Annotated in this window: 47 protein-coding genes and 1 riboswitch; of the genes, 36 read left to right on the top strand and 11 right to left on the bottom strand. The window is 57.7% G+C overall.

Translation table 11 applies throughout. The features are described from left to right. Nucleotides 1-123: 123 nt before the first annotated feature. From Q0J60_RS05495 to Q0J60_RS05455, 9 genes are all read left to right on the top strand, one after another. Complete coding sequence (locus Q0J60_RS05495; protein ID WP_294439306.1) at nucleotides 124-441, top strand: multidrug efflux SMR transporter; 318 nt, start codon at nucleotides 124-126, stop codon at nucleotides 439-441. A 9-nt stretch (nucleotides 442-450) separates the two neighbouring features. Beyond that, nucleotides 451-861, top strand: coding sequence for a multidrug efflux SMR transporter (locus Q0J60_RS05490; protein WP_294439305.1), 411 nt, complete (start codon nucleotides 451-453; stop codon nucleotides 859-861). Nucleotides 862-1,135: 274 nt separating this feature from the next. After that, the gene (locus tag Q0J60_RS05485; protein WP_294439303.1) at nucleotides 1,136-2,539 is read left to right on the top strand and encodes an ATP-binding protein; all 1,404 of its coding nucleotides are present in this window, start codon (nucleotides 1,136-1,138) and stop codon (nucleotides 2,537-2,539) included. A 424-nt stretch (nucleotides 2,540-2,963) separates the two neighbouring features. After that, nucleotides 2,964-4,157, top strand: coding sequence for a lysylphosphatidylglycerol synthase transmembrane domain-containing protein (locus tag Q0J60_RS05480; protein WP_294439301.1), 1,194 nt, complete (start codon nucleotides 2,964-2,966; stop codon nucleotides 4,155-4,157). 95 nt (nucleotides 4,158-4,252) lie between these two features. Further along, nucleotides 4,253-4,711: a crossover junction endodeoxyribonuclease RuvC gene (ruvC, locus tag Q0J60_RS05475; protein WP_367178793.1), complete on the top strand. Its 459-nt coding sequence runs from the start codon at nucleotides 4,253-4,255 to the stop codon at nucleotides 4,709-4,711. An 8-nt stretch (nucleotides 4,712-4,719) separates the two neighbouring features. Continuing rightward, nucleotides 4,720-5,319: a Holliday junction branch migration protein RuvA gene (gene ruvA, locus Q0J60_RS05470; protein WP_294439297.1), complete on the top strand. Its 600-nt coding sequence runs from the start codon at nucleotides 4,720-4,722 to the stop codon at nucleotides 5,317-5,319. Between the two features lie 53 nt (nucleotides 5,320-5,372). Further along, nucleotides 5,373-6,437, top strand: coding sequence for a Holliday junction branch migration DNA helicase RuvB (gene ruvB / locus Q0J60_RS05465; protein WP_294439295.1), 1,065 nt, complete (start codon nucleotides 5,373-5,375; stop codon nucleotides 6,435-6,437). A 9-nt stretch (nucleotides 6,438-6,446) separates the two neighbouring features. Next, complete coding sequence (locus Q0J60_RS05460) at nucleotides 6,447-6,854, top strand: hypothetical protein (RefSeq protein WP_294439293.1); 408 nt, start codon at nucleotides 6,447-6,449, stop codon at nucleotides 6,852-6,854. 266 nt (nucleotides 6,855-7,120) lie between these two features. After that, on the top strand, nucleotides 7,121-7,324 hold the full coding sequence (locus Q0J60_RS05455) for a cold-shock protein (RefSeq protein WP_294439291.1): 204 nt from the start codon (nucleotides 7,121-7,123) through the stop codon (nucleotides 7,322-7,324). A gap of 277 nt (nucleotides 7,325-7,601) precedes the next feature. Here the strand turns inward: Q0J60_RS05455 and Q0J60_RS05450 are convergent, their stop codons facing one another. Then, entirely contained in the window at nucleotides 7,602-8,387 is a 786-nt protein-coding gene (locus tag Q0J60_RS05450) for an HAD family hydrolase (RefSeq protein WP_294439289.1), read from the bottom strand. 324 nt (nucleotides 8,388-8,711) lie between these two features. On the opposite strand from Q0J60_RS05450, the gene Q0J60_RS05445 reads away from it, so the two are divergent. The 8 genes from Q0J60_RS05445 to Q0J60_RS05410 all read left to right on the top strand — a co-directional run bounded on the left by Q0J60_RS05445 (nucleotide 8,712) and on the right by Q0J60_RS05410 (nucleotide 19,133). After that, on the top strand, nucleotides 8,712-9,449 hold the full coding sequence (locus tag Q0J60_RS05445; protein ID WP_294439287.1) for an epoxyqueuosine reductase QueH: 738 nt from the start codon (nucleotides 8,712-8,714) through the stop codon (nucleotides 9,447-9,449). Nucleotides 9,450-9,456: 7 nt separating this feature from the next. Then, on the top strand, nucleotides 9,457-10,542 hold the full coding sequence (queA, locus tag Q0J60_RS05440; protein WP_294439285.1) for a tRNA preQ1(34) S-adenosylmethionine ribosyltransferase-isomerase QueA: 1,086 nt from the start codon (nucleotides 9,457-9,459) through the stop codon (nucleotides 10,540-10,542). Between the two features lie 8 nt (nucleotides 10,543-10,550). Further along, the gene (tgt, locus tag Q0J60_RS05435; RefSeq protein WP_294439282.1) at nucleotides 10,551-11,699 is read left to right on the top strand and encodes a tRNA guanosine(34) transglycosylase Tgt; all 1,149 of its coding nucleotides are present in this window, start codon (nucleotides 10,551-10,553) and stop codon (nucleotides 11,697-11,699) included. 180 nt (nucleotides 11,700-11,879) lie between these two features. Beyond that, the gene (locus Q0J60_RS05430; protein ID WP_294439307.1) at nucleotides 11,880-12,764 is read left to right on the top strand and encodes a methionyl aminopeptidase; all 885 of its coding nucleotides are present in this window, start codon (nucleotides 11,880-11,882) and stop codon (nucleotides 12,762-12,764) included. A 351-nt stretch (nucleotides 12,765-13,115) separates the two neighbouring features. After that, nucleotides 13,116-15,935, top strand: a complete 2,820-nt coding sequence (secD, locus tag Q0J60_RS05425) for a protein translocase subunit SecD (protein WP_294439280.1) — start codon at nucleotides 13,116-13,118, stop codon at nucleotides 15,933-15,935. Nucleotides 15,936-15,945: 10 nt separating this feature from the next. Beyond that, nucleotides 15,946-16,275: a DUF1292 domain-containing protein gene (locus tag Q0J60_RS05420; protein ID WP_294439278.1), complete on the top strand. Its 330-nt coding sequence runs from the start codon at nucleotides 15,946-15,948 to the stop codon at nucleotides 16,273-16,275. A 232-nt stretch (nucleotides 16,276-16,507) separates the two neighbouring features. After that, entirely contained in the window at nucleotides 16,508-17,617 is a 1,110-nt protein-coding gene (locus tag Q0J60_RS05415) for a histidinol-phosphate transaminase (protein ID WP_294439275.1), read from the top strand. Between the two features lie 250 nt (nucleotides 17,618-17,867). Next, nucleotides 17,868-19,133 (top strand): hypothetical protein, encoded by a 1,266-nt coding sequence (locus tag Q0J60_RS05410; RefSeq protein ID WP_294439273.1) that lies wholly within the window; start codon nucleotides 17,868-17,870, stop codon nucleotides 19,131-19,133. A 501-nt stretch (nucleotides 19,134-19,634) separates the two neighbouring features. On the opposite strand, the gene Q0J60_RS05405 is transcribed toward Q0J60_RS05410, so the two are convergent. The 5 genes from Q0J60_RS05405 to Q0J60_RS05385 form a co-directional block, all read right to left on the bottom strand. Further along, complete coding sequence (locus tag Q0J60_RS05405; RefSeq protein ID WP_294439269.1) at nucleotides 19,635-20,057, bottom strand: pyridoxamine 5'-phosphate oxidase family protein; 423 nt, start codon at nucleotides 20,055-20,057, stop codon at nucleotides 19,635-19,637. A gap of 547 nt (nucleotides 20,058-20,604) precedes the next feature. After that, nucleotides 20,605-21,018, bottom strand: coding sequence for a pyridoxamine 5'-phosphate oxidase family protein (locus tag Q0J60_RS05400; protein ID WP_294439266.1), 414 nt, complete (start codon nucleotides 21,016-21,018; stop codon nucleotides 20,605-20,607). A gap of 168 nt (nucleotides 21,019-21,186) precedes the next feature. Beyond that, complete coding sequence (locus Q0J60_RS05395) at nucleotides 21,187-21,987, bottom strand: energy-coupling factor transporter transmembrane protein EcfT (RefSeq protein ID WP_294439263.1); 801 nt, start codon at nucleotides 21,985-21,987, stop codon at nucleotides 21,187-21,189. Next, on the bottom strand, nucleotides 21,984-23,990 hold the full coding sequence (locus Q0J60_RS05390; RefSeq protein ID WP_294439261.1) for an energy-coupling factor transporter ATPase: 2,007 nt from the start codon (nucleotides 23,988-23,990) through the stop codon (nucleotides 21,984-21,986). Before Q0J60_RS05390 ends, Q0J60_RS05395 begins: the two co-directional genes overlap by 4 nt. A gap of 183 nt (nucleotides 23,991-24,173) precedes the next feature. After that, complete coding sequence (locus tag Q0J60_RS05385; RefSeq protein WP_294439259.1) at nucleotides 24,174-24,761, bottom strand: ECF transporter S component; 588 nt, start codon at nucleotides 24,759-24,761, stop codon at nucleotides 24,174-24,176. Between the two features lie 6 nt (nucleotides 24,762-24,767). Then, a riboswitch (FMN riboswitch) is annotated at nucleotides 24,768-24,936 on the bottom strand. A 958-nt stretch (nucleotides 24,937-25,894) separates the two neighbouring features. Between Q0J60_RS05385 and Q0J60_RS05380 the strand changes: the two genes are divergently transcribed. The 17 genes from Q0J60_RS05380 to Q0J60_RS05300 all read left to right on the top strand — a co-directional run bounded on the left by Q0J60_RS05380 (nucleotide 25,895) and on the right by Q0J60_RS05300 (nucleotide 41,773). Next, entirely contained in the window at nucleotides 25,895-26,839 is a 945-nt protein-coding gene (locus Q0J60_RS05380; RefSeq protein ID WP_294439257.1) for a homocysteine S-methyltransferase family protein, read from the top strand. A 91-nt stretch (nucleotides 26,840-26,930) separates the two neighbouring features. Further along, complete coding sequence (locus Q0J60_RS05375; RefSeq protein WP_294439256.1) at nucleotides 26,931-27,182, top strand: hypothetical protein; 252 nt, start codon at nucleotides 26,931-26,933, stop codon at nucleotides 27,180-27,182. Nucleotides 27,183-27,435: 253 nt separating this feature from the next. Further along, nucleotides 27,436-28,029 (top strand): hypothetical protein, encoded by a 594-nt coding sequence (locus Q0J60_RS05370; protein WP_294439255.1) that lies wholly within the window; start codon nucleotides 27,436-27,438, stop codon nucleotides 28,027-28,029. 297 nt (nucleotides 28,030-28,326) lie between these two features. Beyond that, a complete protein-coding gene (locus tag Q0J60_RS05365; RefSeq protein WP_294439253.1) occupies nucleotides 28,327-29,751 on the top strand; it encodes an LCP family protein in 1,425 nt (474 codons plus the stop codon). 24 nt (nucleotides 29,752-29,775) lie between these two features. Then, complete coding sequence (locus Q0J60_RS05360) at nucleotides 29,776-30,435, top strand: YveK family protein (RefSeq protein ID WP_294439251.1); 660 nt, start codon at nucleotides 29,776-29,778, stop codon at nucleotides 30,433-30,435. 2 nt (nucleotides 30,436-30,437) lie between these two features. Beyond that, a complete protein-coding gene (locus Q0J60_RS05355) occupies nucleotides 30,438-31,223 on the top strand; it encodes a CpsD/CapB family tyrosine-protein kinase (RefSeq protein WP_294439250.1) in 786 nt (261 codons plus the stop codon). Between the two features lie 139 nt (nucleotides 31,224-31,362). Then, nucleotides 31,363-32,016, top strand: a complete 654-nt coding sequence (locus Q0J60_RS05350) for a CpsB/CapC family capsule biosynthesis tyrosine phosphatase (protein ID WP_294439247.1) — start codon at nucleotides 31,363-31,365, stop codon at nucleotides 32,014-32,016. 468 nt (nucleotides 32,017-32,484) lie between these two features. Continuing rightward, nucleotides 32,485-33,000, top strand: a complete 516-nt coding sequence (gene loaP, locus Q0J60_RS05345; RefSeq protein ID WP_294439245.1) for an antiterminator LoaP — start codon at nucleotides 32,485-32,487, stop codon at nucleotides 32,998-33,000. Between the two features lie 49 nt (nucleotides 33,001-33,049). Next, nucleotides 33,050-33,943, top strand: a complete 894-nt coding sequence (locus tag Q0J60_RS05340; RefSeq protein WP_294439243.1) for a sugar transferase — start codon at nucleotides 33,050-33,052, stop codon at nucleotides 33,941-33,943. Then, nucleotides 33,940-34,788 (top strand): glycosyltransferase, encoded by an 849-nt coding sequence (locus Q0J60_RS05335; RefSeq protein WP_294439241.1) that lies wholly within the window; start codon nucleotides 33,940-33,942, stop codon nucleotides 34,786-34,788. Before Q0J60_RS05340 ends, Q0J60_RS05335 begins: the two co-directional genes overlap by 4 nt. Continuing rightward, entirely contained in the window at nucleotides 34,778-35,695 is a 918-nt protein-coding gene (locus Q0J60_RS05330; RefSeq protein WP_294439239.1) for a glycosyltransferase family A protein, read from the top strand. Before Q0J60_RS05335 ends, Q0J60_RS05330 begins: the two co-directional genes overlap by 11 nt. A 2-nt stretch (nucleotides 35,696-35,697) precedes the next feature. Next, nucleotides 35,698-36,774 (top strand): EpsG family protein, encoded by a 1,077-nt coding sequence (locus tag Q0J60_RS05325; RefSeq protein WP_294439237.1) that lies wholly within the window; start codon nucleotides 35,698-35,700, stop codon nucleotides 36,772-36,774. Nucleotides 36,775-36,787: 13 nt separating this feature from the next. Further along, a complete protein-coding gene (locus tag Q0J60_RS05320; RefSeq protein WP_294439234.1) occupies nucleotides 36,788-37,690 on the top strand; it encodes an ATP-grasp fold amidoligase family protein in 903 nt (300 codons plus the stop codon). Further along, the gene (locus Q0J60_RS05315; protein WP_294439233.1) at nucleotides 37,680-39,122 is read left to right on the top strand and encodes a lipopolysaccharide biosynthesis protein; all 1,443 of its coding nucleotides are present in this window, start codon (nucleotides 37,680-37,682) and stop codon (nucleotides 39,120-39,122) included. The genes Q0J60_RS05320 and Q0J60_RS05315 overlap by 11 nt, the downstream gene beginning before the upstream one ends. Then, the gene (locus Q0J60_RS05310) at nucleotides 39,113-39,997 is read left to right on the top strand and encodes a glycosyltransferase family 8 protein (protein ID WP_294439230.1); all 885 of its coding nucleotides are present in this window, start codon (nucleotides 39,113-39,115) and stop codon (nucleotides 39,995-39,997) included. The genes Q0J60_RS05315 and Q0J60_RS05310 overlap by 10 nt, the downstream gene beginning before the upstream one ends. Nucleotides 39,998-40,003: 6 nt before the next feature. After that, nucleotides 40,004-40,450 carry a serine O-acetyltransferase gene (locus Q0J60_RS05305; RefSeq protein WP_294439228.1) on the top strand — a complete coding sequence of 149 codons (447 nt, stop codon included), beginning with the start codon at nucleotides 40,004-40,006 and terminating at the stop codon, nucleotides 40,448-40,450. 63 nt (nucleotides 40,451-40,513) lie between these two features. Further along, complete coding sequence (locus tag Q0J60_RS05300; RefSeq protein ID WP_294439227.1) at nucleotides 40,514-41,773, top strand: nucleotide sugar dehydrogenase; 1,260 nt, start codon at nucleotides 40,514-40,516, stop codon at nucleotides 41,771-41,773. A 517-nt stretch (nucleotides 41,774-42,290) separates the two neighbouring features. Here Q0J60_RS05300 and Q0J60_RS05295 read toward each other — a convergent pair. From Q0J60_RS05295 to Q0J60_RS05280, 4 genes are all read right to left on the bottom strand, one after another. Beyond that, complete coding sequence (locus Q0J60_RS05295; RefSeq protein WP_294439225.1) at nucleotides 42,291-43,478, bottom strand: AAA family ATPase; 1,188 nt, start codon at nucleotides 43,476-43,478, stop codon at nucleotides 42,291-42,293. Nucleotides 43,479-43,486: 8 nt separating this feature from the next. Then, the gene (locus Q0J60_RS05290) at nucleotides 43,487-44,329 is read right to left on the bottom strand and encodes a hypothetical protein (protein ID WP_294439223.1); all 843 of its coding nucleotides are present in this window, start codon (nucleotides 44,327-44,329) and stop codon (nucleotides 43,487-43,489) included. A gap of 325 nt (nucleotides 44,330-44,654) precedes the next feature. Next, on the bottom strand, nucleotides 44,655-45,179 hold the full coding sequence (locus Q0J60_RS05285; RefSeq protein WP_294439221.1) for a DUF4411 family protein: 525 nt from the start codon (nucleotides 45,177-45,179) through the stop codon (nucleotides 44,655-44,657). Next, nucleotides 45,176-46,324, bottom strand: a complete 1,149-nt coding sequence (locus Q0J60_RS05280; RefSeq protein WP_294439219.1) for an ImmA/IrrE family metallo-endopeptidase — start codon at nucleotides 46,322-46,324, stop codon at nucleotides 45,176-45,178. Before Q0J60_RS05280 ends, Q0J60_RS05285 begins: the two co-directional genes overlap by 4 nt. A gap of 76 nt (nucleotides 46,325-46,400) precedes the next feature. Here Q0J60_RS05280 and Q0J60_RS05275 point away from each other — a divergent pair, with 76 nt between their 5' ends. Together Q0J60_RS05275 and Q0J60_RS05270 are read left to right on the top strand one after the other, a co-directional pair. Beyond that, nucleotides 46,401-46,883: a hypothetical protein gene (locus Q0J60_RS05275; RefSeq protein ID WP_367178792.1), complete on the top strand. Its 483-nt coding sequence runs from the start codon at nucleotides 46,401-46,403 to the stop codon at nucleotides 46,881-46,883. Nucleotides 46,884-47,398: 515 nt separating this feature from the next. Further along, nucleotides 47,399-48,649, top strand: coding sequence for a hypothetical protein (locus Q0J60_RS05270; RefSeq protein ID WP_294439218.1), 1,251 nt, complete (start codon nucleotides 47,399-47,401; stop codon nucleotides 48,647-48,649). A 377-nt stretch (nucleotides 48,650-49,026) separates the two neighbouring features. Here Q0J60_RS05270 and Q0J60_RS05265 read toward each other — a convergent pair. Then, nucleotides 49,027-49,515: transposase (locus tag Q0J60_RS05265; protein WP_294439216.1), on the bottom strand; the 489-nt coding region annotated here is incomplete at its 5' end.

Below are 49,515 nucleotides of genomic sequence, written 5' to 3'. Positions count from 1 at the left end.
AACGAAAGCAAGAGCGCCCTGCGACGACGTGCCCCATTCGCATGCACGTTGCGCACGGGAGCACGTGAAGACGACGAAGCGGGCGAATCGGACGACGAGGCAAAGAGGAAAGAAAGAGGAGACATGCATCCGTTTTTCATGATGGCAATCGCGGTGGCGGCCGAGGTGTTCGGCGACTCCATGATGAAGCTGTCCAACGGCTTCCAGCGCAAATTGCCGCTGTTGGGAACGGTGGCGGGCTACGGCATCGCGTTCTATTTCATCGCGCAGACGCTCGAGCATCTGCCGATCGGCCCGGTGTATGCCATGTGGACGGGCCTGGGTATCGCGCTAACCGCCGTAGTGGGTGCGATTGTGTGGAAAGAAGGCTTCAATTTGAAGATGGCTGCGGGTCTGGCGTGCATCATCGCCGGCGTGGTCATCCTCGAGATGGGAATGTAGGTGTGTGAGATGAACGATATCAAGAAGCGTTTGAGGAAGATGTTCGGCGGCGACGGAATCGGGTATGCGCTTTTGGCCGTGTCCATTGTGGGCGAGGTGTTTGGCACCACGATGCTCAAGATGTCCGAAGGCTTCACTGTGTTGGTGCCGTCGCTGCTGGTAGTGGTCGCGTACGTGATTTCGTTCGGCCTGTTCGTGTTCGTGCTCAAGCACGTGCCGCTGGGTCTGGCGTATGGCATCTGGGGTGGTTTGGGCACGGTTGCCACCACCGCTATCGGCTGCATCGTGTGGAACGAGCCGTTTTCGCTGTACACGGGCCTGGGCATGGCGCTTGTTGTGGGCGGCATCGTGCTGATGAACGCCGGATCGCAGCAGCACGCCAACGAGAAGGTCGCCAAGGCGAACGAGGCGCTGGGGTAGCGCTTAGGCGCGGCTTTGCTGTGGAGACGGGCGGTGTTTCATCTAGGTGGCGGGGCTTTTGGCGAATAATCCCGTTTGGTGGACATTTTCCAAGTTGCAAATCGGAAAATCTTGCCAGGTCGTGGTGCGCGACGAGCCTTCGGCCATTTCCTTCGCGCCAAGCAAAACGCGCAATGATTGCGCAGTCATATTGTCTGTTTTGGCATAAGATGCTATTTATAAATATACTATGCAAGAAAAGTATATGCATGAATAGTATTAAGGTGGTTTGCGGATGTTTGTGGCGAGAGAGCATGAGTTGCAGGTGCTTGAAGACTGCTATGCGCAGCGGTCTTTCCAGATGGTTGTTGTGTACGGGCGCCGCCGCGTGGGTAAAACGACACTCCTGGAAGAGTTCTGCAAAGACAAACATGCTTTTATGTTCACCGCACAGCAGCAGGGAGAGCGTGACAACTTACGTGACTTCTCGCGGACGCTTTATGAATTTTGTGGGCTGCCGTCATCCCTCCCCGCATTCGGGGGATGGCAGGAGGCATTTGAATTTCTGGCAAATCGGGCCGCTCAAGAAAAGCTGCTTATTGTATTTGATGAGTTCCCCTATGCTGCCAACGCTACGCCCAATCTGCCTTCAGCGCTTCAGATTGCCATCGATCGCGAGTTGTCGCGCACTGATGCCATGCTGATTCTTTGCGGCAGTAATCAGGGATTTATGGAGCAAGAGGTTCTGGGAGAAAAAAGTCCGTTGTTCGGACGGCGTACCGCTCAGATAAGACTCAAGCCCTTTGATTACCTAGACGCTTCGCGCATGTTGCCAGCGGCGTCGGAAGGCGATTTGATTACGTATTATGCGAGTCTGGGAGGCACTCCGTATTATCTGGCGGCAGTTCGTCCCGATGAAACGTATCTGCAGAATATGACGCGGCTGTTTTTCGAGCGAACAGGCATGATGTTTGACGAGCCCGCTATGCTCATGCGTCAGGAGCTTCGAGACCCTACGATGTATCTTTCGGTCTTGCGTGCAATTGCCTCTGGAGCTACGCGTTCCAATGAAGTGGCGGATCGTACAGGCATACCTACTTCAAGCATTACGATGTATCTAAAAACACTGTGCGATTTGGGCATTGTTGAGCGAAGGGTGCCTTTTGGAGAAACGGAGCGAAGCAAGCGTAGCCGCTACTGCATTATGGACCCGGCGTTTTCATTCTGGTTCAGATTTGTGGCTCCGCTTGTCCCTGCGATAGAGAGCGGGCTAGGTGAGCAGGCGGCGCAACGCTTGCTCACCGGACAGCAGCTGAGCGAGTATGTGGGTCATTGTTTCGAGCGAGTTTGCACGGAGTGGCTTATTCGTGAGGCACGCGAAGGACAGCTTCCTATTGCTCCGACAAAGTTTGGGCGGTGGTGGGGGACGGACGTTCGAACGCATCAGCAGGATGATATTGACGTTATAGCGGCGGACGAGCTTGAAAAGCGCATCATCTTGGGTGAATGCAAGTGGCGCTCCAACTTCAACGAATCAGAGGCGCTGGAAAAGTTGCAGAGTCGCACAGCGTTGATTTCTGGTTATAAGGAATATTACCGGTATTTGTTCTCAAAGAATCCGGTTTCGGATGCAACGCGGAGAAGCGCGGCAAGCGATGGACACGTTCAATTCGTGTCTTCGTGTCAGCTGTTCAAATAAAGGCTGGAGCAATACATAATACCCCTTTCTATTACCCGTATGGGTAATGAGCAATAACCCGTATTGATGTTTGATTACCCCTGAAACGTATTGGCCTGCTGTATTTGGGCCAAGGGAAGCTTGGGACGTTGGGTGAGGGCATTAGCGGAGAGTGAAGAGTAAGGTGCGAGGGCGCTATTCCATGCGGCCCGAACAATCGCCGTCTTGGATATCTGCCAAACGGGAAAAATTGCCAGTCGGGACAGCGAACGTTACGTCAACAGCGACGTAACGGAGCGGTGTCAAAAGTCCTTTCGTTTGTGGCGGGTGTTCCATGCACTCGCGCGATGCGTGGCGTAACGGGTATAATCGACGCGTTCTATCGTCAGCGATGCATCGTTTGTGCGCCCTGCGCGCGGCAGCGATGCGGATAGCGAGGACCGGCGTGAAGCCCAGCATCCAAAAAATTCTGATCGGCGTCGTCATCGTCATCGTGCTGGCGTTCATCATCATGCGCGGCGACCAATTGATTGAACTCGCTGAAACCATGCAGCGCGGTGACATGATTCCGCTCATTCTTGCCATTCTCACGCAGCTGGGCAAGTACTACGCGCAAAGCTGGGCCTACCACTTCTCGTTCGCCGCAGTGGGCGAGCGCATGAGCCCGCGCAATACGCTGCCGCTGGTGTTCGGCACCTTCTTCATGAACACCATCGCGCCGTCGCTCAACATGGCGGGCGCCACGCTGGTGGTCGACGACGCGCGCCGTCGCGGCATCCAGGGCGGCAAGGCGACCTCGGCCGCGCTCCTCATGCAGATGACCATCGAATCCGGCTTCATGACCATCATGATCGTGGGCTTCATCATCCTGCAGGTCACGGGCAACCTGAGCCCCATGTGGTTCTTGCTGGGCCTGTTCGTGGTGTTTCTGGTGGCGTTCATGGGCGGCATCATGGTGGTGGGCCGCAAGAGCCCGTCCACGCTGGTGAACCTGCTACATCCCATCGAGCATCTGGTGAACAGGGTGCGCCTGAAATTCAAGAAGGACGAGCTCAAGCCTTGGGCCGAAACGGCGGTGGCGTCGTTCGGCGAGGCGGCGGGTATCATCGCGCACAACCCCAAGCCGGCGTTCAAGGCGTTCGGCTGCTCCATCGTGGCGAGCACGTGCGAGCTTTCGGCGTTTTGTCTGGTGGGCGTGGCGTTTGGCATCACCAATCCCGAGGCGCTCATCTGCGGCTACGTGGTGGCGACGCTGTTCGCCATGATCTCCATCACCCCGCAGGGCGTGGGCGTGGTGGAAGCGGCGGTCATGGTGCTGTTCAGCGCCTACGACGTGAACGCCGCCGCCGGTATGGCGCAGGTGCTGGTGTATCGCGGCCTGGTGTTCTGGATGCCGTTCCTGATCGGCGCGGTGCTCATCCAGCGCACCAAGACGTTCCGCGGCGATAGGGAAGAACCCAGCGAGATGAAGGTACGCAAGCGCCTTCCCGGTCGCGGCAGGCCTGCGGCGGCGCTCGAAGAGGGTGCGAAGGATTCTGAGGGCTTCGCTGCGTTAGAGGCTCCTGGTGCGATAGAGACTCCTGGCGCTCCAGAGACTCCCGATGCGCCGGTTCCTCATATTTCTGAAGATTCAAAATAGCGTCACGCTTTGCCGTGCGTCGTGGTACTATTATCGAACAGACGTTTGATAGAAAGGCGGCACGGCGCGGCATGCAGAGGCAAGCGCGAACCATATTGGGCATCGACCCCGGCTTGGCCAACACGGGCTGGGGCGTTATCGAGCAGCGCGGCTCGCGGCTGTCGTGCGTGGCGTACGGTTGCATCTCTACCAGCAAGGATATGTCTTTGGCGCAGCGCCTTTTGAAGTTGCACGACCAGATGGCGCTCGTGGTCAAACGCTACGGCCCTACATGTCTGGGAATCGAAACGGTCCTGTTCGGTCTGAACGCCCCCAGCGCTTTTGCCACGGGGCAGGCGCGCGGCGCGGTGCTGGTCGCTTGCGCCGAAGGTGGGCTTGACGTGGGGGAGTTCGCTCCTGCGGCCATCAAGCTTGCCGTGGTGGGCGAGGGCAACGCCGAGAAAGCCCAGGTCCAGTACATGGTGAAGCAGATTCTTGGGCTGGATGAGGTGCCGCACCCCGACCACGCGGCCGACGCCTTGGCCGCCGCCATCTGCTACGTGACGCACGGATAGGATTTCGCATGATTGCTTTTTTGAAAGGCGTTATGGCGGGGCGAACCGCCACGCATGCCTTCATCGATGTGAACGGCATCGGCTACCAGGTGGGTATGCCCGCAAGCGATATCGCCAAGCTGCCCGACCGCGGTGCGTCGGTGAGCGTGTTCACCTATCTCGCTGTGCGCGAGGATGCCATCGCACTCTATGGGTTCCTCGATCAGGGCGAAAAAGATCTGTTCGAGCGCCTGATTACGGTATCGGGCATCGGCCCCAAGGTGGCGCTGGCAGCGCTTTCGTCGTTCTCGCCGCAGGAGCTCATCGCAGCCATTCAGTCGCAGGACGTCAAGGCGGTGTCAACCATCCCGGGCGTGGGTAAGAAAACCGCCCAGCGCTTGATTCTGGAACTCAAGGGCAATCTGGAGGCGCAGCCTGAAGACACGCTGTTCGCTCAACAGACCGCAGCCGCCGCCGAGCGCCTGAAGGGTGCACGAGACGCGCTGCTCGCCATGGGCTTCTCTTCTGCCGAGGCCGATTTGGCGCTCAAGGACGCGCCCGATTCGGCAACAACCGAGGGCGCATTGATACAATACGCCCTGAGGCGATTGGATTCGACGGGGCTCTAATCGCGCAGGTTTGATCGCGCGGCGGTTATCGCTGCGCCATTGAGGAGATTCGCATGGTGCAAGACGGAATACAGCTTGAAGGTGTGATGTTCGAGGCAGGGGGCTCCTCGCCTCGCTCCGCCGCGCCCGTGCGCGCGGTCACGCCGGAACTCACCGAGGACGACCTCGCTCTCGACCGTTCCCTGCGACCCAAGCACCTGGACGATTACCTGGGCCAGACGCGCGTGAAAGAAAGCCTCGCCATCCTCATCCAGGCAGCCAGGCAGCGCGGCGAGTGCATGGACCATGTGCTGTTCAGCGGCCCTCCGGGTCTGGGCAAAACCACGCTCGCCACGGTGGTGGCCAATGAGCTGGGCGCCAACATCCGCACCACCAGCGGCCCCGCCATCGCGCGACCGGGCGATCTGGCGGCCATCCTTTCCAATCTCGATGACGGCGACGTGCTGTTCATCGACGAGATCCACCGTCTTAACCGCCAGGTCGAGGAGGTTTTGTATCCCGCGCTGGAAGATTACGTGCTCGACATCATCGTGGGCAAGGGTCCGGCGGCGCGCAGCATCCGCTTGGATCTCCCGCGCTTCACGCTGGTGGGCGCCACCACGCGCACGGGCCTGCTCACCGGTCCTTTGCGCGATCGTTTTGGCATCGTGTTCCGCCTTGATTACTACACGCCTGAGGAGCTGGCCGACATCGTGAAGCGTTCCGCCGGCATTTTGGATGTGGCGGTGGACGAAGAGGGCGCGCTGGAAATCGCGCGTCGCAGCCGTGGTACGCCGCGTTTGGCAAACCGCCTGCTCAAGCGTGTGCGCGACTGGGCCCAGGTGCGCGGTTCGGGCGACATCGACGAAGATACCGCGGCGCAGGCGCTGAGCTTCTTCGAGGTGGATTCGCTGGGACTCGACGCGCTGGACAACAAGATTCTCGAGCTTCTGTGCGTGTCGTTCGGCGGGCGTCCCGTGGGGCTTTCCACCCTTGCGTCCGCGCTTGCCGAGGACCCCGACACGGTGGAAGACGTGTACGAGCCCTACCTCATTCAACAGGGACTCATCATGCGTACGCCCAAGGGCAGGCAGGCGACCGAGCGCGCATTCGAGCACTTGGGCATCAGGCACGAATAGAGGAATCCCATGTTCCAACAGGATTATTTGATGCGTCTGATCATGCAATTCGTACGTGGATTGCGCCGCAGTCTGGAGCGGGAGCATGTCGACCCCGCTGAGGCGGCGGAATCGGTGGAGGACGCGATCTCGCAGGCGCTTGATTTGGACGCCGGCATGGTTTTGGGGCTCAGCCCTGAGAGCTTCGCGTCCGTCCTTTCCGTCACGGGCACGCATCCGCAGGTGGTGGAGTACCTTGTGCACGGCCTGCTGCTTGAGGCGCATTACCTCGACCAGGCAAACACGGGCCAGAAGGCCGAGCTGCGACGCGGGCAGGCGCAGGCGCTGGCGCAGGCCTTCGGTATCGAGTGTCCCGAAGGCGATGGGGTTCTTACCGAAGAAGACCTGGACAGGATGGACCGCGAGCTCGAAGCATAGGCATGTCGGCGCACGCAGCATCCTCTAAACCATTTTGATAATTATTTTCTCGTGACCCTTCGGCGACCTATTACATCCTTTTACCGAAATCATACGTATTTTTTGTGATGCATGGTTGACGATGATATACGTATGGTTCCTCCTCTGGGGCGTCTCGTTTTGCTTGACGGTTGAACGTTGTGACTTTCGGTAGGAAGGAATGTGGTTTACCGGTTTCGACCGGGCGTTACTTCCCCCTAAGCAAGGGAAGGGGAAAGAGGCCGAAAATGGCTGAAGGCACTGTCAAATGGTTCAACCCCGAAAAAGGCTATGGGTTCATCTCCCGTGAGGATGGCGACGACATCTTCGTCCATTTCTCCGAAATCCAGATGGACGGCTACAAGACCCTCGACGAAGGCCAGCGCGTTTCCTTCGATGTAACGGAAGGGACCAACGGCAAGCTCCAGGCGAGCAACGTGGTCAAGCTCTAGCCTGCGCGGTCGGAATCCGACATTCGAATCCGGCGCTGAGCGGCATCTACGCTACCGCACATAATCCAGCAAACGACGGGCCCGCATCGAGCGGGCCCGTTTCGTGTGTATGGGTGCTGGATGCTCGTGACGGACGTCTGGTCGCGGTCGCCGCTGGCCAGGGCTCTGAGCTAGGAGGAGGCTTGGCCAGCGGTTGCTTATGTCGGTTGCCCGATGAGGGAGCGAGAGGGCAGACCTCCTTGTGCCCCTCGCGCGATTTGCCGTACAAGCCCACGATTTACTTCGCGGGAAGCGCCTCGCAAAACGCCGCGAACTCCGCCATCGTGCCATGTTTGTGGGCCGACACGTCAAGGCCGTCTTCGGTCTCGATCAGGTGGTCGGTCACGAAATAGATGTCGCACCCCACCTTGGTGGCGCCGCCGTCCTCGCGGTTGTGGTTGCCCACCATGAGCACCTCTTCGCCGGTCACGCCCGCACGGTTGAGCGCCTCGGCATAGTACGCCTCATAGGGTTTGACCGACGTGGAGTTCTCATACGTGGTCAAAAATTCGAAATCCTGCGGGTCGAGTCCCGCCCAGCGCAGACGCGCCTCCACGGCCACCTGCGGAAACATGGGCATGGTGGTCACAGCCAGGCGGTAGCCGCGCTCTTTGAGGGCGCGCACCGCACGCGCGGCGTCGGGATTCGCCTGGGCGACCGCCCCCACCTCATCGAACCTAGTCAGGTAGTACTCGTTGAACAGGGGCTCCCATTCTTCGGCGGTCTTCCCCATGTGCTCGCAGAACACCTTCCAGAACGCGTCGCGGTTGGTGACGTTGCCCGCGTTCTGTCCCATGGCCATCACGCCGGCGAACAGCGCTTCGCCGCCTGCATGGGCGTCAAGCCCGTGCTCGGCCATGAAGCGGTCGATGCTTGCCATGTACGTCTGCATGAACTCCTTCGTGTCCACGGGTAAAAGCGTGCCGTCCAGATCGAAGAACACGGTGGTATAGGTGCGGCTTCCCGCGTCGGGCGCCGGGTTGGCGGTGATTTCGCTGTGTGCTGTCGCGCAGTTTCCAGTCATCCTCTGTCCTTTTCGGTCGAGCCTCGTGCCAAGAAAACAGCATGGTAGTATAGTCGAGTTTTGCGAAACGGAGGCAGACGCGCGCAAATGGGCGCAACGCGTTGCCGAACCGAAACGTGCAGTGGCAGGTAGTCGGGCGCAAACGGCGCACCGGGCGCAAGGTGTTTGAGGCGTACAGGGGCGAAGTACGAGTTGTCCTCGGCTTTGACGCCGTGAGCGCAAATGGCCCATCTGGCGCACGAGAGCGAGACTATTCTCACAGGAAGATTGGCTCGCCGTACGTTTTCCGCGCATGGCCAGACGTTGAGGAAGGAGGATGTTTTCATGAGGCTGCTTTTGCATGCGTGCTGCGGGCCGTGCTCGCTTGAGCCGCTGCGTCTTCTGCTCGAAGAGGGGCACGACATCACCATCGCCTACATGAATTCGAACATCCACCCGCAGGAGGAATATCTCCATCGCCGCGATACGCTGCTGGAGTTCGCCGCGACGCAGGGCATTCCCGTGGTCGAAGGCGTGTATAACCCCAAAGCCTGGGCAAACACGGCGGGTCAGTATGCCTCCGACCCCAAGATGCGCCCCTGGCGGTGCCGGGCGTGCTATCGTCAGCGGCTGGACGAGGCGTGCGATTACGCGCTGGCCAACGGATTTGACGGGGTGGCCACCACGCTCACCGTGAGCCCGTACCAATATACGGACGTCATTCGCGAGGAGCTTGAGGCGGCGTGCGCCCTGCGCGGGCTTGCGCCGGTGTTCCGCGATTACACGGAGCAGTATCCCGAGGCCACGCGCCGCAGCAAAGCGCTGGGGATGTATCGCCAGAACTACTGCGGATGCGCGGTTTCCAAGAAGGAGGCCGAGCAGGAGCGTGAGGAGCGTCGCGCCGAACGTGCGGCGGCCAAGGCAGCAAAGCTTGCGGCGGAGGCTCCCAAGCGTGCGGCGGCCGAAGCGGCGCGCGCCAAGAAGCGTGCCGAGCGCCAGGCCTACGCCGAGAAGCGTGCCGCCCAGCGAGCCGCGCTGAAAGCATATAAACAAGCGCATCCCACCGATGCGCAGGAGGAATAGAGGCACAATGAGAACCGATGATTTTGATTACGAGCTTCCCGAGCGCTGTATCGCACAGGAGCCGGCGGCGGTGCGCGATGCGTGCAAGATGCTGGTGATGGATCGAGAAACCGGCGCGCTGGAAGACCGCATTTTCCGCGATATTTACGATTACCTTGAGCCGGGCGACGTGCTGGTCGCCAACGATACGCGCGTCATGCCGGCGCGCCTTTTGGGCGCCAAGCGCGGCACCGGCGGCCAGGCCGAGGTGTTCTTGCTGCGCGAGCGCTTCGACCGCGAGCCCAAAACTGGCTCCTCTGCCGTGTGGGATGTGCTCGTGCGTCCCGGCAAGCGCCTCAAGCCCGGCAGCGGCGCCGTGGTGGATTTCACGGATGCGGCCGGCGAGGTCGCGCTTTCGGCCGAGATCATCGATTGGGGCGATGACGAGGGCAAAGGCGAGCGCGTCGCGCGCCTGACCACGCCGCGTCCATCGCTCGACGAGGCGCTGCACGCCGTGGGCCATACGCCGCTTCCGCCCTACATCAAGGGCTACGCCGGCGATGAGGAGATGTACCAGACCGTCTACTCCCATGAGGAGAAAAGCGCCGCGGCCCCCACGGCGGGCCTGCACTTCACGCCCGAGCTCATCGAGCGCCTCAAGGCGAAGGGCGTCGAGTGGCGCACGGTCGAGCTCGAGGTGGGCTTGGACACCTTCCGCGTTGTCGATGAGGACGACCCGCTGCAGCATAAGATGCACACCGAGCTTTACACCGTGAGTCAGGAGGTCGTGGATGCGTGCGACGCCGCCCATGCGCGCGGCAACCGCGTGATCGCCGTGGGCACCACCAGCGTGCGCTCGCTGGAAAGCGCCTTCGACCGCGAACTGGGCCGCCTGCGCGCGCGTCAGCATGAGGCCACGAGCCTCTACATCCTGCCGGGCTACACGTTCGGCGTGGTGGATGCGCTCATCACCAATTTCCACGTGCCGCGCTCCACGCTCATGATGCTGGTCAGCGCGTTTTCCACCCGCGACAACATCATGGCCGCCTACAAGCACGCGATCGAGAGCGACTACCGCATGCTCAGCTTCGGCGACGCCATGTTTATTCATTAGGAGAATCCATGTCCCTTTTTGATGTAACCATCGATGCGCGTGACGGGGCGGCGCGAGCGCTCACGTTTGAGACCGCACACGGCACGGTGCATACACCCATGTTCATGCCGGTGGGCACGCACGCCACGGTCAAGGGCGTGACGGTGGACCAGCTGCACAACATCGGCAGCCAGGTGGTGCTCGCAAACACGTATCACCTGTACATGCGCCCCGGCGTAGAGATCATCGAGGCGGCGGGCGGCGTGCAAAAGTTCATGAACTACGACGGCCCTATGCTCACCGACTCGGGCGGATTCCAGCTGTTCAGCTTGGACCACATGATGAAGACCGATCCCGATGGCGTGACCTTCCACGCGCGCGACTACGATGGCTCCAAGCACCGCTGGACGCCCGAGAGCAATATGGACATCCAGCAGCGCATCGGCGCCGACATCGTGATGCAGTTGGATCAGTGCATCGGCTACCCGGCCGCCAAGGAGGACGTGGCCGCATCCACCAAACTTTCGTGGGAGTGGGCCGAGCGCTGCTGCGCGGCGCACACGCGCGAGGACCAGGCGCTGTTCGGCATCGTGCAGGGCGGCATGCATCTTGACCTGCGTCTTGAGAGCGTGCGTCGCCTGCTGGACATCGACGCGCGTAGCCGCGCGGCGGGGCACAAGGGCTTCCAGGGCTTCGGCATCGGCGGATATTCGGTGGGCGAGCCGCACGACGTGATGTTCGAAACGCTGCCCCAGGTGTGCGAGGCGCTGCCCGACAACCGCCCGCGCTATCTGATGGGCGTGGGCAACCCCACCACGCTCGTGCGTGCGGTTCGCGCCGGCGTGGACATGTTCGACTGCGTGCTGCCCACGCGCACAGGCCGCATGGGCACGGCGTTTTCGCACGAGGGCCGCATGAACCTGCGTAACGCCAAGTACAAGGCCGATTTCACGCCGCTCGACCCGCAGTGCTCATGCCCCGTGTGCACCCAGTACACGCGCGCCTACCTGCGCCACCTGGTGAAACAGAACGAGATGCTGGGCGGCATTCTGCTGTCCATCCACAACCTGCACTTCCTGATCGACCTCATGGCCAAGGCGCGCGAGGCCATGCTTGCCGGCGAGTACGAGGCCTTCTATCAGGATTGGATGAACTCTCCTGCCGCCAACGACTACTGATGGCGTGCGTTTCGGGCGTTTTAGCGGCATAATGGCGCAGGAACCATATGCGAGCCTTGGAAGCCGGGGCGTCGAAGCGTCTATGGGATGAAGCTGCATGCCAAAATGCAGTGCATCCCCAAAGCGTGGGAACGCGTTGGGGAACGGGGCGTATCGAGAGGAATCAAACTCATGACCACCATGTATGACGGAGAAGGCCAGCCGGAGCGCAACGATGCGTGCTGGTGCGGCAGCGGCAAGAAATACAAGAAGTGCCATCTAGCCATCGACGAGCAGCTTCAACACCTGTTCGAGCAGGGCAAAGAGGTGCCCGCTCGCGCGCTGCTGAAGACTGCCGAGGACATCGAGGGCATCAAGCGCAGCGCCGAGGTGAACGTGGGCGTGCTTGACTACGTGGCCGAGCGCATCAAACCCGGCGTGACCACCCAGCAGATCGACGAATGGGTGCACGAATACACCGTGAGCCACGGCGCCATTCCCGCGCCGCTCGATTACGAGGGCTACCCAAAGAGCGTGTGCACCTCCATCAATGAAGTGGTGTGCCACGGCATTCCGTCCGAGGACGAGGTGCTCAAAGAGGGCGACATCGTGAACATCGATGCGTCCACCGTCAAGGACGGCTATTTCTCTGATTCGTCGCGCATGTTCTGCATCGGCGAGGTGAGCCCCGAGCGCGAGCGTCTGGTGCGCGTGACCAAGGAGTGCGTGGAGAAGGGCCTTGAGGCCGTGAAGCCCTGGGGCACGCTGGGCGACGTGGCCCACGCGGTGCAGCAGCACGCCGAGGCCAACGGCTATTCGGTGGTGCGCGAGTTCGGCGGGCACGGCATCGGCCTGGAGTTCCACGAGGATCCGTTCGTCGGATTTGTGGGCGAGCCGGGCGATGGCATGGTGCTGGCGCCGGGCGTGTGCTTCACCATCGAGCCCATGATCAACGCGGGCGAACCCGACATCGACATGACCGACCCCAACGGATGGACCGTGCGCACCGCCGACGGCAGCGACACCGCCCAGTGGGAGGTCCAGATTGTGGTCACTGAGACGGGGTACGAGCTGCTTTCCTGGTAGCCGCTCCGGAGGGGCATGCCATGCTCAAACAGTCCTGCTCGCACGAAAGCCACATTAAGTGGCTTTCGGCTTGTGCGGAACTGCGCGTGGCATACCCCTCCTTCGCTCATCCTTTTTTTACTTGAGCGCTGCATCCTCGCTAGACATTTTGATAGCTGAAGCTCCGTGTGGCGCAAAGATGACTTTTGTAGCGTAGGGCGCATGGAAATCCGTGCGCCCTATTCTTGATTGTGGCACAATAACATAGTTATGACGAAAACGGCCATTCGCCAGGTTTTGCGCGCCGCGGTTCAGCGCGCCGCCTGAAAATGCGGGTGGTCGATCAGAAGAGTTTGCGAAGAAAAGAGAGCAATGAAGTTCGGCAAAGGTTCATCCACGAAGAACTCCGCGCAAGGGCAGAACGCCGACGCGCGCAAGGCGGCTTCTCTGGGCAGGTCGGCCCAGGGCGGCTCGGGCGCGAAGCGCAAGGCGTCCGGTAAAAACCCCAACCGTCGCAACGTATGGCTGCTGGTGCTGGCGGCGCTGCTCGCCATAGGCTCGATCGCGCTGTTCATGCCCCCGCAGGAGAAGATCAACCAGGGCCTGGACATCCAGGGCGGCCTGTCGGTGGTGCTCACCGCCAAGGCCGACGACGGCGGCCAGGTGTCGTCCGAGGACATGGAGGCCTCGCGCGCCATCATCGAGAGCCGCGTGAACGCGCTGGGCGCCTCCGAGGCCACGGTGGCGCTGCAGGGCACCGACCAGATCCTGGTGCAGATCCCCGGCCTCACCGACGCCGAGCAGGCGCTCGACACTATCGGCAAGACCGGCAAGCTGGAGTTCGCGCGCCTCGACTCGTTCACCGACGAGACGGTGCGCAGCCAGATCGACTCCGGCCAGTACATGACCCAGCAGACGGTGACCGACGCCGAGGGCAACCAGTTCCCCACGGGCGACGTCGAGTACACCATGCAGGTCGAGCCGGGCACCTACACGCCTATCGTCACGGGCGACCAGATCGAGAGCGTGCAGGTGGGCCGCGCGAGCGAGGGCTCGACCGACTACGCCGTGAACGTGCGCCTGAACTCCGAGGGCGCGCAGGCGTTCGCCCAGGCCACGAGTGAGCTGGCCGCCGACCACGGCAAGATCGTCATCCTGCTGGACGGCGTGGTGCAGTCGGCCCCCGCCGTGCAGAGCGAGATCCCCAACGGCGACGTGTCCATCACGGGCGGCTACACGCTCGCCGAGGCCCAGCAGTTCCAGACGGTGCTGCAGTCGGGCTCGCTGCCCGTGAGCTTCGAGTACGCGCAGAGCCAGACCGTGGGCCCGACCCTCGGCCAGGACGCGCTCGCCTCCGGCGTGATCGTGGCCGGCATCGGGCTCGCGCTCGTCATGCTCTACCTGCTCGTGTTCTACCACGGCCTGGGGCTCATCACCGCGGCCGCCATGGCCGTGTTCGCCGTGCTTTACCTGGGCCTGCTCGCGCTGCTCTCCGCCTTCGGGCTGTTCAGCCTGTCGCTCGCGGGCATCGCCGGCATCGTGCTCACCATCGGCATGGCGGCCGACTCCTCGATCCTGGTGCTCGAGCGCTTCCGCGAGGAGATCCGCATGGGCCGCTCCGTGCGCGCCGCGTCCGACACCGGCGTGCACCACGGCATCCTCACCTCCATCGACGCCGACCTGGTGACGCTCGTCTCGGCGCTCACGCTGTTCTTCCTGGCCAGCGCCTCGGTCAAGGGCTTCGGCATGACGCTGGCCCTGGGCATCGTGTGCGACATCGTGATGATGCTCGTGTTCAAGGCGCCCATCATCCGCCTGCTCGCGCCGCGCGTCATCAAGCGCCACCCCAGCTTCTGGGGCATCCGCGACTGCGAGGACGCCGCGCCGTACTTCGAGGGCGAGAAGAAGCTCTCCGCCGGCGAGAAGCTGCGCGGCCGCTTCATCAAGCGCGACTTCGACATCGTGGGCAAGAAGAAGATCTTCCTGACCGTCTCCGCCGTGCTGATCGTGGCCGTGGTGGCCGTGGTTGGCATCCGCGGCATCAACTTCGGCATCGAGTTCGTGGGCGGCACGTCGGTGGCGTTCCACGGCACGGGAGATACGACCATCGAGCAGGTGCGCGACGCCTTCGCCGACGCGGGCGACCCCGACGCTGTGATCCAGACCACCAACGCCGACGGCGAGGAGGGCTTCCTCGTGCGCACGGCGTCAACCTCGGCGCAGGATGCCGCCGCGGTGGCCGGCCAGGTGGCCGACTCCTTCGGCTGGGGGGCGGATTCCTACGAGGTGACCACCATCGGCCCCGACTGGGGCGCGAGCGTGATCCAGAGTTCGGCCATCGCCTTCGCGGTGAGCCTGCTTCTGATCATCGCCTACATCAGCGTGCGCTTCCGCGACCCCAAGATGGGCGTCATGGCCATCGTCGCGTTGCTGCACGACCTCATCATCGTGTTCGGCGTGTACGCCCTGGTGGGCCGCGAGGTCACGCCCAACACCATCGCGGCGCTGCTCACCATCCTGGGCTACTCGCTCTACGACACGGTGGTGGTGTTCCACCGCATCAACGAGAACATGAAGGCCGAGGGCGGCCCGGGCTGCACCTTCTCCAGCATGGCCAACCACTCCGTGAACGAGGTGCTCATCCGCTCCATGAACACCTCCATCACCTCGCTGATCCCCGTCGTGGCGATGCTTCTGTTCGGCGGTGAGACGCTGAAGGACTTCGCGCTTGCCATGACCATCGGCCTGGTGTGCGGGTGCTACTCGTCCATCGCCATCGCCACGCCGCTGTACTGCATGTGGAAGGAGCGCGAGCCCAAGAACGCGCGCCTCGTGCGCAAGTACGGCCCGTCCATCCGCCGCTTCTTCCTGAACAGGCTCGAGGCCGCGCCTGTGGCTGCCGAGGCTGGTGTCGCCACCGAGGCATATCGTGAGGGCCGCACGGCCAAGGCGCAGGCAGCTGCCGATAAGGCGGCTCAGGCTGCGGGGTCGAAGGACGAAGGCGTGGGTGCCGTCGATGCAGCGGAAGGCTCCGCGGGCGAAGGCTCTGTCGCCTCCGCGGCGACCGCATCTGAGGCCGCGACCGACAAGGGCCCCAAATCCGCAGCGTCAAGTAAGTCGCAAGGCTCCCGCAAGCCCGCCAAGGGTTCGACGCGTCGCAGCAACCACCACTACGGCAAGAAAAAGAAGTAGGAGGAACACAATGGCAGAGATTCGCGAGGGCAGCGCGCCCAACTTCGCCCCTCCTGTGGAAGAGGGCATCACGTTCACCTTCGAGGACGAGAAGGGCGACACCCAGGAGCTGGAGTTTCTGGGTCTCATCCTGCACGGCGACCGCCGCTACGGGTTCTTCTTCCCGGTGGATGACGACCATCCGGCCAAGTCGTCCGGCGAGGTGCTGATCCTGGAAGTCACCGAGCTTGACGAAGAGGACCAGCCTGCTGAGTTCGAGCTGGTGGAGGACGAAGCCATCGCCCAGGAGGTCTACGACGACTTCCGCGAGGCCACCAAGGACCTCTATCGTTTCGAATAAACGCCGCGAAGTTTCGAGCCGCCTCAAAGCGCCGCGACGCCGTGAGGTAACGCCTTTTTAACAATCAACCGAAATTCGCTGCTTTACTTTAGTGCATTAAAGCGTTATCGTGCCCTCATGGTTTTTCGCCATGGGGGCTTTTGCTTTCTGGGGCAAGCCGCCGGGGTTCTCCGGCAACGGCTTTTGCCGATCGCAAAATCGCCGCGGCACAGTATGAAAGGTTCAATCAGGCATGTACGGTATCAGGGACGTCCTGCTTACGCAGGTGAGAGGCGATTACTCAGAACATCTGAGCGCGGGCGATTTCAAGCTCGATTGCTCCATGGGGTCCAACCCCTACGGCACGCCGCCCCTGACGATTCCGCAGCATGCGCTGAACGACCTCGCTGAATACCCCGAAGGCGACGTGGCGCTCACCGATGCTTTGCGCGAGCGTTTCGCATCCGTCCTCGACCTCACGCCCGACATGATCGTGTTCTCGTGCGGCTCCATCGCCTCATGCATGGAGCTCACGCGCATATGCGTGGTGCCGGGCAAGACCATCATCTGCATGGCGCAGACCTTCACCGCCGTCACCGATGACATGGTGACGTACGAGCCCGTGTTCAAGCGCGTGTACCTGAAGCGCGAGAATGATTACAGGTTCGATGTGCAGGAGATGCTCGACGTCATCGCCGCCAACCCGGGTGCGTACATCTACATCGATAACCCCAACAATCCTACCGGCCAGGTATACCCGCTGACGGACGTGCGCCGTATGGTGGAGGCCGCCCGCGACGCCGGCTCGTTCATCACCATGGACGAGGCCTACGGCGACTACATGGCCGACGACCAATCGGCGCTCAACCTGGTGCCCGAGTTCGACAACCTGGCCGTGGTGCGCACCTTCTCCAAGGGCTACGGCATGGCGGGCGCGCGCCTGGGCTACACCATCGCGCAGCCCCAGGTCGCAGCCGCCATGCACAAGGTGAACGTGCCGTATTCCAAGAATTCCATCGCGCACGAGTTCGCGTGCCAGGCGCTTGCCGCCAACTGGGGCCCGCGTACCCGCGAGCGCGTGCTGCAGGACAAGCCCCGCGTGCTGGAAGCGCTCAAGGCGTGCGAGCATCTGCGCGTGGCGCACACCAGCGAGAGCGTGTGCATCTCCATGGTGTATGTGGACGATGAGCAGGTGAACCTTGAGCACGTGTTCGCGCAGGCGGGCGTGCGCGTGGTCACGTGCGCCGGCTACGACGGCCTGGGGGCTAACGCGGTGCGCCTGAACCTCAACGAGGACATGGACGCGCTGGTGGAGCTTATCGCCGAGATCGATAAGCTGGCCGGTCAGGCGATGGGAAAGTAGGGAAGCGCGCAGGGCAAGAAGCATCTCGCTCGAAGCGATGAAGGCAAACGCGGGGTGCGCCTCGATAGGACAGCGAAAGGCAAACGCAATGTTCAACTGGCAGTTCGCATATCGATTTTACTTTAGCAAGACCCCATGATTGCGGCCGCTGCCACGCCATTGCATTCAAGCATTTCGGTATGAGAAGGCGCCGCAATCCGGCGCCTTTTTGTATAAGCAGGAAGTCATCCGGCAAGAGAAAGGAATCACCATGTCGGAGAAAACAACCAACAACGCCGCGGTGGGATACGCGGCAGGGCAGGGGAGCGTGGGCCTATCTGGCGTCGCCTCTGACGCGAAGGGCGGCAAGGCCAACGTGCTGACGATCATCAAGTTCGCAGGCGCGTTCGTGGCGTTCCTCATCGGTTCGGGATACGCCACCGGCCAAGAGATCATGCAGTTCTTTACCGCGTACGGCATCTGGTCCATGGGAGGGTTGCTCATCGCGCTCGTTCTGTTCGCGTGGCTGGGCAAGGTTCTCATGAACTACGGGTACAGGCATAGCGACCTGGGCCCCGATGCAATGGCCGACCGGGCGTTCCGCTACTATGCGGGCAAATACTTCGGGGCGTTCCTGGCGTGGTTCATCCCGCTGTTTCTCGTGCTCGTGTGCATCGTGATGACCTCCGGCGCGGGCGCCACGCTGGCGCAGTACTTCGGCATTCCCGCGTGGGCGGGCTCGCTGGCCATGTGCCTGGTCGTGTTCATCACCAACATCTTCGGGTTCCATCGCATCGTCGACGTCATCGGCGTGGTTGGTCCCATCATCATCGTGTTCACGCTGATCATTGCGGCTAATGCCATCGCGGCGAATCCCGAGGGTCTTGCGAACATCGGCGGGAAGGGCGACCTGTTCGCGGGCATGGCCAACGCCACCAACGGTGCACCGCTGTGGGCGCTCGGCGGCCTGTTGTACGTGGCCTACAACGTGGCGGGCTCTGTGCCGTTCTTCGCACAGACCGGCGGCACCGCCCGCGTGCCGCGCGAGGCCAAGATTGGCGCCGTGCTGGGCGGCATCGCCTTCATCGGCGCCGCCATGCTCATGAACGTGGCGCTGCTGTGCCATATCGACAACGTTGCCGCGCTCGAGGTGCCCACGCTGTACCTGTCCGACCTGATCAGCCCCGCGCTGAGCGTCGTGTTCGCCGTCATCGTGCTGTGCGGCATCTACTCCACCGCCGCTCCCATGATGTGGACCGCCGTGAACCGCTTCGCGCCCGAGGGCACCAAGCGCAATAAGGCCGTGCTGGTGCTGTTCAGCGCCGTGGTGCTGGCCATCGCCGTGAGCCCGCTCGGATACAGCCAGCTTATGGGCATCATCTACCCCTACACCGGTTACATCGGCATCGCGTTCATCGTGTGCGTGGTGGTGCGCCAGCTCATCGAGATGCGCAACAAGGCGCGCGGGCTCGACGTCGAGACGCCGCTGCTGAAGAAGACCGAAGAGGCCACCTCGACCGAGGCCAACGCTGCGTAAACGCGAAGCCGACGGGGTCTTATTGCTCGGATGGGGTCGTATCGCTTGTTTTATCGCTTGTGCAAGAGAGGACCGTCGTATTTCAGCCTTTCATCTTCGGACATAAGAAAGCCTCCCATTTCTCGCGCCCAAGAAATGGGAGGCAGTTCAGTCTCCGCCGGTCCTCTCTTCGTGGAACAAAATGGTTGAGTGCTGCCCGAGGGGCAGGATGACGCATGAATCGTCGATGCCAACAAAACCGGGATTCGTGGACGTTATTTCGACTTTCCCGGATTCGTTGGGCGGACGAGAGAGCAGAAGGTGCGTATCTCGTCCGTTCCGGTGCTCATCCCTGCCCCGTTTATGCGTTCTGTCGCATTTTGCGAAAGCGAAGTGGGCGATCCTAGTCAAAAGTCCTGCAGCAATCCAAAGGCAACTTCCTACGAAACCTGTGTGCTTCCGGGAAACTCGAAAAAACGTCCACGAATCTTGAGGTTTTTGTCCCGCGGCTCGTGGCGCGGCTTAGAACTCGAAGCGGCGCTCGCTGCCGTCGATGTCGCAGAAGCGCGCCACGCCGTGCTTCACGCTGAAGAAAGCGAGGCGACCGTCGTTGGGCGAGTCATGATGCTCGCCGATGCCCACCATATGCTCGAAGCCCGCCTGACGCACGGCATCGCTCACGTTGGCGTCGTCGGCAAGGTCGGCCTCGCCGGAAAGCACGATCCAAAACTCGCCGGGCTTCCATCCAGAAACTTCGAACTTCGGATGCGCCGAAAGTTCGCGCCACACATCCTTATCGCGCGACGTAGAAAACCACAGCTTGCCATCGTCCACCGCGGCAAAGCTGAACGGCCGCACGCGCGGCTGCTCAGGATCGTTCTCATCAATAGTGGCCAAATACCAAGCCGGAATCCCGGTCAAATACTCAAGAATCTCATCCATCATGCGTTCCTTTCCTTGCTATTTATCTTCTATCAGCAGCGAGCGCTTTCGCGCGGATGTCTCGTGCTCAAAAACGCGAGAATAGTATTGTTTTGGGGTTCGTCTGCTACAAATTGCGAGAATAGTATCGCTTCAGCCGCAAGCAACCGCAGCGGGCGGGAAAGTTTATCAAACAGAGCTTGCATAGTGCCTGGTCACCAACTTGATACATGAAACTCGAAGCAGATATCTCGCTGCCCGAAGATACTATTCGGGCATTTTGTAGCAAAGCAGGGGTCAAATCATACTATTCTCAATATTCGTAGCAATCCGATGCCCGCCATGGACCCATCAAAAGGCGGCCGTCCACCCCAAGCTGAGGTTGCATATTCGGGAGCGAGGGACGCGGGCAGGGCGGAGGGCCCTGTGGAATCACTTGACTTTCTCAAACTTGTATAGTCAAAAACCGAAAAGTCGCGTGAGGCGCATAGCGAGCAAAGCGAGCGGTAGCCGAACGGGTGTTCCACAGGGCCCTCCGCCCTGCCCGCGTCCCTCATCTCTCGCATATCGTTCACAGCTCCACAGGCACCCATTCATCGTGATTGCAAATCCAAGCCTGGGGCTCCTCGACCGAGAAGAACACAAGCGTGGGATCGTTCGGGCCATCGTAGTGCTCGTTCAGGCTGGTCAGATGGTCGTAGCCCGCCTGGCGCATCTCGGCATTCGCGCGGTCCTCAAGCCCCGCACGCCCGCGCAGGATCAGCCAGCCATGGCCGGGCCACCAGGCGGTAGCCTCGATCAGCTGGTTCTGCAGCAGCTCTTCCCACACGTCCTTGGTGGTGGCGGTGCAGAACCAAATCTTGCCGTCCTGCTCGGCCGCGAAGCTGAACGGGCGCACATGCGGCTGGTTGTCCACGCTGGTGGCCAGATACCACGCGGGAATGGAGGTTAAATACTCCAAGACGGTTTTCATTCCAGGGGTCATTGCGGTTCCTTTCTGCCGGTAGTTTCGACTGGTTCGGCTTGTGGGAGGGGGCTGTTGATTTGTGGGAGGGAAGCTGCTGATTGTGGGGCAGGGATAGGTCCCTCGTCTCCGATTGCGTTCGAATCTAAGGTGCGGCGTACATGGGCTGTTCAGTGTGGGGTGCTGCTGCTACACGAGCGCGTTCACGGCGAAGATGCACACGAACAAAAGCGCAATCACGACTGCCGCCACGCCGTCGCGCGGCGCGAAACGCAGCGGATGCATGCGCGTGCGGCCGACTTTTCCGTGGTAGCAGCGTGCGTCCATGGCGGCCGAAAGCGTCTCGGCGTGACGGAAAGCGCTTGCGAACAGGGGCACCAAGAGCGACACCAGCATGCGCACCGACTTGGCGGGGCTGCCGGCGGCTGACGCGCCGCGGCTGATCTGCGCGCGGCGGATGGTGACAAGCTCGGTGGCGAACTGCGGCATGAAGCGCAGTGCGATGCCCATGATCATGCCCAGCTCGTGAGCGGGAAGCCCGATGCGCGAGAACGGCGAAAGCAGCCGCTCGAACGCCTCGGTCAGATCGAGCGTCATGGTGGTCATGGTGATTAGGCTCATGCCCATCATCATCAGCACCAGGCGGGCGCCGATGAACAGGCATTGCCGCACGCCGCCCTCGCTGATGCGGATGAAGCCCAGCTGCACAAGGGTGGCGCCGTCCTGCACCACGAACAGGTTCAGAAGCGACGCGAACAGCGAGATGAACAGCAGCGGGGCAAGCGATTTCGCGGCCTTGCTGGGCGGCACGCGCGAGATGACGTAGAACGCCAGCACGAACACGGCCACCACGCCCAGCGCGGCAAAGCCCTGCGCGCACAGCACAGCAGCGATGAACGCGCAGCCCAGAAGAAGCTTGGCGCGCGGGTCCATCCGATGCAGGGGGCTGTCGCCGGGGCAGTAGCTGCCGAAAGAGAATGCGCCGTTCATCGCGCACCGCCTTCGCCGCCGGCAGGCGCGGAGCCAGCCGCCGCCATGCGTGCCGCCACCTCGTGGGCAAGCGACGCCTCGTCGTAGAGCACGCTCATGTCAAGCGGCATGCCGGCGTCGCGCAGCTTGCGCGCCATGCGCTGCGGGCACGGCTGCCCCAGGCCGATGGCGTTGAGCTCGTCGGCGTGGATGAACACCTCGGCGGGCGTGCCCACGCAGAACATCTCGCCCTCTTTCATGATGAGAACGCGGTCGGTAAGACGCGCGAGGTCGTCCATGCTATGCGACACCATGACCACCGTAAGACCCTGTTTGTGCAGGTCAGAAATCATGCCCAGGAAATCGCGGCGCGCGGCGGGGTCAAGGCCGGCGGCGGGCTCGTCCAGCACCAGCACGCGCGGACGCATCGCCAGCACGCCGGCGAACGCCACGCGGCGCTGCTGGCCGCCCGAAAGCTCGAACGGGCTTTTCTCCTGCACGTCGTCAAAGCTCAGGCCCACCTGCGAAAGCGATTCCTCCACGCGGGCGCGCACCTCGTCTTCGGAAAGGCCCATGTTGCGCGGGCCGAACGCCACGTCGTCGAACACGGTGGCGGCGAACAGCTGATGCTCGGGGTACTGGAACACCACGCCCACCAGCGAGCGCGCCTGCGCGGCCGCCGCCTTGTCGGCGATGTCTTTGCCGTCCACCAGCACGCGCCCCATCGTGGGCCGCACGAGCGCGTTCATGTGCTGGATGAGGGTGGATTTGCCCGATCCGGTGTGCCCGGCGATGCCCAGGAACTCGCCCTCCATGACCGCGAAACTCACGTCGCGCACCGCCCACAGCTCGTCGGGGTCGTTGCCCCATTTGGCGCGTTCGGCCTGCACGTCGGTTACGGCCTTGCCGCGCTTGAGCGCCTTCTGCTGGCGCTTCGCCATAGCGGCGTCGTAGGTGTAGGACACATGGTCGAATTCGATGAGCGGGGTGCCGCTTGCCACGCTTGTGCGTGGGAGCGGCGGCAGCTTCTGGGGCGCGACCGTGCAAACGGCGGGCGTGCCCTCGCGCTCCGCGTGTTCGGCTACGGCGCCATCAGCGGTACGCGCATCGCCGTCAACGCCTGCGGCCTCCACACCATTCGCGGCAAGCACGCCGCCGTCATCCGTGGCGCTATCCGCCACGGTATACCCGTCAGCGCACGGGAACGCCGCAGGAGCCGCCTTGCGCAGCTGCTCGATCAGCGCCGATTCATGCACGCACGGCACTACGTCAACGCCCAGGTCCTGCAGCTGCACCGAGAAGTCGCACGCGAACGGCACCTCCAGGTTCAACCGTGCCAGCACGTCGGTGCGCACCAGCACCTCGCCGGGCGTGCCCTCGAGCGCCACGTGCCCCTCCTCCAGCACGATCACGCGGTCGGCCTCGGCGGCCTCTTCCATGAAATGCGTGATCATGACAATGGTGAGGCCCGTCTCATGAAGCTCGCGGCACACGCGTATGAGGCCCTTGCGGCCGCGCGGGTCCAACATGGACGACGCTTCGTCCAAAATCAGAATCTTGGGCTCCATGGCCAACACGCCGGCAATTGCCACGCGCTGCTTCTGGCCGCCGGACAGGGCGTGCGTCTCGTGCTTCTCAAAGCCCATCAGGCCCACCTCAGCGAGCGAGCGGGTTACGCGCGCGGCAATCTCGGAGGGCTCGATGCCCAGGTTTTCGGGGCCAAAGGCTACGTCGTCTTCCACGAGCGAGGCCACCAGCTGGTCGTCGGGGTTTTGGAACACCATGCCCGCGGTGGAGCGAATCAGGTAAAGCGCCTGCTGGTCGCGGGTGTCGCTGCCGTCCACCGTCATGGAGCCCTCGTCGGGAGCCAGCAGCGCGTTGATGTGCTTGGCGAACGTGCTCTTGCCCGAGCCGTTGCCGCCAAGGATGCAGACGAATTCACCCGCGTTCACGTGCACGTTCACGTCGCGCAGGGCGAACGTCTGCCCGTCGTAGGTGAATCCAAGGTTGGAACTGTCGATCATTGGATGCCTTGTCCTGTTGTTGTCTTGCGTTGATCTGTCTTGCGAAGCCTTCATTGGGGAGGGGCGCTGCGGCGCGCGGGGTAGCGGGGCGACCGTCGAACGATGCCGCGAAACGCCTGCCCGCTTGCACCCAAAACGCAGCAAGCCCGGCAAGTCGCGCCTGCCGGGCTTTGCGTTTGCGTCTTAGCGACCCTTGACCTGATTCTTTTTAGGGGTGATCAGGTTGGAAACCGCCTTGTAGATGACCATGGTGAGCACGGAGTTCAGAATGGCCTTGGCCAGGTTGAACGGCACCACGGCGGGGAGCAGCAGCGGCATGATCACGTCGGTGCTGCCGTACCAGAACCACACGCCCACGGTGAGGTTGGCGATGAGCGCGCCGATCAGTACGGTCACGCACGACACGGCGAAGCCGGCGATGGCGCCCTTGAAGGTGTGGAACTTGCGGTAGATGAGCGCGGCGGGAAGCACGTAGCACACTGCCATGATCACGTTCATCAGCGCGCCCACCCAGTCGCCCATAATCAGGCCGTAGATGACCACGCCGATCGATCCAACGGCCACGCCGGCGCCGGGGCCGAACGCGAAACCGCAGATCATTGCGGGCACGAATGACGGGTCATACGTCAGAAACGTGACGCCCGGGATCAGCGGGATCTGCACGAACGCCAACAGCGCGCCGATGGCGGCCATAAGCGCCATGGTCACCAATTGACGGGTGTCCCACGCATTCGTGTTCTGGAATTGGACGGTCTTCGACTGTTCAGACATGAAAATCACCTGCCTCTTCCATCCGGACTTTGACCGTTGGCCCCGGGTTTTCACCGGATCAGCCTGCCAAGCGAACCAACGCCGGCAGGGTCGCGGGCTCATCGGTGAGCGCGGGCTTGTGCACCGCGTCCGATTTACCGCCAGTGAGGAATTCCACCTCGCCCTGAAACAGTACGCAGGCGATTGTAGCACCGAGCGCCACCATTGTGAACCACTTTATTTGGGTAAAGTAACGCAAAGGCGCGATTGGGGTGTCTATAAGGAAAGGCGTGACGGACGACCTATGGCATGGACGGGCAATCTGCGGTGCGGGCGACAAAAGCTTGGAGTTATAGCCAAAACTCACAGAGAAAGACAAAGAGGGCAGCAAAAACTCGTTCATGCTGCAGTTTTATGGTAGGCGGCGAAGTAGGGGGAAACATGGGTGACATCTGACCTGGTGTTTTGCACGACCTGCATGCTGGTCTACTTTAAAATGTGCCGAAAAACTGCAGCATGAAGGGGTCATCTGCTCGATGCGCCGTAAAAACCGGGGACCCAGAGGTGGATTGCGGGTTAGAAGGAAGGTCGAGAGCCGATGGGCGAAGCGGCCTGCAGAGAGTTCATGCAGGAAGTAAGACGCGAAACGATAAGCGAAGTGATTTACAGGGGTATTGGTGCCTTTTGCCTTAGAAAAAGATTGAGGCCCGGAAGGGAAGGGCCGGGCCTCACACAAGGAGGGGATGATCGGTGCAAGGGGAATGCACCGTTTCTGCTTTAACAAGCAGGCAAGTGAAGGAGGGGAGCCTTGCGCTTGCAGCTGCAATTATAAAGATGCGGTTTCGAGAACCTATGACGAGGCCGTGGAGGTCTTGTGTTCTCGGATGCAAATCGGTGTAAAACGCACCGTGCAAATCGCCGGAGCAACCCTCGCGGGCGGCGTTCGGCTTGCAATCGTCCAAGAGAATGGGGCGGCGTTCGACTTGCAATCGTCCAAGAGAGCGGGGAAGGCGAGGAACGCACGGAACGCAAAGAGCGCAAGGAAGCGCGGGAGCGTGCCTATCTCGTGGGTGTCGCGGCGGGCGCATCGTTCGGTGCGTGCCCTGCGTTACAATAGCGCGCGACGAATACTTCTCGAGTTTGGAGCGAACCCCATGGCTGATATCCAACTGCGATTCCATCATGACATGCTCGTGCTTTCCGCGCCCATCGACTACGCGCTCGCGCGCCAGGGCGTAGACGTGGAGGACGATTTCGAATTCACCAGCCTCATCGAGCCCGAGATGGCGACCGATGCGCTGCGTCTGGAGGCGCTTGCCGGCGCGCAATGCCTGGTCACGGCCACCGAGGGCATCTGCCCGGCGCGTTTGGCGCACGCGCGCATGGAAGACCGCGCGGCCGACGTGGCCGCCTCTGCCCTGGCGAGCGCGAACGCCAACAATCCCCAGCACGTCTTGTGCGAGATCGGTCCGTGCAACCTGCCGCTGGACCCGTCCAGCAAGGCGTCGCTCAAGCAGACCGTGCAGCAGTACGAAGCCTCTGCCTGCGCGTTTATGGGTGAAGGCGTTGGCGCGGATGGGGGAGACCGCGCGGCGTTGGGCGCCCAGGGCGTTCCCTTTGACGCGCTGTTCCTCAACGGCATGCGCACCGAGGCCGACATGCGCTGCGCCATCGAGGGCGTGCGCAAGGTGTACGACGGCCCTCTGTTTGCCAGCATGGATGTCAACGACCAGGGCGAATTCGACCGCATGACCGTGCAACAGGCCGTGGAGGCCATGCAGGGCGCTGACGTGGTGGGCGTCCGCAGCGCCGCCGCGCCTGAGGCGCTGTGCGCCACGGTGCGCCAGATGGCCCAGCTCACCGATGCTCCTATCCTGGCGCAGATTCGCGTGAAGGCTCCCACCGCGCAGGAAAAGAAGCGCGCTGCGCTGGGCGGCCCCATTCCCGGCAACCCGTATCCCATGCCTGACGCGCTTGCCGACGCCGCGCTCCAGCTGCGTGCGACGGGGGCGCAGTTCCTGCGCGCCTGCGGCGAGGCGACGCCGGCCTACACGGGCGCGCTCGCCGTGGCGGCTATGGGTCGTGACTGCATTCGATAAAGGTTTACGACGGCGCTCGGAATGCGCGTGTGGGCGCGCCGGGCGCCATGAATTACGCAGCCTCTACTTTCAATATGTGAAAGGACAGCTTTTGGCACTGCTCGAACGAAGCGAATCTTACGGCGAGCTCCAGCGCGTTGTGGACTACCTATATAAGAGTAGCGAGATGGTCGAGCGCTTGGACGTGATCATCGCGGCAGAAATGTTCGATATCCACTCCGATTTGCGTGAGATCGTTGACCTGTTGCCGCCCGGCGCCTATACGCGTGTGGCGCTGTGCACCCAGCTCAACTCGTCCATCGCCGGCCACGGCTGGGGCTACGTATACGGCACCGTAGAGTAGGGTGCGCGCCGTCGGGATTGATGGCGTGCTTCGGCGCACGGTGTCGTAGGGCAACTGCGTACGCGACACCGTAAGGCAGAGTTTGCGGTGTGCCCATTACCCGCCGCCCACCGTTCGCCCGCAAGAGCATGCCGCGTGTCGAAAGAGGCCCGCTGAGCCAGCCTTACAATTTGTTGCGCAACAAATTGTGCGAAAAGCACGATACAATCAAAGCTTGATATGTGAAACCGAGGCGAGAAGGGAGGCTGGCCGCATGAAGCACGCCCGTGAAGCGGCGACGGATGAAACGCCCGCAAGCGAGGCTCCGTCGCACGAATCGCTGTTGAATGGTCGCGTAGCGCAAGAAACGCCCGTGAACGAGCATGTTCCGCATGACCGAGCGGCGGGCGAGCGCATGGAGCCTTCCGCTGCCGCGCTCCCGCAGATGGGTTCGCAGCCCGTGCAGCCGGATGCGCCCCGGTCGGGCTTCGTGCCTGCCACGGCCCGGCTTCGCATGGCTCCCTCCACCTCGCGCTTAGGCACGGTAAGCGGGCTCATCGATCGCGGGCGCAATCACGCGGATGGCCATCATGAAGGCGAAAGCGCGTTCGACCGCCTGGTGGACGATCTGACCGAAAACGCCGGCGCATCCGACGACTATTCGGTGCGCAGCGTGTTCCGCGCCATTTCGGACGACGCACGAGCCAACAAGCAGGGCGCTGGTTTTCAGGCGGCGCGCGAGGCGGCCGCCGAGGCGCTAGGCAGGCTCAAGGCCACGCTCCCCACGCATCACGAAGCCGGCAAGCCGCATATATCGCCGCCAAGTCGCCAAAAAGCGCGCACGCGGCGGCGGGGAGAGGGGTCGTGAGGCAAAATTTTGCACAGCCTTTACGAATAAACGCATTTTGTTGGCTGTGGCCCCACACGATGCAGCCAACGTCCTTTACAATCCTAAAAGTTTGAGTGCTCGCCGATTTTTCCTCCATAAGACTTAAAACTCTATGGGGGGGGGTGCTATCATCGCCTCCGAACATTTTCAGGTGACGCGAGGGCGCGTCGGTCGGCAACGGGACAAGAGGCTCCGAAGCGCGGCCCCGCGCCATACGATAGAGAAAGGAAGCGCCAGAGATTCAGGCGAGCGGAATCTGGCACAGCGCATAGAGATATGAGCGAGAGAAACCAACATATTCCCGGGCAGCCCCGAGGCGGCCAGTCAGGCCAGCCGGGTCAACCCGGCCAGCCGAGGGGCGGCCAAAGCTTCGGCCAGCCTGCGGGCGGTCGGGGCTATGCCGGCGGGCAGGCGCCTCAAGGCGTGCCGGGCTCTACGACCCCTGCGGGCTTTCGGCCTGCCACGGCCGGTCGCGGCTCTCATGCCCAGGGTGGGTACCGTCCCGCCACATACGGTGCGCATGGTTCGCACGGGGCATACGGCCAGGGTCAGCAAGGCTTCGGCGGCGGTGCTCCGTACGGCGGCGGCTCCCCCTACAACACCGGGCGTGACGACAATCTGATCAAGGTGCGCAAGAAACGCCACAAAGGCGCCAAGATCGCTCTCATCATCGTAGGCATCGTGGTGGCGCTAGTGGTGGCCGCAGGTGCGGCACTCGCCCTGTGGGTCAACTCCCTCAACTCCTCCATGAGTCTGAACGAGGAAGACCGCCAGGCGCTCTCCCAGGTTTTGGAACAGCCCACGCAGGCGGCGGACGGCAAGGAAAGCTCCGCATTCTACATGCTCATCCTGGGCAGCGATGCGCGCGAGGGCGATACCGCCAGCCGTTCCGACGTGACCATGCTCGCCCGCATCGACCCCGACACTGCCACGGTGGACCTCATCTCCATCCCGCGTGACACCATGGTGACCATCGAGGGCCAGGGCACGCAGAAGATCAACGCCGCCTACGCGTTCGGCGGTGCGGCGGGTGCCGTAGAGTGCGTGTCTGAGTTCGCGGGTGTGCCCATCTCGCATTACGCCGAGGTGCACTTCGACGAGCTCGAAGACGTGGTGGATGCCTTGGGCGGCATCTGGGTGGATGTGCCCGAGAGCTTTGACGCTGGCAACGGTGGCATGTCGTTCCAGGCCGGAGAGCAGAAGCTTAACGGTGAACAGGCCCTCGCATATGCCCGTGAGCGATACAACGTGTCCGGTGGTGACTTTGGCCGCGCTCAGGCTCAGCGTCAGATTGTCGAAGGCATCATCAAACAGGTGCTCGCCAGCAGTCCGGCAGACCTTCCCAGTATCATCGGTCAACTGGCCGAGAGCGTGAGTACCGATTACTCGGTTACCGATATGGTGGCGCTTGCCCAGCAATTCATGGGCAAGGATGTCACCATGTATTCGGCGGCGTGCCCCAGCTATTCGCTTTCGCAGGATGGCGTGAGCTATGTGGGCACCATGTTCGACGAATGGCGCGCCATGATGCAGCGCGTGGATGCGGGACTTGATCCCAATGACGAGAGCGCTGAAATCCCCGAAGAGCAGGCCAACAACCCCGACCTGGGCGCTGCGACCAACTCGCCCGCTCCCCAGCAGTATGAGGATTTGGCCGCCAACGCAGGACTGACCACCGACGACGTAGCACCCGCCGAATAGCGGCTTTCGAAAGGCAAACCCACAATGACGTTACTGGAACTTCTCAAACTGATGCGCAAGCATCTCAAGCTGGTGGTAGCGCTGCCCATCGTGTGCGCCATCGCCATGGGGCTCGTGAGCTTCCTGTTCATGCCCAACACCTATACGGCCTCCACCAGCATGTACGTGCTGGTGCAAAGCGACAACACCACGGGCGCCACCATGAGCACCGATCTTTCTGCCAGCCAGATGATCACCAACGACGTGGCGAACCTCATCACCAGCGACCGCGTGACCAAGGATACGGCCGCCGCGCTGCAGATGAACAGCCTGGATGACTACGACATCGCCGTGAACAGCGAGACCACCACACGCGTGCTCACGCTGAGCGTGACGGGTCAGGATGCCCAGAGCACGGCCATCATCGCCAACGAGTTGGCTAAAAACGTTTCGGCCGTGGCCCAGGAGGTCATGAACGTCCAGAGCGTCAACGTGATCGACGAGGCCGCCACCCCCGAATCTCCCAGCGGCCCCAATCGCATGATGTACACCGCGGTCGCGTTTCTGGCGGGCCTGTTCCTGGCCGTCGCCATCGTGGTGCTGATGGACGTCCTCAACACCCGCGTGCGCGGCGCTGAAGATGTGGAAGAGCTGCTGGGTGTGCCGGTTATCGGCCGCATTCCGGCTATGAAGGAAGGGAAGTAGACATGGCGCGAAAGAAGGGCGGAGCCGACAAGCTGGTGGTGCAGAACGCCGCCAAGACGCTTCTGGCCAACATCCGCTTTGCCAGCGTCGACAATCCCATCCGTACGCTGGTCATGACATCTTCGGTGCCCAATGAGGGCAAGACCACCGTTGCCGTGAACCTGGCGCAGGCCATTGCCACCAGCGGCAAGCGTGTGCTGCTGGTTGAGTGCGACATGCGCCGCCGCAGCGTGGCCGACATGATTGGCGCGCATGCCAAAGCGGGCCTCTATGCCGTGCTTTCCGATCAGGTGCGCTGGGAGAATGCCGTGGTTGCTACGGGCCAGCAGAACATGGACTTCTTGGACGCTGAGCCGCATATTCCCAACCCCGCCGACATCATTTCGTCCAAGCGCTTCGCGCGTCTGGTGCAGATTCTGGAAGAAGCGTACGACTACGTGATTTTCGATACGCCTCCGGTGGGCACCTTCGTCGACGCGGCCATCCTGTCCACCATGGTGGACGGCACGGCCCTGGTGGTGCGCGACAACTTCACCAAGCGCGATGAGGTGGTGCATGCATTCGAGCAGCTGAAGAAGGCCGAGGCCAACATCCTGGGTGTGATTCTGAACGGCTGCGAGACCGAGACCAGCGAGTACTACTACGCGTACTACACCAAGGACGGCAAGCGCGTGAAGAAGAGCGAGCACTCCAGCGGTCACGTGTCGAGCGGTGCGCAGGTGCCCGATTCGGATTTTGCGGTGGACATGCCTACGCATCGCGGGCGTGGTCGCCACAACGTGGGGTAATCAGCCAAACGGCGTAAGGTTCACGTAAAACTGCCGCCGAAGCGCAATGTTGCGCAACAAATTGCAGCGAAGCGGTGGCAGTATAGGAAAGTCAGGGTGGGTGCTAACCTGCCTGCGATTGAAGAAAGGGAAACGACGGATGCGCGACTTGCATTGCCATATCCTGCCGGGCGTTGACGACGGCGCGGCAGATTTGGATGAGAGCCTGCGTATGCTCGAAGCCGCTAAGGCTGCGGGCATCACCAGCATCACGTGCACGCCGCACTGCCGCGACCCTTACTTTGATTACGACGCCATGTGGGACGCCTACGAGCTGCTGGTGGAGCACGCCGGCGGCTTCCCGCTGCAGATGGGCTTTGAGGTGTATCACCCCAAGCTTATGGAGCTGGGCATGCAGTGGGCGGAATACCTGCACTTCGACGGCAGCAACGAGTTTCTCCTGGAGCTTTCTACTCGTGCGACCGAGCTTGAGTGGAACGAGTACGAGCGCACTATCTTCGAGCTCCAGGGCATGGGCTACGACGTGATCATCGCGCACCCCGAGCGCTACCGCCTTATCCAGAAGGACATCAGCTTCGCAAAGCGCCTGGTGAAGATGGGGTGCAAGCTGCAGGCGTCTGCCGACTTCGTGAACGGGGGGCGCCTAGGTGCTGAGAAGCGTCCCGCCAAGAAGATGTTCGACGAGATGCTGTACCGCTATATAGCAAGCGACGCGCATAACCCCGAGCACTACAAGGCGTTCGCGGAGGCGCGGAAGAACTACAAGACCCGGGGAGCGCACATGCGCGTGTAGACTCTGCGGGGCGCGTAAAAACGCGCATTTTTTCGGCCTGATTTCAGGTGACGCGAAGTCGTACGACGACGCGGCACCGCGGGTCGGTCTGGCATCCAATCTCCTAAAAGGGCAGGATGCTAACTCCTGACGCATCGTCGTCGGGATTCAATTCGCAAAGGCAACCCGCCCAGCGAATTGAAGCGAACTCTTGGAGCATGACTCCAAGGCGAGCGTGAGCTTTCTGCCGCTGGCGCAAACCACGGTTTGCCTCGGCGGCAGGAAACTGCGCATGGTGCCGCTGGCTTGCACAGTCGCCGGCGGCACCGGGGACATATCTTGATGGCGCGGAATCGTCGCTGGGAGCGCGTTTCGTTAGCGGTTAAGGGGATGAATATCGTCATGCCATGGGGATGGTTGTGGGGGAGGGTGCTAACTCCCGGGCGAAGCCATGCCTGATTGCGGCGGCTTCAGAGGGAGGTGAGCGCCGTGGCGTTGTACGTGATTCAGGTTGCCGGCGGCAAAGAGAGCCGCGTGGTTGACCTCATAAACAAGTTCGTGAGCGAGGGCCTGGTGCAGGAATGCTTCATCCCGCGCTACGAAGTGATGCGCCGGTACCGCGGCGAATGGCACAAGCGCGTGGAAACGCTGGTGCCCGGATACCTTTTCATAGAATGCAAAGACGTGGGACGCGTGAACGAGGAGTTGCGACGCGTGCCCGCATTCACCCGATTGCTTGGCAATGACGATAGATTCATTCCTTTGACCGACGACGAAGTGAGATGGCTCAACGCCTTCACCGACCTGGGCGATAGGGTGGTGAAGATGAGCGAGGGGGTCATCGAAGGCGACAAGGTGATCGTGCTGAACGGCCCGCTCATGAACCATGAGGGTTCTATCAGCAAGATCGACCGCCACCGACGAATCGCGTATCTGGATATGCCCATGATGGGAAGAACAAAAACGATCAAAGTCGGACTAGAAATTGTCAGCAAACGAACGTGAAGAACTGAATAGTGCTGCTGTGGCGGGAAGCGGCGACGGAGGTCAGGGGATGGATGCTGATCAAGCTGTAGCTGTTTCAGGAAGGGAGCCGGTGTCGGGCGTCAATGGCGTAACGCCGCTTCCTACGGTTATCGAAGTGCCTCTCAAAGAAGACGAGCTTGTTGATGCGGCGAAGGAAGCGGGCGAGTCGCTTACCGAGGCTGCAGCGCAGGCATCGACCGATGAAGAGCGCGCGAGGGTCATGGCAGGCTTGTCCGATACCCCGCGCCTCACCGAGAGCGGCATCGCGCCTGAGGTTTTGGCGAAGCTGCTGCCCGATGACGAAATTGTGGTGCTGCCGCGCGTATCGCACGTTGCCGGAGGATTTGGATACCGATTCATCAAGCGTGCGTTCGACGTAGTGTCATGTGGTGCGGCTCTTATCATTCTGGCACTTCCCATGGCTGCAATTGCTTTAAAGATTAAGTCCGAATCGGCCGGTCCGGTTATCTATGCACAGAGGCGCGTGGGCCTGAACGGCAAGGTATTCGAGGTCTATAAGTTCCGCAGCATGTATACGGACGCTGAGGCAAAGGGTGCCCAGTGGGCAACTGAAGGCGATCCTCGCGTGACTCCGTTCGGTCGCGTGATGCGCAAGACGCGTTTGGACGAGATTCCCCAGTTCTGGAACGTGGTAAAGGGTGACATGAGCCTGATTGGCCCGCGTCCCGAGCGCCCTGCGTTCCACGATGAGTTTTGTAAGCGCATCGATGGTTGGGAGCAAAGGCTGCTGGTGAAGCCCGGCATTACGGGGTTGGCACAGGTGACGGGCGGTTACGAACTGCTGCCCAAAGAAAAGGCCCTCTACGACATCGAATACATAGAGAACCGCGGAATCGGAATGGACCTCAGCGTGGTCTGGAAAACCATCCGCACGATATTTACTGGGGATGGTGCACGATGACAGCTCTTCCGGACTATACTGTGCTTATTCCGGTATGGATAAAAGATAATCCTGTTTTCGTAAGGCAGAGCATTGATAGCATTCTTCGCCAAACATACAGGGCGGATGAAATACTAATTCTTTGCGATGGGCCTCTGACGAATGATTTGAATGAAATGCTGTCAAAGTTCGAAACGGAAAATAAAGAGGTAAAAGTAATTCATTTCACAGAAAATAGGGGTTTGGGTCCAACACTTGCAGACGGAGTGCTGGCTTCTTCTAACGCAATAGTTGCGAGAATGGACAGTGATGACATTTCCAAACCGGAGAGACTTGAAAAAGAAATATCGGTTTTAGAATATGGCGGATACGATATCGTTGGGTCTGCGATAGAGGAATTCCAATTACAGCCCGGTGATATGTCTTCCGTTCGAATCTTGCCAACCGAGCACTCGAAGATTGCGCAATTCTCGAAGACTAGAAATCCGTTTAATCATATGTCGGTTGTTTTCAGAAAAGAATCGGTGATTAGAGCGGGAAACTACCGAAGTTTCTACCTACTAGAAGATTATGATTTGTGGGTTCGAATGCTATTAAGCGGTTCAGTCATGCATAATCTTGCTGATGCATTGGTATACGTTCGGACCGGGAATGGAATGATATCTCGCCGTGGCGGCATTTCCTATTTGAAATCGCAGATTAAGTTGCTCAATGCGTTTTACGACTATGGTTTTATATCCCGCCTTGATCAAATAACTGGAGTATTAGCGAGGTGTCTAATAACTTTAGCACCCAGTAAATTGCGGGGATTGATTTATAGCGTCTTTTTGCGTAAACCCAATTCAGGTGATAGTTGTGAGAATTAGCGTAGTTATTCCAACTCATTTTCGTCCAAACACATTATGCAGAGCGATTGACAGTGTTCTATCGCAAACGTATCCAGTTGATGAGGTTATTGTTATTTCGGATGGAGTTGATCCTCTAACGACGGATATTGTGAACAGATATAAACGCAATGATGATAAAGTGATTTATGTTGAGTTTCCCACTCCGCGAGGAGCTAATTGCGCAAGAAATGTTGGCGTTTCTCTCGCAAGTGGAGATTGGATTGCATTTCTAGATGATGATGATGAATGGCAATGCAGTAAAATAGAAAGTCAAGTCAGGGCGATTAATGAGAACCCTGGCATAGGTATTGTCTGGACTGGGGTTCGTCAAATATATAGCGAACTTGGCGTCAGCTATGACAGCTTGCCAAGTATTTCCTCTTCGGGAAAAGTCTCTGACATATTAATTAAAAACTATATTGGAACAACATCTTCGGTATTATTGAAAAAAGATGTCTTTAGGGAAGCAGGCGGATTTGACGAAGAACTGCCTGCTCTTCAAGATTATGACTTATGGATTAGAGTTGTTCAAATTACTCGCGGTATTGCAGTTCCGTCTGCGGAGGTGCTGTATTACTGCAGTTTTTCATCGAATCAGATTTCTGCATCTTCAGAAAGATATGAATTGTCGTTTCGCATCATCGGGCATAAGTATCGAGAGCAGATTGGCTGCTTAAGTGATTCCGAAAAACTGGAAAGATCGGTAAGCATTGTTCGAGTTTTGCTCGAGAAGAAAATGAGATCAAACGATAAGACGGGGCGAGTGGAATTGTTGAAAGAACTCGTCAGTTTAAAACCAATTCTTGGGATTGAATATGCTGTTGCGTCATTGATTCCGTATCGAATCCTTTTGAAGATTAGAGCGCTGAGAACTGTGAGATTGTAACGATGAATTCTAAAATCATAGAGATGGCAATAGCTTGGCTTTTTATTGCCATTGTCGTGATTATCGCTCTTTGTATTGATAGAATCGATAAAAAGCGTCAGAGTCAACTCATTGCAGTTTGCATTATTTCTACTAGTTTGATGATGTCATTTCGAACGCTTGGGTTAGATTTGGCAAATTATCAGGTTCTGTATACGACACAATTTGTTCCATTCTGGTTTGGAAATGGTATAAATGATATATTTAGCCAGCAATACGAAGCGGTTAATTACATCATGGCTCAATTGTTTGGGGCAAGCGGTTTTCGATTGTATTTGTTCGCAATGAACATCATTCCTCAGATTCTTGTGTATATGATTGTGCGGAAGCAAGCGCATCCTTTCCTGTATTATGCACCATTTATTCTGTATTATTTGTTCCTGATGGATCAGGTTCGACAGTTTTTTGCCGGTTCATTTGTTCTGCTTTCTCTTTTTGCAGAAGGAGCGCTTCTATCGTTGATTGTGCTTTGCGGAATAGCGTTCGCTCATTTCGGAAGCATTCCGGCAATGGTAATTGGAATATTCAAAAATAAGATGCCGTCTCAAGTTTTTCTGCTGTTTCTGGCTATTTTTATATTCATTTGCGGTTATGTTATAAGTCAAAATTCTGTCGATTCGGGTATTTTAGGCAGGTTATCTACCTACTTTGATGATGGATTTTCTGTCTCTGTGTCATCCCTCCACGATATCGTACGTCTTCTCTTTGCGCTGTATGGTCCGGTCACTTTGACAATTTTTTTTATTTCAAATACAAGGAGATTTGTCACTCTTCGTGATAGCGAATCTTCAATATTCAAATCAGCATTTGATTATCAAAGAATTGCTGGCGTGATTTTTTTTGCCCTATTTTTTGCAACTCAGAGTGAAGTTATTGCTCCTCGTCTCTTTAACATAATGTCTTTTGGGTCTTTTATTTTAATTGGAAAATATCTTGAGATGTCTAAAAAAAAGAGTCTACTAGTGGTTTTACTCTGGCTTGTATCGATTGACCTGGTAGCGACGCTCTATTATTTCAGTGCTTTCGTTTCGTGGAGTTAAGGATTGATTGCATATGAATTTAGCCCGATATTATTACTGGAAATATCTCAATCGAAAATATTCTAAATATACTGATGAGCAGTTCGAAAAGCTCATCATTCAAGAGTTTGAGAAGCGATTGGGCAGACTGCCGGACATAACAAACCCCCAGTCTTTCAATGAGAAAATCCAATGGCTAAAACTTCATTATTATTCAAAAAAAGAAGGAATACTTGCAGACAAGTATATGAATCGTGAGTACGTAAGCGAAGTAATTGGAGCGGAGCACTTAGTTCCCCTTTTATTTGCCTATGATGATCCGAGGGAGATTTTATGGGAGGAAATACCCGATAATGTTGTGATTAAGGCAACCCACGGAAGCGGGATGAACCGGCTGATTTTTTCCAAGAAAGAAATCAATCGTTTCCGAGTTGTTCAAGAAATGAGAAGATGGCTTAATATAGATTACGGTTTGCTTAATGGTCTCGAACTGCATTATCGGTATTGTACGCCCCGAATTATTATCGAAAAGATGCTCAAAAGCACCTCCGGGGAGATTCCTAATGATTACAAGGTTTTCACATTCAATAATGGCTCTCCGGTAATTCTTGTCTGCAGCGACAGGTTCACTGATGGGGGGATGCAGGAAATATGGTTTGATAGCAATTGGAAAAAAATCGACGTTCAAGAAGGCGGCATGCCGAACGATTCCCAAATAGCGAGACCTTCATGCCTATCTAGGATGCTCGAACTAAGTGAGCGTTTGAGAGGGGAGTATCCTTTTGTAAGAGTGGACTGGTACGAAATAGATGGGAATTTGTATTTCGGGGAGCTGACTTTTACCCCAAAAGCCGGATTTGAAGATTTTTCTCCGTCTTCATTTGACTATGAACTTGGCGCAAGAATCAACTTGAAATTGTTTGATCATGGCAATTAGTCTAAAGAAAGCTGCAGTTTTTCAGTTTGCGGCAAAGTACTATAATTATTTATTACAGATTGTTTTGACCATCGTACTTGCTAGGCTTATTGGTCCAGACGAATTCGGCCTAGTAGCAATCGTCACGGTTTTCTTGAATCTTTTTTTTCTTCTTTCTGATTGTGGCCTAAGTCCGGCAATAGTTCGGTATCAGGAATTGGACAACAAAGACCATAATGCTTTGTTTACTTTTTCGGGTGTTATTGGAATTGCGCTTAGTCTCCTGTTTCTAGGTGTTTCGCCGGTTATATCTTTCTTTTATCAAAGAGATGAATTGACCCCTTTGCTGACTCTAAGTGCGATTTCTATTCTGTTTAATTCTCTCAATATGGTTCCAAACGGAATATTGATTAAAGAGAAACGATTCGATTTGCTGTCGATGCGGCTTGTCATCGTATCCTCCTTGACCGGTTTTATCACCGTTGGATTGGCTTTCTTTGGGTTTGGTGTATATGCATTGGTGCTACAAACACTGTTGAACTCGATGCTTGTTTTTGTCTGGAACTACATGATGACGCCTATTAAGTTTGGGGAATGGCGTTTTGTTAAGCAAGTGAAGAAAGTGTTCAAGTATTCGACCTATCAGTTTTTGTATAATCTTATTTCGTTCTTTTCCGGAAATCTTCCAAACATGGTGCTTGGGAAAGCAATGGATCCCTATCGACTAGGGCTATACGATAGGGCTTTTAGGCTATCGTCATATCCTGCTCAAGCTTTGGGGGGCGTTGCCGGATCCGTCCTCCAGCCTTATCTTCGAGATTTAGACTCTAAAAGACAAGAGCTTTATTTGGCCTACATTCGTCTTCAGAAAATCCTTGTCCTGATAGGAGCACCCATAAGCGTTTTTTTGCTCTTCTCGGCAAGGGAGATAATATTGATTATGTATGGTCCGAATTGGGTTGATGCGGCGATTCCGTTTGCCTTGCTCTCAATTAGTGTTGTGTTTAAAATCTCTAATTGCACAATAGGTCCTCTTTTGCAAAGTACGGGGGATACAGAATATCTATTCCGTGAAGGCGTAATAGCGACAGCAATCACTGCGATTTTTCTTTGTGTGGGAGTTGTAACTAATGAGTTGTCGTTAGTTGCCTTGTGCGTCTCCCTTGCTTATGTTTTGCATACGGTTCCATGCATTTATTACACTATCCATAAAGTATTCAATCAGCCCGTTGCCAAATATGTGAGATTATTTGCCCCCGAGGCATTGGCTTGTTTGTTGTACTGTGTAGCAATCTATGGCTTTATTCAGCTTGGGGCCAGCAGATTGGGTACTGTAATTTGGTTTCTTCTGAAAATAGTCGCTCTCGCTCTAGTGTTCTGTGTGGTCTATTTTATCTGCCATCAATTTACTTACTTTAGTAAAAACGATAAGAAAGGTAAGCAATGTCATTGACAGCGATTTTCGCCACTGACGATGGGTTTGTGTTTCAGACTCTGGTAGCTGCGAGCTCCTTAATTCGTAACGGAGGGATAAACGATTTAGATGTAGTGATTTTGACAAAAGCTAATGATTTATCAAAAAAAAGTAGAATGCAAATTAATGCGGTGGAGTCAAAATATCAAACTAGCATCAAGGTATTTGAGATTGATGAGAGCAAGATAGCAGGTGCCAAGTCTAAAATCCCTCATATTTCTCAGCCGACATTCTACAGGCTGCTTGCACCGTCGCTTCTTCAAAACAAGGATAGGTGCCTCTATCTGGATGGCGATATAGTCGTATCCTCCTCGATCGAGCCTTTTGTTAGCGAAATCGGCCTAGATGATTCTTCTTGGGATGTTAAAGGGGTTTTAGCTCCGTATATGTTTGCATCAACGAAACAGGAGAGGGCTCGATCCCGATTGAAGTCATTTATTTATCGTGTTCCAGTGCTTAGGTTCGAGGAATACATTAATGCAGGTGTTTTGCTGATGAACTTGAAATCAATGAGGAGTCGGGGTGTTGAGGGCCTTCTCAAATCATATATTACTAAAGGCTTCCATGATCAAGATGCAATTAATATGGCGTGTCGTGGAAGAATTGCGTTGGCAGATTGCCGATTCAATACTCCCGTTTGCTATTTTCAACTCGAAAACGGGCTTGTTAAGTGCGCTTCTGACAATAAGGCAACCCAGACATTCGGGACGAAGGCAATCCAGGAGACGATTGCCAATCCTGCCATTCTGCATTTTGCTGGACCCAATAAGCCATGGAATGTTGAGAACCTTCCTTTTGCGGAAGTGTGGACAAGAGAGGCTGATCAGGTAAAAGAAATAATTCAAGGAATATGAGGCAGAATGAACGCTATTGAGCATCTAATTGGTTTTAGAAACAGTATTCCAAAGCCATTCCGAAGGTTCATTACATTTTTAATTCAGCTATACGGGGCAGATATTCCACAGACGACTCAGATTGGTAGAAACGTAAGATTTCCCCATAACGCAACAGGCACCGTTTTACATCCAAATGTAGTTATAAAGGAAAATTGCGTAATATACCAAAATGTGACAATTGGCAGATCGGATGTGGAAAAGCCTTTTACGGGGGATTTTGAATTAGTTATTGAAGAAGGCTGCATTGTTGGCGCTGGTGCAAAAATATTGGCCGCACAGGGCAAGCCGTTACATGTGGGCAAAAAATCAATGATTGGTGCAAATGCGGTGCTGTTGTGCTCAACGGGGGACAACGAAGTGTGGGCGGGAGTGCCTGCGAGAAAAGTAGGAATGCGAAACCAGGGGAATTGATTATCTGATTCAAATTGCACATGGGGCAATCTTGGACATTACAATTGCAAAAGAGGAGTGAAAATGGCTAATGCTGTCGCCATCGCTGGCACTGGATATGTCGGACTATCTGTAGCGCTGCTGCTTTCGCAGCATAACGACGTAAAAGCGCTCGATATTGTTCCGCAGAAAGTCGAGCTTCTCAAAAAAGGCATTAGTCCGATTAGGGACGTCGAAATCGAAAGGTTTCTAGCGAATCAGAAGGAAATGGGACTTTCATTCAATGCCACCATTGATGCTGCGGAGGCTTATGGCGATGCCGAATATGTGGTCATCGCTGCGCCTACCAATTATGATTCGGAAAAGAACTTCTTCGACACCTCTGCCGTAGAAGCGGCGATGGATGCTGTTCGCGAGGTGAATCCCGATGCATGGATTGTCATCAAGTCCACGATTCCTGTGGGATACACCGAGCGCATCAGGGCTGAGCGCAGCGATGCGAAGATTATTTTCTCGCCCGAGTTCCTGCGTGAGGGACATGCTCTCTATGACAATCTTCATCCCAGCCGCATCTTAGTTGGCGCACCCGCTGACGATGCCGAGGCGGTTGAGGCTGCGCATCGTTTCGCCGATTTGCTTGAGGAGGGCGCCGATGCTGCTGAGCGCGAACGTGTGAACGCCGACGGGTCCGCGGGTATCGAGAAGCTGGTGTGCGGGCCTACCGAGGCCGAGGCCATCAAGCTGTTCGCCAACACCTACCTGGCGCTGCGCGTGTCCTACTTCAACGAGCTGGACACCTACGCCGCCTCCCGCGGGCTCGACACCGCGCAGATCATCCGCGGCGTGTGCCTGGACCCGCGCATCGGCTCGCACTACAACAACCCCAGCTTCGGCTATGGCGGCTACTGCCTGCCCAAGGACACCAAGCAGCTGCTGGCGAACTATGGCGACGTGCCGCAGAACCTGATCGAGGCCATCGTCGAGTCCAACCGCACGCGCAAGGACTTCGTGGCCGACGAGGTGCTCAAGCGCGTGAACGAGCTGGTGTACTCCGGCGTGAAGGCGCCCGTGGTGGGCGTGTACCGCCTCACCATGAAGACCGGCTCGGACAACTTCCGCGCGAGCTCGGTGCAGGGCATCATGAAGCGCGTGAAGGCCAAGGGCGTGCCCGTGGTGGTGTACGAGCCCACGCTGGACGCGCCCGACTTCTTCGGCAGCGAGGTGACGCACGACCTGGAGGCGTTCAAAGGCGAGTGCGACGTGATTATCGCCAACCGCTGGAGCGAGGAGCTGTCCGATGTGGCCGGTAAGGTCTACACGAGGGATCTGTTTAAGAGAGATTAAAAGGATGCATAGGAGATAATGTATGGGCTTGTTCAGGAAAACGCGAGACGACTGCACGATTAAGACGTTCGCTAAGAAGAACGGCATCCCCGAGAGCGCTTTCCGCAATAAGGACGGAAAGAAGACCCGCAATGACAAGCTGATCGGGACCATGCGAAAAGAAGGTAGGAAGTAAAACCGTGGGTGCCGGCGAGGAAACGTCGGAGAGATGCCATATGTGGCCGAGCTGTTCGTTCGTGCCGACGGCGGGTCCCCGATAGAGTCCGGACACATTTGCCGATGCCTGGCGATTGCCCTACAGGCCGAAGCGCACGGGATGACCGTGCCTTTCTTGTCTCTGCCGAAGAATCGAAGGGGATGGTCGCCGCCGGAGGGTTCGAGGCGATGATCTTAGGTGGCGACCCGTATTGCTTGGGCGAGTTGGACGCTCGAAAGGTTGCGGGCCCCGGGGCGAGGGAGATGCTGCGTTACTCGTGGACGCCTACGGCGCGGACGAGCTATTCACGTGGCCGTTTCATCATGCCCCTGAGACGAGGGAGGAGAGCCAAAATCTCACGGTATTTTTCAAAACCCGGATGTTATCTGTGTGTTCGATATCTATTTCCCTCAGGGCTTTGCTTGCAACGTCTTCTGGCAAAGGCGGGAAATTATTCCTCTCCAACGTCTTGTATTTCTCGGATACCATCGAGACGTACCTCTGGACAAAGAATGCTCTCTCTTCTAGGTTTAAACGGGAGAATTCAGCTATCAGACTGAAGCGGGAGAGGAGCTCCGCCGGAAAGGTTTTTTCCAGGTCATGACGAGGACAGTTGCTCGTGAATACGATGACATAGCCGTTTAGGTTATGGACTACGCTTTGTGAATCCGTGTACGATCCCGTTTCGAGAAGGTCGAGGAAGAAGTTCCATACTGCCGGCTCAGCCTTCTCGAACTCGTCGACGAGCAGCAGCCCTGCCTCGGAGTCGCTGATTTTTATCCCGAGTTCTCCTTCTTCGCTCCCCACATATCCCCTCGGACTTCCGATTAGGGAGTTGAGGGAGTCCTTGCTGCTGAAGTTGCCCAGGTTGATTTTGGGAAGTCGCTGCCCTGGAGCTATTGCTTCGCAGAGAATCTTCGCAACCTCCGTCTTTCCCACGCCGGACGGCCCTAGGAGAAGCAGGGAAAGTATAGGCTGCTCTCCGAGGGCGTTAAATAGTCTAAAACTGTACGATTTGGATTTGAATGCGGTTTTGAATTCGGCTTGGCCGATGAGCTCGCGGCTGAGCGCGACCTGCACTTCCGCGAATTCATTCTCGTCGAGGGATACGACGGTTCTCTTTTCTTTCCCGCCCTCCGCCTTGCTCTTTTCGTCCGTCAGGTCGATTTCGATTTCCGCTTCAATTCCGCAGTTCTCTATGGGATCGAATATGGTTCTGATCTCGTATGCGGCGGTGCGTGCGAAGACTTCTTCGCCGATGAAGACGGTATCTGGGGGCATCTGATAGATGAGCATCTCGAACTGCGCCAGCATCGAAGTGTTGTTCGGATTCGGAACCAATCTCAAGAACGATGTGACGTCCAGAGCGGTTTTCTCTGCCGTGGATAGGCCTTTGACATGGATACTGTCAAAGAACTCAAAAAGGGACATCACTTCGAAGCCTTCTAGCTCAAGCTGTTCACGTAGTTGGTTGTATTGAGGTCGTTCGTATGTCGTGAGCTTACGCATCGCCTCTCCTAGTCTTTCTTGAAAGTCACGGCTTGGATTATCGCCATGACATCGATATAGAACCCTTTTTTATTGACGGTTGCTTTGTCGCTGTCGATAGGAGCGGTCGGTTCTCCTCCACATTCAACGACTTCGATTGAGGATGCCGGCTTGGTTTTGCCGGATTGCTGGAAGTAGTCTAGGGGGCTTTTTAGCTCGTTGGGCTCGAGGTCTCCCTTGTATATTCCGACTATGCCGACTTTGCCAATTAGCAGGTCGTCGATGGTGTACTTGCTTTCGAACATCTCATCCCCATCGATTGGGATTTTTGCGTACAGCGTGCCGTCTGCCGCGCTTCCCTTGAGCTTAAAGGAAGCGCTGTTCTTTACGAACGACTGCATCATGTGGCCAATGTCAAGGCCTCCGACTTCAGGGAGGGCTATTCCGTCAAGAGTGCCGTTCATGATTGTCAGAATGCCTCGCACCTCTTCTTCGTTGAGGAGCTCAAGTGAGATGTTGCCGATGTAGACTAGGTCGCCTTCGCTGAACTCGTCTTTATGGGTGTAAACCTTGCAGCGTTTCATGATATCGTAGAGCAGTCGGCTTTTGGTGTTGACGTACTCGAGGGTGTCGACGACCTTCTGCTGCTTTTCGCTGCTGATTTCCCCGCTTACCTTCGTTTTGAGTCTGGTTAGGAGTGGGGGGTTAAATTCTGCCTCGATGTCCGCCGCTGCGCTTTTCCCTGAGCTTTTCTGCTCCTCTGACGAAGCGCTTGTCTTTAGCTGGTTATCCAACAGCATTCTCGTCTCGAACACTTTCTGCTGGTTCATATAGTAGACCGTGAACAAGTCGGGAAGTTTGTCGGTTGCCATATTGCCCTCCGTTCGATTTTGCGTGGGGAGTTTTACGCGCTCAGGCGTTCGAGTGCTAGGTTGTCGCGCTGTATTAGAATGGAGGGACCCGTGCACCTCCTATGTAATTGCAGTAGGCACCAATATACCAAAAGCAATGCGAGCAAAGGTGGGCGGGGAGGATTCGCGCTTCACCGCAACGCTTCGATTTGCTTACGGTGTGGGAGTGGAAAAGGCAATGGCAGAAGCGCATTCGAGAAATACTCGCAGAGCAATACGCTCACTTGCTAAGCCATGATAATGTGGAAAGATATGGGCTAATACATCGGTCTTTGCGTTGCTTCCGCTATGCACAATTCATTTTCGACTCAAGAACGAAACACGCCTCCTGATTTCTTAGGAACGAGAAAATATCTGCATATGGCACTCCGAATTCTTCCAGGACGTTCGGAAGAGGGACTCGCCTCTGTGCGTTGGGCTCGAGTACCTCCTGCGTTACAACGGTGCAGCCATCGACGGCAGCAACTGCGGCAAGCCAGGGGTCGGCTTCCTCTACTTTGAGGAATTCGCGTTTCGCGGAGTCCCTGAACTGGCTGCTGCCCTGGACGTAGTTGGCGATTTCCAGGTACTTCGTTTGATAGGCTGGATTTGCCGACTGGTCTATGAACGTCTTCTTCCCAATCGAGTCTTTCGTCCACTGCGACAGCGCATCTTTACCTGCCATTATCTCGTCGTAGACCTTCTGAATGCTGCCGCTGGTACCGAGTTCAAACTGCCGTTCTAAGAAGTCCCAGAAGCCGGGGCAGAAGTCCATGGCATAGAAAGAGTTCTGAGACTGAATGAGGGCGTTCGTATCCAGCAGGTATTTCACAGCGCATAGCCCTTTCTCTGGTAGTAGTTTGCGAATACTTGCGCGTGCATCCCCGTTAGCTTGTATGCGTCTGCGTACAAAAGCCTGCCCGTTTTAACGCCTGCAAACACGGCATCTGTGAAGAGCTGGCCAAGATTGGAACCCTTGGTGGTATAGTAGTCGCCGTTTCCGGATTTTCGCGGTTTAATGGCTGCTTTGTTTTTTACATGTGTGTTGTACAGGACCCAGAAGCGGCTTTCGTCAATGATGTCGAGTTCGCGCAGTCGTCTCAAAGAGGCGAGCGTACTGGTGCGGGTTCGTGCTCGAAGCGTCGCGAGTGCCTTCTCGGAATCGCTTTCTTCCTCGGCTATCCTTATGACAACGTCGGCGGGCATCAAAAACTCAACCGCCACCTTGTCGCAAAAACCCTCGTGTCCATTGGCGTCCAGTACGTCCTCGGGGGAGTTTAGCAGGCCGGTATGACCCAGGGCGAGGTGGGCAAGCTCGTGCGCCAGAGTAAAGAGTTGAGCCGTTTTTGCGTCGCGTCCGTTTACGAAGATGAGCGGGGCATATTCATCGGCAAGAACGAATCCTCGAAACTCGGACACGTCGAATAGCCTTCTGGTGTTGCCGCCCGCGTATCCTGCAATTGCAACGGAGATGCGGGCGGCTTCGATTGCTCTTCGGAGATGGCGTACCGCTTCGTCCGCGCTGTGCGCCTCGATTGCGGCCCAGTTCTTATGGAGGCCAAGGAATCTATTCAAATAAGAGGCCGCTTCTCTTGGGTCGACATCTTCAATGCTATTGAAGTGGCCAACAAGCTCAACCGTTCCGTATCCGAGGTCTTTGAAGCTGTCGCTCATCCAGCCCTGCCTGTAGAGCATCTCGTCGATCGTCTCGAAGAGTTCGGGGCTGGGGTTCTTGGGCGCACTTCCGGACGGTGTTCTGAAATCGGCGATTTGAAGCCTGACGTCAGGTGTGGATTCGGCAAAGAAGTGCGGAACTATGGTATGGGTTTTTACGGCTAGCTTTTCTAGCTGCTTGAATGTTGGCTGCCTCGTACCGTCGAGCCATTCGTCGATTTTGGGGAATGCCGGTTTAAGGTCGTCTGCCGTAAGATTGTTCCAATCCATTGCCCACTTGATAATGCTGGGATTGACCTCCATGTTCCTCACCTCCTTCTCTCATTGCGTATGATTCTACCATCTTGGATTAACCTCGTCCTGTCGGAATAGTCGGAACGTGTCTCTCGCATTTCTGGAGCTTGTGGTGTCGAAAAACTCGTGCGGGCCCACCGAGGCCAAGGCCATCAAGCTGTTCGCCAACATCTACTTGGTGCTGCGCGTGTCCTACTTCAACGAGCTCGACACCTACGCCGCCTCCCGCGGGCTCGACACCGCCGAGATCATCCACGGAGTGTGCCTGGACCCCCGCATCGGCTCGCACTACAACAACCCCAGCTTCGGCTACGGCGGCTACTGCCTGCCCAAGGACACCAAGCAGCTGCTGGCGAACTACGGCGACGTGCCGCAGAACCTCATCGAGGCCATCGTGGACTCCAACCGCACGCGCAAGGACTTCGTGGCCGACGAGGTGCTCAAGCGCGTGAACGAGCTGGTGTACTCCGGCGTGAAGGCGCCCGTGGTCGGGGTGTACCGCCTCACCATGAAGACCGGCTCGGACAACTTCCGCGCGAGCTCGGTGCAGGGCACACGCGCCGCGTGAAGGCCAAGGGCGTGCCCGTGGTGGTATACGAGCCCACGCTGGACGCGACCGACTCCAACGGCCGGCGAGGTCACGCACGACCTCGAGGCGTTCAAGGGCGGGTGCGACGTGGTCATCGCCAACCGCTGGAGCGAGGAACTCGAGGATGTGGCGGAGAAGGTGTACACGAGGGATTTGTTCAAGAGGGATTAAAGGGATACATGGGAGATAGCATGTGGGTTTATTCGGGAGAGCGCGAGACAGCTGCATGATTAAGACGTTTACCAAGAAGAACGGCATCTCCGGAAGCGCTTTTCCGCAACAAGGACGGCAAGAAGACCCGTAATGACAAGCTGATCGGAACCATTTGGAAAGAGCGCAGGAAGTAAAGCGACGGATATGGGTTTCGCCATCTCAGCTGGGCGATGGCGCGGATGTTGGATATGATGATTGCCGAGCGGTCGCAAAGCTTGCATGTGCCGAACAAGGGTCGCTATCAAGTCGTTGCGATAGATGCCAATAGATAAGGAATCAAGATGAACTATAACGTTGGTGTTGTATGCAATGCGTGCGGTTCATGGCATAGGGTGAGGATACAGGCAGGTTATCTCTCGAAATACCCCGTGCAGTTTTATTGTGGCAAATGCGGGTCTCCTATTCGGGGGACAATTCGTCACTTTCCTGAAAAGCATATAGTCAGATTCGAGCTAGAGGTCGGAGCGCCAGCGACTGAGAAAAAGTTCGACCCTTCCGGTGGGACCATCCCGGGTGCTTACTTGGTTGAGTGCTCTGGAGAGTTGCTCACTAATAAGATGGAATTTCAGCCCACCGGTGATTTAGGTACCCTTGTCAGAAGTAATCCGTTCTTTAACGCAATGTTCATTTTTGGACCGGAGAAGCTTAGTGCCTATACACGCGAAATTGTTACTGCGCTGGAGTTCTATTCATGCTCTTGGCCAAGTAGAGAGTCAGCAATCCGACTGCTGTTGGGCAACCGTAAAGTGGAGGCGGAGTCTGTCTTAGGGATCACCTTGAATGAACAGTCTTCAATTGAGGCAGCCCACAATTTAACCAAAGAGTCACTTCCCGTGCTAATTGATGGAGAAACTCTCTGCAGAGCGGATGCGGCGCGTCGGCATGTTCGCGCATTGGATAGGGTGCAGCTTTCTAAAATGGCCTTATTTTACGAAGATCACGATTTGGAGATTCCGTTGATGACGAAATCGTGCATGAGGCTCTTCTCTAACTTTGCACGCCGCTTTTCGTCTTTTATTCCCGGTTTTACTTATCTTGCGTCTGAAAAAGGTTACGATCTGTCTCGTTACGGCAGTTACCTTTGCTGCGTGGAAGACCTCAGGGGAATTTATGGGGATTGCTTCGAACTGCTGGGTGACTTTTCGCGCATTCTTATTGGGATGGATAACATAGCTTGCAGGGGCCAATATGATTTAATGGCAGAGGACGCACCAGCTAAAAGCTTCGAAAAATTACTCACTGGTGCGCCAAAGGGAAAGATACTCAATCAGGCGGAAAGTGGGGCATATACCTCTCTTATCGGAAAATGTTGTTGGAATGCTAATTTGAGGAATGCGTTTGACCATAATTCTTACGATGTTGAATCGAAGAGTCAGGAAATACGCATTATCAATAACGATGGCTCCATCGACCATGAGCAAGATATTTATGTCGTAGAGATGGTTTGCCAATGTATAGGCATGCTAAGGTCTTTGTATGTCATGGAAGCAGTTGCTGTAGAGGTGGGAGGATTGACAGGAGCGACGGAATGAGCGGCATTGGTTGGCATCCATAACGCCCTGCGCCTCTTTTCATCGTGTTCATATGTCAGCCGCACCTCGGGTGTCAAACCATCTAGCAGTTGTCTGGCACTGATGTCAATGCGATTGATTTGTGAGCCATACAGCATATCGGGCAGTTTTGCCATTACGGTTTTCTGGATGCCGATGGCGTTGCCGGTGCGTATGCGCCGCCAGTGCTCGCGTGGGAGCCTCGTGTACATCAGCGTCTCGGTGTAGTCGTCTCGCACGGCCCGACGGCCTCGCGCGACTCCATTGCGTGGATGGCCTTGCGCATGGCGGCGATGCGCGGGTACCGTCAAGATTCTTGCGCACTTTCCGACAGCCCATAGGCCCGCCCTCCGGTGCGGCTACTCGTCCAGCAGCGTCACGTCCAGATAGCGCCTCGAGCCCCACTCGCTCTCGGCCACGTACTTGAGCCTGGCGGTGACGAGCATGAGCGCGGACCTCCCGTCGGGGAAGGTGCCGACCACGCGGGTGCGTCTGCGTACCTCCCTGTTCAGGCGCTCTATTGCGTTGTTGGTGCGTATGCGCCGCCAGTGCTCGCGCGGGAACCTCGTGTAGGTCAGGGTCTCCGCGCAGCCGTCCCTCACGACCTTGGCGGCCTCCCTGAGCTTCATGCCGTCGAGACCGGCGGCCACCTCCAGCGCCTTGGCCTCGGCGGCCTCGCGCGACTCCATGGCGTGGATCGCCTTGAGCATGGCCGCGACCTTCGGCCGCTTCGACTTGGGCACCTTTGAGAGCACGTTGCGGTAGAAGTGCACGGTGCAGCGCTGGTAGGCCGCGCCCGGGAACACCTCCGCGATGGAGCCGACCATGCCGGCGGCCTTGTCGCCGGT

Source organism: uncultured Slackia sp. (assembly GCF_944321625.1).
Taxonomy (GTDB): domain Bacteria; phylum Actinomycetota; class Coriobacteriia; order Coriobacteriales; family Eggerthellaceae; genus Slackia.
The sequence above is the reverse complement of the archived record's forward strand: the minus strand, read 5'-3'. Positions and strand labels throughout refer to the sequence as shown.

Coding starts and splice junctions, on each gene's coding strand:
- Q0J60_RS05300 (WP_294439227.1), top strand. CDS start 40,514: ATGGCTAATGCTGTCGCCATCGCTGGCACTGGATATGTCGGACTATCT.
- Q0J60_RS05360 (WP_294439251.1), top strand. CDS start 29,776: ATGACGTTACTGGAACTTCTCAAACTGATGCGCAAGCATCTCAAGCTG.
- Q0J60_RS05350 (WP_294439247.1), top strand. CDS start 31,363: ATGCGCGACTTGCATTGCCATATCCTGCCGGGCGTTGACGACGGCGCG.
- Q0J60_RS05320 (WP_294439234.1), top strand. CDS start 36,788: ATGAATTTAGCCCGATATTATTACTGGAAATATCTCAATCGAAAATAT.
- Q0J60_RS05315 (WP_294439233.1), top strand. CDS start 37,680: ATGGCAATTAGTCTAAAGAAAGCTGCAGTTTTTCAGTTTGCGGCAAAG.
- Q0J60_RS05290 (WP_294439223.1), bottom strand. CDS start 44,329: ATGGCAACCGACAAACTTCCCGACTTGTTCACGGTCTACTATATGAAC.
- Q0J60_RS05430 (WP_294439307.1), top strand. CDS start 11,880: ATGTATGACGGAGAAGGCCAGCCGGAGCGCAACGATGCGTGCTGGTGC.
- Q0J60_RS05280 (WP_294439219.1), bottom strand. CDS start 46,324: ATGGAGGTCAATCCCAGCATTATCAAGTGGGCAATGGATTGGAACAAT.
- Q0J60_RS05455 (WP_294439291.1), top strand. CDS start 7,121: ATGGCTGAAGGCACTGTCAAATGGTTCAACCCCGAAAAAGGCTATGGG.
- Q0J60_RS05270 (WP_294439218.1), top strand. CDS start 47,399: ATGAACTATAACGTTGGTGTTGTATGCAATGCGTGCGGTTCATGGCAT.
- Q0J60_RS05445 (WP_294439287.1), top strand. CDS start 8,712: ATGAGGCTGCTTTTGCATGCGTGCTGCGGGCCGTGCTCGCTTGAGCCG.
- Q0J60_RS05395 (WP_294439263.1), bottom strand. CDS start 21,987: ATGAACGGCGCATTCTCTTTCGGCAGCTACTGCCCCGGCGACAGCCCC.
- Q0J60_RS05385 (WP_294439259.1), bottom strand. CDS start 24,761: ATGTCTGAACAGTCGAAGACCGTCCAATTCCAGAACACGAATGCGTGG.
- Q0J60_RS05450 (WP_294439289.1), bottom strand. CDS start 8,387: ATGACTGGAAACTGCGCGACAGCACACAGCGAAATCACCGCCAACCCG.
- tgt (WP_294439282.1), top strand. CDS start 10,551: ATGTCCCTTTTTGATGTAACCATCGATGCGCGTGACGGGGCGGCGCGA.
- Q0J60_RS05415 (WP_294439275.1), top strand. CDS start 16,508: ATGTACGGTATCAGGGACGTCCTGCTTACGCAGGTGAGAGGCGATTAC.
- Q0J60_RS05370 (WP_294439255.1), top strand. CDS start 27,436: ATGAAGCACGCCCGTGAAGCGGCGACGGATGAAACGCCCGCAAGCGAG.
- Q0J60_RS05380 (WP_294439257.1), top strand. CDS start 25,895: ATGGCTGATATCCAACTGCGATTCCATCATGACATGCTCGTGCTTTCC.
- Q0J60_RS05400 (WP_294439266.1), bottom strand. CDS start 21,018: ATGACCCCTGGAATGAAAACCGTCTTGGAGTATTTAACCTCCATTCCC.
- ruvB (WP_294439295.1), top strand. CDS start 5,373: ATGGTGCAAGACGGAATACAGCTTGAAGGTGTGATGTTCGAGGCAGGG.
- Q0J60_RS05305 (WP_294439228.1), top strand. CDS start 40,004: ATGAACGCTATTGAGCATCTAATTGGTTTTAGAAACAGTATTCCAAAG.
- Q0J60_RS05420 (WP_294439278.1), top strand. CDS start 15,946: ATGGCAGAGATTCGCGAGGGCAGCGCGCCCAACTTCGCCCCTCCTGTG.
- Q0J60_RS05390 (WP_294439261.1), bottom strand. CDS start 23,990: ATGATCGACAGTTCCAACCTTGGATTCACCTACGACGGGCAGACGTTC.
- Q0J60_RS05310 (WP_294439230.1), top strand. CDS start 39,113: ATGTCATTGACAGCGATTTTCGCCACTGACGATGGGTTTGTGTTTCAG.
- Q0J60_RS05460 (WP_294439293.1), top strand. CDS start 6,447: ATGTTCCAACAGGATTATTTGATGCGTCTGATCATGCAATTCGTACGT.
- Q0J60_RS05365 (WP_294439253.1), top strand. CDS start 28,327: ATGAGCGAGAGAAACCAACATATTCCCGGGCAGCCCCGAGGCGGCCAG.
- ruvA (WP_294439297.1), top strand. CDS start 4,720: ATGATTGCTTTTTTGAAAGGCGTTATGGCGGGGCGAACCGCCACGCAT.
- Q0J60_RS05490 (WP_294439305.1), top strand. CDS start 451: ATGAACGATATCAAGAAGCGTTTGAGGAAGATGTTCGGCGGCGACGGA.
- Q0J60_RS05485 (WP_294439303.1), top strand. CDS start 1,136: ATGTTTGTGGCGAGAGAGCATGAGTTGCAGGTGCTTGAAGACTGCTAT.
- Q0J60_RS05405 (WP_294439269.1), bottom strand. CDS start 20,057: ATGATGGATGAGATTCTTGAGTATTTGACCGGGATTCCGGCTTGGTAT.
- Q0J60_RS05340 (WP_294439243.1), top strand. CDS start 33,050: ATGGATGCTGATCAAGCTGTAGCTGTTTCAGGAAGGGAGCCGGTGTCG.
- queA (WP_294439285.1), top strand. CDS start 9,457: ATGAGAACCGATGATTTTGATTACGAGCTTCCCGAGCGCTGTATCGCA.
- Q0J60_RS05325 (WP_294439237.1), top strand. CDS start 35,698: ATGAATTCTAAAATCATAGAGATGGCAATAGCTTGGCTTTTTATTGCC.
- Q0J60_RS05295 (WP_294439225.1), bottom strand. CDS start 43,478: ATGCGTAAGCTCACGACATACGAACGACCTCAATACAACCAACTACGT.
- Q0J60_RS05355 (WP_294439250.1), top strand. CDS start 30,438: ATGGCGCGAAAGAAGGGCGGAGCCGACAAGCTGGTGGTGCAGAACGCC.
- Q0J60_RS05495 (WP_294439306.1), top strand. CDS start 124: ATGCATCCGTTTTTCATGATGGCAATCGCGGTGGCGGCCGAGGTGTTC.
- Q0J60_RS05335 (WP_294439241.1), top strand. CDS start 33,940: ATGACAGCTCTTCCGGACTATACTGTGCTTATTCCGGTATGGATAAAA.
- Q0J60_RS05410 (WP_294439273.1), top strand. CDS start 17,868: ATGTCGGAGAAAACAACCAACAACGCCGCGGTGGGATACGCGGCAGGG.
- secD (WP_294439280.1), top strand. CDS start 13,116: ATGAAGTTCGGCAAAGGTTCATCCACGAAGAACTCCGCGCAAGGGCAG.